Here is a 55,467-nt window from a genome sequence, read left to right as displayed (position 1 = left end):
GCCCGCCTCCTACACCGACGTCGACCACGCCGACGTGATCGCCTTGTTCGGGCACAACGCCGCTGAGACCCAGTCCGTGCTCTGGGCACGCATGCTCGACCGGCTCGCCGGACCCAACCCACCACGCCTCCTGTGCGTCGACCCGAGGACGACCGAGGTCGCGAAGGCCGCCACGATCCACCTGGCGCCGCTTCCGGGGACCAACCTCGCCCTGATGAACGGCCTGCTGCACGAGATCCTCGCGGGCGGCTGGGTCGACCACGCGTTCGTCGAGCGCTGCACGGTCGGGTTCAGCGACCTCGAGCAGATGGTCGCCGACTACCCACCCGACCGCGTCGCGGCCATCTGCGGTGTCCCGGCGGCGCAGATCCGTGACGCCGCCGCGCTGCTCGGGGGCGCGGAGCGCCTCCTGTGCACCGTGCTGCAGGGCTTCTACCAGTCCCATCAGGCGTCCGCGGCTGCCGTGCAGGTGAACAACGTCGTGCTCGTCCGCGGCATGCTCGGCAAACCGGGCTGCGGAGTCCTGCAGATGAACGGCCAGCCCACCGCGGAGAACACCCGAGAGTGCGGTGCCGACGGCGACCTGACCGGTTTCCGCAACTGGGCGAACGACGCGCACGTCGCGGAACTGGCCGAGCTGTGGAACCTCGAGGTCAACCAGATCCCGCACTACTCGTCGCCGACCCACCTCATGCAGATGCTGCGGTACGCCGAGAACGGCACCATGCGCTTCCTGTGGGTCTCGGCCACCAACCCCGCGGTGTCGTTGCCCGAACTGTCGCGCGTGCGGTCGATCCTCGAGCAGGACCGCCTGTTCCTCGTGGTGCAGGACGCGTTCCTCACCGAGACCGCCGCGCTCGCCGACGTCGTGCTGCCGGCGGCGATGTGGGGCGAGAAGATCGGCACGTTCACCAACACCGACCGCACCGTCCACCTGTCCGAGAAGGCCGTCGACCCGCCCGGTGACGCATGGGCCGACCTGGACATCTTCCTCGACTACGCCCGGCGCATGGACTTCCGGGACAAGGACGGCGCACCGTTCCCCGCCTGGCACGACGCCGAGTCGGCGTTCGAGGCGTGGAAGCGGGCCTCGGCAGGTCGCCCCTGTGACTACACGGGGTTGAGCTACGACCTGCTCCGGGCACGCGGTGGCATCCAGTGGCCGTGCAACGAGGAGAACCCGGACGGGACCGAACGCCTCTACACCGACGGGAAGTTCTTCGCCGACCCGGACTACTGCGAGAGCTACGGCCGCGACCTGGTGACCGGCGCACCGGCCGAACCCACCGAGTACCGCGCGAAGAATCCCGACGGCAAGGCCCTCATCAGAGCAGCCGAGTACGTGCCACCGCACGAACCGCCGGGCGACGAGTTCCCGTTCGCACTGATCACCGGCCGCACCATCTACCACCTCCACACCCGCACCAAGACCGGCCGCGCGCCCCAGCTCCGCGACGCCGCACCCGACGTGTGGGTCGAGATGTCCCCGGCCGACGCCTCCGCCAAGGGCATCGGCGAGGGTGATGTCGCCGAGCTCACCACTCCGCGCGGCACTGTCCGCGCCCGCGTCCGGATCAGCGACATCCGCGACGGGGTGCTGTTCTTGCCGTTCCACTACGGCTACTGGGACGCCGCCGGCGCGAAGAAGGACCGTGCCGCCAACGAGCTGACCATCACCGACTGGGATCCGGTGTCCAAGCAGCCCCTGTTCAAGACCGCGGCGGCGGCCATCCATCGCGTGGCCGCCGCCCAGGGCCCGGCACCCGCCCCCACGACGGCCGCGTCCGCTCCGGTGACCCCCGGAGTACCGGCCACCACGGGCGGCCCACAGGCCAACGCTGTCGAACACGTGACGGGAGCGAACACATGAAGGTCGGCCTCGCCGTGCGCGAACTGCACCGCGCGGAGAAATCCCTGGCCCGCGACCTGCTCAAGGTCGCCGACCGGCACCACGCCGAACACGAGATCCACCACGTCGCCCGCGACATCGCCCAGTGGTCCCGCGAGCACGTCCGCCTCCTTGCCCAGGCCGGAGAGAAATACGGGTTGTCGCTCGACGACGACGTCCCGCACACCTCAGGTCCGCTCGCGCCGCTTCGCGCGAAGCTCAGCGACGTGACCGGACGGCTCGCCCCGCCGGGCCTGCTGTTGCTGGCCGACCTGCGGCGACTCCACCGCAAGGTGGCAGGTTTGTCGGTCGACTGGGAACTCGTCGCCCAGGGTGCGCAGGCTGTCAAGGACACCGAGCTGCTCGAGCTGGCTCAGAAGTGCCACCCCCAGAGTCTGCGTCAGCTCACCTGGACAAACGCCATGCTCAAGGTCCACTCTCCGCAGATCCTCGCCAGCTGACGAGGAGTCGTTCATGCCGATGGCTGACCTGCGCCGCGACGCCGAAACAGCGACTTACCATAGTTGCGTGACGCAACCGATGGCAGCGAACGACGGGACGGACGAAGCGCTCGCGGTACTGCGCGCCATGGTCGCGATCGCCGACTCGACAGTCGAGTCAGTGGTGGAGCAGCTCACACTGACGCAGTTCCGCACCCTGCGGACGGTGGCGGAGAGGACCCCGGTCACGATGAGCGCGGTCGCTCACGAACTCGCCATCAACCCGTCCACCGTCACCAGGGCGGGTGAGAAGCTGGTCGCGCTCGGCCTGCTGCAGCGCGCGAGGAACCCGCTCAACAAGCGGGAGACGCTGCTGGCCCCCACCGCCGAGGGCCGCCGCATCGTCGAGCAGGTCGACACGGACCGACGGCAGATCCTGTCGAGCATCATGCGGCGACTGGACGAGGGGACCAGGACTGCCGTCGCGGCCGCTTTCGAGCACTTCGTCGCCGCAGCCGCGACCGTGCCGCCGTCCACTGTCGTCGAGCAGTCGAAGGTGTGAGCGCCGATTCCGTCCGCTGACGTGGTCAGCCCTGGCGGAGGTGGTCGCGCAGCTCCCGGAGGGTGTCCAGGGTGGCGTGCGCGGTCTCCGCTGATGCTGTTCCGGTGAGTTCGTCCACGACCTTCGCGGCCACGTCCCGCACCTTGGAGTTGGTGTCTTGTGACAGGGTGGTCAGGAGGTCGAACGCCTCCGCTTCGTCCAGTTTGAAGTCCTGCATGAGCATGCCTTTGGCTTGCTCGATCACCGGCTGGCTGGCGATCTGCTGCTCGCGTTGGTGAAGCTGCTCGCGCAGCAGCGTCGCCTCGTCGATGCCTTCGATGCCTTCGACGGCGGCATCAAGCGACTCGTGCACGGCTGTGGTCTCCGACAGACCAGCCAGCAGCAGCGAGCGCAGCACGGACCCGGTCGCGACGAGATGGAGCGACAAGCTCGCGTTGTCGGTTCGCATCGCGTCGACCCCGGCAACCGCCAGGGTGTCGACCGTGCTGAGGTCGACCACCAGTGCCATGGCTCCTGGCGGAGGGTCGAAGGTCAGCAGCGCGTCGTGGACATCGACCGCGGACGCCGCGGTGATGTCACCGTGGACCTGGAGGATGTGCACAGCGCCGTGCCGAGACCAGGAGAGCCTCGGCATGTCGTCGGAACCGGGCTGATCGCCGGTCGATGGTTCGCGCATGCGCACGCAGTCAGGATGGCACTGTCGTACGCGGTTCGCTAGGGCTTCGCCGATCGCGTACGCGTTGTGCAGGAGGCGGGCTCGCTTCCCGCGGGCACATCACGGACACGTCACGGTGCTCGATACGGAAAACCGGGGTTCATGTAGCCCATGTGCCAGTAGGGCACGTAGCCGTAGTAATCGTAGAAGCTGGCGGTCGACGTCCGATCCAGGACGAGATCGGGATCGTAGGCCGGACTACCGGCCACGTGCTCGCGCTCTGTGTCGACGTGGACGGTGTCCGCGACGCTGGTCACCGCGTCCACCGGGATCAGAACCTTGTCTTTGCCCAGCCCGAGGAACCCACCAGCGCCGACATCGAGGAACCGGACGCGGCGTTCGACGTGGTCGATGATCAGGTCGTCGACCTCGCCGACCTTGTCATCGTGGGGGTCCAGTACGTCGCGGCCACGGACGTCTTCATCGCGTTCGGCAAGGGTGAGTTCGGTGTCACCGAGCCGAACGAGGGGGGCCGTCCCATTCATCACGTGCGCTCCCTTCGAGTTCGTGAACCTCGGCTACCCCGTCGTTGGCTGTGAGGAACCGAGGGGAGCGGGCCGTCACGAGAATGCAAAGTGGAGGCGTTCGGCCGCGGCGGCCATGGCGCTGTGAAGAGGCCGGAGCGCTGCACATTTTATGAAGGCGAGTGCGCTGCGCTGACAGGCCCGTCGTGACGTGGAGTTGCCGACGCGGATGCGCGTTCGGCGGGGGCAAGCGGTACTCGTCGGTGGACGAGGCGAGACGGTTCGCCGACGCGTTCGACCGAGACGCAAGGCGGATCCGCGGCTCAGGCTTTGCCCTGCCCGCGGCGATGGTTTATCTGGTGTCGTTGGCGGGCTTGGTCACGACGCGTTTCAACGAGCTGGAGGCGTCGACATTCGCTTCTTCGTCGACGCTCAAGCTCAGTCGCTCCACGAGCTCGCCGCCGAGCCAGCCGCCTATCAGGGCGAGGATGATCGCCGCTGTCGCGAGTGTGATGGACAACGACGTCGGGTCCCACGTCGTGCGGTCGAGCCGGACTAGCCAGCTCACCGCGAACAGCGCCACCATCAGCACGTTCACGAGCCCGTGTACGAGGCCGACTTTCTTCGCGCGGGTGTGCTTGGGCACAGCGAACCAGTCGATCCATCCGAACAGGATCGCGGCCAGTCCGCCGAGGACACCGGCGGCGGTGGTGTATGCGGCGCTGACCGCGAAGCTCCGGGACTCCGTGATGAGGAAAAGGATGTCGAAGACGAGGGCGGTGACCAACAGCCCAAGGGGGAAGACGATGAGCACGGGATGTATCGCGTGGCCGGCGAAGCGGGCTCTACTGCGCATGATGATCGCTCCTCAACTCACCGATATCGCACCTCACTCGGGTGCGGTGAAGAAGTAGGGAGGCGTGGCCGATAGGCCGTCGTGCATCACACCGTGGATCGACGTCGGCCATGCCCGACCGTTTCAAGCGTAAGCCGGGGGAGCGAACCGTGCGAGTTTCGGGTCATGGCCGCTGGTTCGGCTCCGCGTTGGGGCCGGTCACCGCGGTCGGGACAGTCGAGTGTCATCGAACGGCAAACAAGCTGTCGGGTCACCTCAACACGTGTCGCGCAGGCTGGCGACACGCCGAGATGTGGGAGCTGGTGACATGACGAGCGACGTCCGAACCGCGAACGAACCTCCTCGTCGAGTGGATGTCCGGTTGGATACCGGGCTGCGGAGGGACGTGAGCAGGCTCAGCCTGCTGTTCACCGGTGTCGGGGCCATCATCGGTTCCGGCTGGTTGTTCGGTGCGTTGTACGCGTCGCAGATCGCTGGTCCTGCGGCGATCCTGTCGTGGGTCATCGGCGGGATCATGGTCATGATCATCGGACTGGTCTACGCCGAGCTGGGCGTGATGTTTCCGGTGTCCGGTGGCATCATCCGGTTCCCGCACTATGCGTTCGGGTCGTTCGCGAGTTTCAGCGCCGGTTGGACGAGCTGGCTCGCCGCTGCCGCGGTCACACCGATCGAGGTGCTGGCCACCACGCAGTACGCCGACCCGTATCTGCCGTGGCTGATGGACTCGCGGGATGGCGTGTTCGTCCTCACTGGTCCGGGGCTGGCGGTGGCGATCGCGTTGATGTTCGTCTACAGCCTGGTGAACCTGATGGGCGTCAAGCTGTTCGCGCGGATGAACAACGTGCTCGTGTGGTGGAAGATCGGCGTGATCGCGCTGGTGGTCGTGGCGTTCGCGGTGCTGGCGTTCCGCCCGGGGAACCTGGCCGAGTTCGGTGGTTTCGCCCCGTCCGGCTTCGGTGCGGTGTTCGCGGCCATCCCCGCTGCCGGTGTGGCGTTCGCCTACCTCGGGTTCCGCAACGGCATCGAGTTCGCCGGCGAGACGGGACAACCCGCAACGCAACGTGCCGTTCGCGATCATCGGGTCGATTCTGATCACCGCGGTCATCTATGTGCTGCTGCAGGTCGCGTTCATCACCGCGGTGCCGGGTGACCTGCTCGAGAACGGGTGGGCCGGGCTGACCTTCGAGGACGCCGCCGGCCCGCTCGCCGGTCTGTCGCTGGTGCTGGGCGCGGTGTGGCTGGCGATCCTGCTGCGCGTGGACGCGGTGATCTCCCCGGCGGACACCGGCCTGATCTACGCCGGCGTCACCACCCGCCTCGCCTACGCGAACGCCCGAAACGGCAACGCGCCGCAGACCCTCACGAAGCTGAACCGGCGTGGTATCCCGTGGGTCTCGGTGGTGGTGATGTTCGTGGTGGGCTGCTTCTTCTTCCTGCCCTTCCCCGGCTGGCAGCAGTTCATCGGGTTCATCACCTCCGCCTTCGCGGTGTCGTTCGGTGCGGGCCCGCTCGTGGTCGCCGCGATGCGCAGGCAGCTGCCCGATCAGGCCCGGCCGTTCCGCGTTCCCGGTGGCGACGTGCTGCCGTATCTGGCTTTTCTGGCCTCCGGGTTGCTGGTGTTCTGGGCGGGCTGGGCGATCAACGAGAAGATGTTCATCGCACTGATCGCCGGGTACGTGGTTTTCGCGATCTACCACGGCATGAACTCAGACCGGTTGCCGCAGCTCGATTTCCGGGCCGGGTCGTGGTTCCCGATCTGGGTGCTGGGCCTCGCGGTGATCAGCTACCTCGGCGACGTCGATCCCGGCACGCCCGCCGACCCCGGCCTTCTCCTCGACGGCGGCGACGGTCCGGTCTCACTGGCGTGGGGGTTGCCCGTCCTGGCTGTTTTCAGTGCCGCGGTGTACGTGTACGCTCTGGCCGTTCGCCTGCCCGCGCACCGTGCCGCCGCGTATGTCAGCCAGACGCCCGCTGACGAACCGGACACGGTGTGAGGTTCACCAGCCTGAGGGCAATGGCCGTGGCGAGCAGTACGACTTCTGCGCGGCGTCGAGCACCGAGGGCGACAGCTCCGCCTCTGGTCCACCGGTGGCCGACTGGAGGCCACCGGTGGCCGTGTCGTGTTCGTCGGCGCTGTCACGTAGCGTGCTGAGCACTTCCAGAGCGGCCTGGTTGGGCGACAGTTCCAGGAACTCGGTACCGAGCACCACGTCGATCTCCTGGCCGGTGCGCTGGTCGCGGACCAGTTGCAGGCACGGCGCGACGAGGTGAACCGTGCGTGCCGCGGACTCACCGCGTGGGCCGAACCGGATCTGGCCGTGGCACCGCAGCGCATCGGTCTCGTAGACCCGGTCGTTGGCGGGCGGTGCGTGGGTGGCGAACCCGAACTGTTCGAGCCGCGTGGCGACCCGGGCGGCGAGGTCGTGTCGGCTCGTCGCGTTCGACACCGACACCGCGGCTTCGCCAGGAGGCACCGGGGTCACCTCGCGGAGCGCGTGGTGCGGTAGTGCGGTGAGGCCTTTCTGAGGTGGGCAGCGCACCCGGTCGGCCACCGTGTCCTGGTTGGTGAGGACTTTGCCCCACACCACCGCCGCCGCGGTGGCCAGGACGGCGATCAGAGCGAGCCCGGGAAGGCGTCGGCGCAACCGGTTCACCGCACTCCGCTCATGAGGCGCCGAATGAACGGGCTCGCGACGGCCAACAGCAGCCCGAACACCACCGCGGCCAGGCCGACCATGGCGAAGTAGGGCCACTCGTCGTCGACGTTGTAGTACTTGGCGAGCGCCCCGGCGGTCGCTGTGCCCAGGGCGACCGACAGGAAGTTGAGCGCGACCATCTGTGTCCTGAACGCGCGCGGCGCGAGTTTGGTGGACAACGACAGGCCGACGGGGGAGAGCAGCAGCTCCGCGACGGTGAACAGCAACAGGATCAGCACCAAGCCGAGTAGCGGTGTGCTGTTCGAGCCTCCGCCGGCCCACGGGAGGAACAGCAGGAACGCCACCCCCATCACGACGGTGCCCAGCGCGAACTTGGCCGGGGTCGAAGGCTGTCGTGGCCCCAACCGGGTCCATAGTGCCGCGAACACGCCCGCGAGCAGGATGATGAAGATCGGGTTGATGGAGTTCGCCCAGGAGACAGGCATCTCCCAGCCGAACAGGTTCCGGTCGAGCCGTTGGTCGGTGTAGATGACGACGACGGTGAACTGCTGCTGGAACAGGGCGAAGAACACGAAACTCGCGAGGAACATCGGGATGAAGCTGACGACTCGGCGGCGTTCGACCCGGCTGACCCGCCTGCTCGACAACAGCACGGCGAAGTAGGCGATCGCCGCGGCGACGATGACCACGACCGTGACCGCCGCCAGGTTCGCGGCGGTGATCGCCCCGGCGCGGACCAGCACCACCACCAGCACGACGACCCCGCCCGCGATCAGAGCCGCGGCCACGCGGTTGCCGGTCGACAGCGGGTTGGGCACGGTGTTCGCGTCCGCGGCGAGGTTCTTGCGGCCCAGCGAGTACTGGACGAGCCCGATCGCCATCCCGAGGGCGGCCAGGCCGAAGCCGTAGTGGAAGCCGAGCTGTTGTCTGGCGAGCCCGGTCAGCAGGGGGCCGGCGAAGGCCCCGACGTTGATGCCGAGGTAGAAGATCGAGAATCCGGCGTCACGGCGGTCGTCTCCTTCGGAGTACAGGCCACCCACGAGGGACGTCGCGTTGGCCTTGAGCCCGCCGCTGCCCAGCGCGACGAGACAGAGCCCGGCGCCGATGCCGAGGAAACCGGGGAGCAGCGCCAGCGAGACGTGCCCGAACATGATCATGATCGCGCTGGCGAACAGGACGCGTTCCGATCCGGCGACCCGGTCGGCCAGCCACGCACCGACGATCGTCGACAGGTACACCAGGCCGCCATAGGCCCCGACAATGCTGGTCGCGGTGCCTTCCGCGAGACCGAGTCCACCTTCGGCGGCGGAGTAGTAGAGGTAGATGGTCAGGATGCCCTGCATCCCGTAGAAGGAGAAGCGCTCCCACATCTCCAGGCCGAAGAGGTTGCCCAGCGCGCGTGGGTGTCCGAAGAACCCGGCGTGGGGCCTGGTTGGTTGCGTCTGAGCTGACGCGCTCACGGATGGCGTCCGTTCGACTGTCGTTCCGTCTCGCCGGTGACCGCGAGGTGGCCGGTCATCGTGAGGCCGATGACGAGCAGGCCGGCGGCGATGTCCTGCAGAGTGGTGCTGGTGGCTTCGTCATAGCCCAGCGCGAACGGTGCGATGGCCAGCCACAGCCCCAGCACCAACCCGGCCACCGTCATCGGTGTCAGGCGGACCGCGCCACGAAGGCGGAGGTATCCGACCGTCATGAGACAGGCCCCCACGACCACGTCGTTCCAGTGAGTTGTCGCGGCGGCGGACATGGCACCGTAACCCCAACTGGGCGGTGCCAGCACCAGCCACACACCGGTCAGGAACGTTCCACCGCCGACCGCTCCCGGGAGTTGCGGCCCCGGCACGCGTTGCCGCCATGAGGCCCGCTTGTCGGCGGTGGTGTGCTCGTCGGTCACGAGCCGTCCTTCGCAGGCCGCTCCTGACCACGCAGGACCGTCGCAGCCCGGCCCAGATCGGCGGAGGGGCGGCAGTTCACGAGGACGACCTCGGCCAGGGCTGTGCGCACGTCGATGGGTGCGTTGAGCCGAGCCGCTCGTGTGGGCGAGGTGAGTGCGATCGTGGCGCCGGCGGTCATGACGTCCACCACGTCGGACAGGGGACGCAGGGGAAGCACCACGTCCACATCGCACCGAATGGGTGAGGTCAGTTGAACTGTCAGCGCGAGTAGCGATCGCGACTCGTCGCGCACCGACCACCAGCACAGTCCATCGAGGACGGACACGAAGCTGTGGCCGGACTGCCCGTCGAGAAGGGCGAACAGCGCTGCCGTGTCCGGGTCTCCGGTCCTGGGCTCCGCGACGACGACGGCGACCACCGGCCACCGCGGTTCGTCGGCGACCGCCGAGAGCGCTCCTGCGTCTCGCGGCCACAACAGCACTGCCTCGGCCGCCACCATCGTCGCGTGGCGAGCCGCGCCTGTCGCCGGGCGGGGAATGGCTGGGCGGGAGATGGCTGGGCGGGAGATGGCTGGGCGGGAGATGGCTGGGCGGGAGATGGCTGGGCGGGAGATGGCTGGGCGGGAGATGGCTGGGCGGGAGATAGCATCGTGAAGCATCGGGCTCCGATCGCTGACCTGCATACGAGGCCAATGTAAACAGCCGATGTTGAGGTGCGACCGTTCGTTTCTTTGCGGTCACATGACGGACTTGTCGGTCTCGTTGTCGGCCTCGTTGTCGTCCGAGGCGTCGTCCGTGGTGTCCTCCGCGACAGGAAGCATGACAACCATGCGCGCTCCGCCGCCCGGCCGGTCCTCACACCGCACCTCGCCACCGTGCGCGGCGATGGTCTCGGCCACCAGCGCCAGGCCGAGGCCGGTGCCGGCGGACGAACCCCGCCCGGCGCGACCGGTCGCGAACCGTTCGAAGATCCGCTCGCGGTCGGCGGCGGGTACTCCGGGTCCGGCATCGTCGACCAGGACCTCGGCGCCTGCTGCTGTGCGGTGCACCCGCACCCCTACCAGGCCCCGGCCATGTCGGTCCGCGTTGTCCATCAGGTTCGTGAAGGCGCGCTCCAGGGCGAGCTTGCGGCAACGTATCGAGCTGTCCTCGACGACGTCGAGTACGGTCAGGTCCCGTCCCGAGTTCAGCACGGTGTGCTCGAGAAGATCCTGCAACGAGGCGGTCTCCGGCATGTCCTGCTGCAGGCCCGCTTCCGCGCGTGCCAGGGCGAGCAGATCCTCCAGCAGGCGCCGCAGGTGCGCCAGTTCGGCGGTCGCCAGCTCGACGGCGTGACGGGATCGCCGCGGCAACTCGTCCGACTGCCGCCGGAGCACTTCGAGACTTGTCATCAGGGTCGTGAGCGGCGTGCGCAGCTCATGGCTGACGTCTCCGAAGAACCTGCGTTCTCGCTCGATGCGCTGTTGCAGGGAGCCGACCATTCGGTTGAACGACTGTGCGATCGGCTCGAGGTCGCGGTCGCGCTGGTTCGTGAGGCGAACGTCCAGCGCACCCGCGGCGATCTCGGATGCCGTGCCGGCCAGCGTGCGCAGTGGGTGAAGGAGTTTCTTGCTGGCCCACCGGCCCGTCGCGGCACCGGCGATGGTGGCGGCGATCCCGGACACGATCAGGACCGCTCGCAGCACCTCCAAGGTCTCCCGCAGCTCGGTCAGGGAGAACAACTCGTACAGAGCCATGCCATCCCCGGCCGGCACACCGGCCGCGAGGTACTGCTCTCCACGGAACGTCACGGGCAGCACCGCCGCGGTCCCGCGCGGCACCTCGGTGCGCAGTTCGCTGGGCAGGACCTCCGGTCCGAGGTCAGCGACCGACGGGTACCACTGTCCGTCCCAGTACAGCAGCAGGAACGTGTTCGTCGGCGGGTCCGCGACGGCCAGTGCCTGGCCGGGGGAGATGTTCGTTCGTTCCAGGTTCCGCTCGATCGACGCCGCGTCCGTCGCGGCCTGGCGCGCGGCTGCTCGTTCGCGTGCCGAGTCCAGGTAGCCGCGGCTGATGGTGAAGGTCAGGACAGCCAGTGCGAGTGACACCAGCGCGGCGCCCGCGGCGAAGGTCAGGGTGACCCGGCTACGGAGCCCGCTGCCCGCGCGGCGCAGGTTAGTGCTGAGAGTCAAAGCGGTAGCCCAGCCCGCGCACCGTGTTCACGATCCTCGGGTCGGACGGGTCCTTTTCGATCTTTGTCCGCAGGCGTCGTATGTGCACGTCGACGATGCGTTCGTCACCGAAGAACCCGCGGTCCCAGACCTTCTCGAGCAGGGTGCGCCTGCTCAGCACGCGCCCGGGCTCACTGGTCAGTTCACACAGGAGGCGGAACTCTGTGAGAGTCAGGTGGACGTCGTCGGGTCCGCGGCGCACCCTGCCGGCATTGGGCAGGAGGACCAGCTGCGCCGTGGGGTCGGCATCCAGCAGGATCTCCTCCTGGGTGTCCTGCTGGGTGCCGCCGCTGCGCCGGCGCAAAGCGCGTAGACGGGCCGTGATCTCCTTGACCTCGAACGGCTTGGTGACGTAGTCGTCCGCACCCACTTCGAGGGCAGCGACCACGTCATGCGTGTCGTCCCGCGCACTCACCACGATGATTGGCACGTCGTGCTCGCGGCGCACCTCGCGGATGCAGGCGAAGCCGTCCATCTCGCAGAGCATCAGATCCACGATCATGACGTCCGGGGCGCCGGACCGTCGTAATTCGGACAGGGCGGTCTCGGCGTCGGCTGCCTCGGTGACCGCGTAGTCCTCGTCCTCGAGAGCCAGGCGCAACGCCGCACGGACCCGGTCGTCGTCCTCGACGATGAGAAGTCGTGCACCCACGGGTTCATCGTCGCAGACACCGGCCGTGGTGGCGCGCCGATGAACGCCGGCGGCCTGGTTGTCACGAGATCGCAAAGGAAGCAACCGGGCCAGCTCAATATTCCGGCGCGACGGTGGTGCGCGGACGGAGAGGGAGCAACGCAACGATGGCTCAGCGTGACGGCGGTCCTGTCCGGGGGGCGGCCGGCCGCCGCGCACGCCGGGTGACTGGTCCTCAGCTGCAGGGATTCGTGAGCGTGACCTTGTGCTTCGTGGGTTGCTGGCTGGTGATCGCACCGTTCACCTGGACCTACGGAACCAGTCACGGCCTGGATGCTCGGTGGAACGACGGCGTGATCGGCGCACTCGTCCTGTTCGTCGGGTTGGGCAGGCTCGTGGGACGGGTTCGGCTCGTGTCGGCGACGCTGGTCCCGGTCCTTGCCGGCCTGTGGCTCCTTCTCGCCCCGTTCATGCTCGGTCACGGTTTCGGCGCCGACTCGACGCGCGCCACCGTCGTGGATCTGGTGGCGGGTGTCGTCGTGATCGCGGTAGCGGTCGCCGGCTACGTGAACGCACGCAGGCGGTTGCGTACCGAGCCGGCCACGCGCCGAGCCTGAATGACATTGTCGATCCGGCTCGATCAGGTATCCGGTGGTGATGTGACATGGCTGAACTCCCCACTTGCGGCGAATCGTCCGAGCGGCGCGTGGTGAACGTCAGCGGCGATATCGACCGAGGAACCGCGCCGGTGCTCGAACAGCGGCTCGCGGCGGGCCTCGCGGGTGCGCGCCCGGTCGTCGTCGACATGGCGGAGGTCGAATTTCTCGGCGTCGCGGGGCTGGAGGTCCTGGCCGACGCCGACAGCCGAGCCCGAGCGCAGGGCACCTCGCTGCACGTGGTCCGTCCGCCCCGCGACGTCGGGCGGGCGTTGTCGGCGGCTGGACTGCACCACTTGCTGCGGCTGTCGCCGCTGTCAACGTGACGGTTTGTTTGCGGTGTCTCGTGGTGCCGTTCAAGCCCGCGGCGGGCGGGTAGTCGCACGGTATGGCTGTCTGGCGGAGATCTTTGACGTTGCTGGTGGCGGGATCGTTCGCGCTCGTCGGTTGCACGGTTGGCGAGGGGGACAACGGGCACGAGAACGGCGGTGCGCCTCCCGATGTCACCGGAGCCAACGCCGGTGAGCGTGGCTTCACGTCGATCGTGGAGCGGGTCGGGCCGAGCGTGGTGACGGTGCAGACCGGTCGCTCGGTCGGCAGTGGGGTGGTGTACCAACCGGATGTGGTCGTGACCAACGCCCACGTTGTGGGGGAGACCGCCGAGGTCACGATCAGCTACGCGGACGCGACGACGTCACCGGGAGAGGTGCTGGCCACCGACCCGGTGACCGACCTCGCCGTCATCCGCACCTCGCGGGACGGGCTGCCGGTACCGACGTTCCGGGAGGACCTTCCCGCGCCGGGTGAGGCCGCGGTCGCGATCGGGAGCCCGCTCGGGTTCGAGAACTCCGTCACCGCGGGCATCATCTCCGGACTGCACCGCAAGATCCCCGGTTCCGCCGGCCGCACCCAGTCCCTGGTCGACCTGATCCAAACCGACGCCCCGATCTCACCCGGCAACTCCGGGGGTGCGCTCCTGGACGCCCAAGGCCGGGTCGTGGGCATCAACGAGGCCTACATCCCACCCTCCGCGGGCGCCGTCTCACTGGGATTCGCCGTCCCCACCGCAACCGTGCTCGACATCGCGGCGCAACTCCTCGACGACGGCACCGCCACTCACTCCTACCTCGGCCTGTCCCTCGGCCAACTCACTCCCGCCATCCGCGAACAACTCAACCTCGAGGCCGAGCAAGGCGCGCTCGTCGTCGCCGTCGACCAGGACGGACCAGCCTCCTCGGCCGGAGTGCGGGCAGGGGATGTCGTCACGCGATTCGCCGATCACGACATCGCCGCGGTCGAAGACCTCCTCGCCGCACTACGCGACGTGGACCCCGGCGAACGGACCGCGATGACGGTCCTGCGCGACGGCAAGCAGGAGCAACTCACCATCACCGTCGGCCAGCGAACCAAGTGACCGCGGGTGAGGCCATCGGCACGGCCGATCACAAGCGCTCGACCTCCACCACCTCCGCATGGCGCAAGGGAGAGAACAGTGACCGTCAGACGACGTGCTTCCGCCGCCGCCTTGGTTGTGCTGATAGGTGCCACAGGTTGCGGCGCCGACCCGGACCGGACGGCCGACACCATGGGCAGCAACGGTTCGGTCGGAGCCATGTTGCTACGGAACGTGTACGTGGTCGCGCCGGGCGGCGACGGCTACGAGCGCGGCGACGATGCCACGGTTCGCCTGACCCTGGTCAACCACGCGCCGCGGGACGACGCCGTCCTGGGGGTGCGTTCCACTCACGCGGCACGGGTGGCGATGCGATGGGATCGGGAGTGTGACGGCGTCCTCGAAGAGGTGACGAAGATCCCCGTGTTGATGAACGGAACCGTGCCGGGCGCTGACGCCGCGTACGAACTCGAGTTGCTCGACCTCACCCGAAAGGTGCGCGCGGGCACCACCGTGCCCATCACATTCACGTTCCGCAACGCCGGCGAGGTGCGCCTGGACGCGATGGTGGAGGCCACGCACGACGGCGACGCGCCGGCCGCGCAGGACTGTCAGGAAGGAACCGAGGATGCCGGACCAACCTGACCACAACGTTGTCCGGCGAGCCGCCGCGATGGATGACAACGATCTCACCATCAAACGCCTGCTCATGGCGAGTTCGTCGAACTATGTCATCCACTCGGACCGACGCATCAATGTCGGTTGGAAGCGACCGCACTTGGACAGTTGGTGGTCGGGTGGCCAGGGGTCGTGGGCCATCGGCTGTCGGCATGGGTGATTCACGTCGAAGCGGAGTCGTGTGTCGTCGGGGCCTGGTGTCGATCGTGTGGGGCGTCGCCGTCGACTTCGAGCGGCTGGCGTGGATCAGCCGGTAGCCGAGGGAACTGCGGCATCGGCACTGCCCCACGCCGGGTCGCGGCCGGTCAGGCCGAGGATTCGCTCGAGTGTGGGTGCGGCGGCTGGTATCGGGACCTGCGGGCCGTACATCCCCATCTCGCGGCCCTGCTCCACGCCCGGCGCTATCGCGCCGTGCACGTAGGTAAGCAAGTCCTCATCCAGGTCGAGACGCTGGCCAGTCGCCCGCGCGAGGTCCCAGCAGTGCACGACCAACTCGCCAAGGATCATGTCGCCGACGAGCGACGCTGGCAGCTTGATCGGCCTGCCCATATACGTTGTGCCTTCCCATGAGGACGCCGGCGCCCAGGACCGCGCGGTGCGCGTCAGCTGCGCGAGCAGGTCACCGCGCCAGTCACCCGACGTCAGATCCACATCGGACTCAGCAGGCGTTGGTGGCGGCACGTTCTCCTTGCGACCCGCGCCTTCCAGTGATGGACCCCAGAACAGCAGGTGATGGACCAGACCACGCACGTCGTACTCGGCGCACGGCGTCGGGGCGGTGAGTTGGTCGGAGGAGATGCCGCCGACGATCGCGGCCATGGCCTCGGCGGCACTGGACAGTTGTGACATGGCGGCAAAGCTAGGTGGGCGGGCAGGCGACGGTATTGGACAAACGCGACATCGGCATACGAGCTGGTCGACGAACCCCCTGGAACGGCTCCGCCAGCACAATGGATCTGCTGCCGGCCCGGTTGAGCAACCAGGCGACATGACACCGTACGACCCGACCCAGGTGCGGTCATTTCACAGGAACACAAGTCCCCCCGCCGAGCATGGTGCGGTCGCTTCGTGTGGAGAAACGCCGTCACAACTGACGGACAAGGCCAGGCTCGGACAACCGTCGGCGAACATGTGCATCAGCTCTGACGGTCACAATCAACGGGATGTTCCCGCGGTGATCTGTTGCCTCCACTTGCTACGTTCGATGTCGATGCGCGTGGACGTGGGGCGAGCCGCAGAGCGATACGTGTCGGAGGGTGCGATGAACGAACGTCGCGTGGATCTGTTGTGGGATGTGGTGACCCGTCGAAGAACCGGTCGGGGACTGTGGGACTGTGCCCAGGCGGTGTGTGAGGTCACCGCCGAGGTCCTCAATGTCGACGCCGCCGCGTTGTCACTCCACCTTCCGGCTGCGACACAGCAACTGGTCGGCGCTTCCGATGAATGGGGAGCGGAGCTGGACGAACTCCAGTACGTCGTGGGTGAGGGTCCGGCGCCAGACGCGTTCCGCGCCTGTCATCCGATGATGGTGACAGCGCTCGAGACGGTGGGATGGCGTTGGCCGGGATTCGTGGATCTGGCTGGAGGGCGCGACGTAGGCGCGGTGTTCGCTTGGCTCGTGGTCGGGGTGAACAGTCGGCCACTGGCTGTTCTGAGTGGGTATCGACGAGAGCCGGAACCGCTTTCGGGTACCGAATTGGCCGATGCTCTGCTGTTGGCGGACTCGGCAGCCGGGCATTGCTCGACGGGGACAGCGGCCTGGCAGCGGCCGCGGCGGCGGTGGACCAAGGCGATCTCGGCCATTACAGCGCGGTGTCGCTGGCGACTGAGGTGCTCGCCGACGCCTACGGCCTCGAAGGTGACGATGCGCTCGCTCTCCTGCGCGCACATGCCTTCAGCACCGGACAAGCGCTCAACGAGGTCGGTACAGCGGTGCTACGAGCGGAAATCAACTTGAACCCAGCCGCCGACGCGGCAACGGGTCGCGACGACGACAATTACGGCCATGCGGACTGACCGCCGACTCTCGCCGGTCACCGCCCCCAGGTCCGCGAGGCGTCCATGTCATCGGTTCATCCGTTCGGGGGTAGACGCACCTGGACCGGTAAAGGCGGCGAGGGACAGGCGCATGCCGCTCTCGACCGCGTCTGCCATCTCGCCGTGCTGCGACGCGAACTTTCCGATCAGCTCGATCAGATGCGCGTAGAGGATGCCCTGACGGCCACCGCCATCGTCCGCCCGGTGAACAGCCGGATTCAGCTCCCTCGTGTGCCTACAGAGCCCACCGGTCAGGGCAGTGCTCAGGGTAGGCACCTGACCGGTGGGATCGCTCGCATCTCGAGGGATGCGAGACGTTTGTTCCGGCGGATCGTCTGGATCATCGGGGAACGATGTTCACTCGTCGCCCGATGCTTCGGTTCGCCCGCCCGGAGTCTCGAGTAAATTTCGTGAGTATCTGTCGCATTTCGACTGCCAGCTCAGAAGGTGCCGGACGAACCCTCACTGGCCAAGTGGCCAGCACGACAGGCGGCTCGATGCGTTCGGGTTCCACAGCCAGCGACCAACCTTCTTCACTGGACCATTGCGGCATCAACAATCGCTTGGGGTGGCCGGGCGGGCTCTCGGAGAGAGCGACATACCCGGATGACGGCGGGCCGTACTCCGACCAGCTCGCTGCAGCCTCGACACCGACCGCGACGGCAACCGCCTCGACGTAGGCTCCCACGCCACGGCCTCGACAACGCCCGTGTCGGCTCCCATCAGCGGCACCTCCCCGCTGCCCACATGCCAGACATGCAGCGTACGACGGGGCAGGACCAGCAGGGAAGCATGCGAACGGATGCTTGGGCTCGCCAGCCAGCTCACTGGTAGGTCGCGGACCTGCCGGCCCCGGTCGGCCGTGCCACCAGCACGTCTTGGCCGGCCAGACGTGCTTCATTGCCCCTGACCTGTTCCACCCCTAATCGTGTCCAGTCGAACCTCTCCTCGGCCACGTGTGTGATGTCGTCATTGGCGGACATATCGCTAGCGGACCGGCGTCAGGGGCAGCGAGTCGCCGCGGGCTAGCACGCGCACGTCGGTGCTCGGCCGACGCTCGCGGACCTCGGTGAGAAAGTTCGACAGCGGTGAGGTAAACCTACCGTAGTCGTCGTAATGGATGGGGGCTGCCTGGTCAGGGCGGAGCAGGTCGAGCAGGTCCACGCCTTGTTTGTGGTCCATCGACAGCAGCACTCCCAGCACCCGGGTGCCGCCGAGGTGCAGCAGTGCGAGGTCCAGGTCAGGGAAGCGCTCGCCGATCTGGGCGAGGTCTCCGTGGTACACGGTGTCACCGGAGATGTAGATCCGCAGTGGCGTGGTGCCCCGGTGGGCCCGGTATTCCAGTACGGAACCCATCACGTCGGGCAGCAGCAGGTTCAGGGGGCCCGCGGTGTGCCGGGCCGGTACCGCCGTCACACGCAGTGTGGCGTCGCCGTCGGCGAACGTCTCCTCCGCCCAGGTGCGCAGGCCGATGCAGGCGGTGAACCCGCCGCGGTCGAGCTTCCTCGCGGCGTGGCCGGTGGTCACGATCGGCACCGACCGGTCCAGCTCCCGCCGAGCGACCCGGTCGAAGTGGTCGCCGTGCAGGTGGGACAGCACGACCGCGGTCAGCGGCGGCAGGTCCGCCGGTTGTGCGGCTGGTTCTGTGCGCCTACGGGAGAACAGGCCCTGCCCGAAGTACGACCACTGCCCCAGGTGCAGGAAGTTCGGGTCCGTCAGCACGGTGAAGCCGCCGAGCCGTATCACCGTCGTCGCCGTGCCGATGAACGACACCGAGTCGCCCGCAGTTTCGTTGAGTGGCATGCGCCCAGGGGTACCCGCCCGGCGGCTACACGAACTCAGCAGACAAGGGAAGTTCACAACCGCCGAACTGATGAGAGACTGCTCTGCGACGGGGACCTGGAGCAGGCCGGTCGAACACGAGATGGCAGCGTGATCGGCCGCCTCCTACCCGGTAGTTATGCCGCGCTGGGCGGTTCACCTGGTTGCGATGGCTGGACGTCGATGATCGTGGCGACGTCGATGAGATCGATGCGATTGCTCCCGTCGTGCCGCGGTAGACGCACGCCGATCCAGAGCCGGTCGGCGACTGGTTCCGTCAGTGCCGGTCCGATGACGACCGCCGTCCGGTACCGCTCGTGGCCGTCGTGGGCCTCGTGGCGGTAGACCACCATCGAGCCATGCTGGGGCGCGTTTGCCGCCTGGTTCTTCCTGCTGGGCTCTGGCATCGGTGCCACCTCAAGACATGAAGTTGTTCGGTCTCGTTGAATGTCATTACCCGTTGACATGGGGAGTAATCGCGGGCGTAGCCGATGACCGGCCCGCACGGTGCCGGGCCGCCCGTGCGGTGGTGGTGACGCGGTTCCGCCAGGTCGAGCTGGGCGCGGTGCCCTTGGCACAGGGGAACGTGCGAGGTCCGATCTCCGGGCCGGTGGCGCAGTGGCCGGAAGAACTCGCGGATGTCGGGCGGCGGAGCGCGGGTTCCTCGAGTGCCGCGAAGCGCCCGCCGCGGGGGTTTCCAGTGGCCCCACGGGTAGCCGGTCGGCATGGCCGCGCGCGACCGCTGGGCAAGGAATCGCGAGTGCGGCCATACCGGATAGAGGAAGGAAACGGTATGTGGTCGCGGTTCCCCCTGCCCAGCCCCGTATTCCAGCGGACGCCGCCTCGCCGGGTGGCAGGGTGCGCTCGACCGTACGTGCTGTCGGTCATGGTCGCCGACCTCACCGGTCCCTGGTGCCCGGTCGCCAGCCTCCACCTCGACCGGCCGAGCGAGGAGGCCCCTGCGTTCGACGTCGTCGTCAACTCCCTGTCCGGGTTCGTCCCCGCCGGATGGGTCAACGGGTTGGAGGTCCCGCCCACCGACGTTCCCAGCGAGGACGCCGATGACGATGGTGGTCACGGCGAACACCCTCGATCCGGACCTGGCTCAGTGGTTGGCGAGGTCGTTGTCGAGAAGTCGGTCCGCGCGGATGACGACCAGCTCCTCGTATTGCTGTCCGGCCGCGATCAGACCGAGGTCGCGGAGCCGGTCGGCGCGGCCGCGCATGACCGGGCCGAAGGGTTCCTCGGCGCGAGCGACTACTGACGCTTTCAGGCCGCTCTCTCGCAATCGGTTGAGTGTGGTGTCCACACCACACAGTTCCGATTGGACGGTGAGCAGGCTGCCGCCCGGTGCGAGGAGATCGAATGCGCCTGCGCACAGACGATCGAGCACCGCGCGGCCGTCGGCACCCACGTTCCACGCCCGGCTTTGTCCCCGGGCGGGGAGACTGGGTACACCGGGCGCATAGGGCGGGTTTGCCAGCACCAGGTCGAACTGCCTGCCCCACCTACGGTGAAATGCGTCGCCGTGCTCGACCCTCACATACAGTCCGCGGATGGCCGTGTTGAGCCTCGTGGCCAGGACAGCGCGGCGGCACACATCCACCGCGGTCAGCGACCTCGGTTGTGTACGCGCCGCGACGATCGACAACGCTCCTGTGCCGCAGCAGATCTCAAGGACGTCGCCGCCCGGCGCGATGCCCGCTTGCTGCAGTGCGTCGGCGAGCAGCCAGGTGTCACCTTGTGGACGGTAGACGCCGAACGGTCGCAGCAACTTCATGGCCGTGGCTACCTCCACGAACCTCGTTCAAACTGCACAAAGTGTCGGGACAACTGGGTTTTCTCTCGGGAACCGGTGTATTCGCGCTCATGTGAGGCCTCGAGTGTCCTGCTACCCGGCGGACCGGGGCTATCGTCCGCTGATCTCGGGAAGATCGCCACAGCGGTGGTGAGGACCCGTCACACAACCGGGCCCCGTCGAGCTGCCGTCCGAGTGGGAGGGCCTGGTCGCCGACGGGGCCGGGGTGCTGTGAGGACGGCGGGGGAGAAGGTGAGCAGCCCGCCGACGACGTGGCCGGGCAGGGGTTGGTGGTGGATGGTGCACAAGCTGGTGCACGCCGTCGTCACCGGTGCGGTCGACGACGCGCTGGTGGCACGCCATGAGCCTGCTCGTCAAGCGGGCGTGAGGCCGCTGCCACGGGCCATGGCGTCGCCGCCCACGCCCACCGGAAAGGGGGAACAGCAGGTCACAGGGTGGCTCCGGGACCTCGACTGACACGGCGAGCGGCTCCCGAAGCACGCGGTGGTGGTGCTCGACCTGTGGGGTCACAACCAGACGAGGACCTGTGGGGCAACCGCACACGCCGTCCGGGTTCGTTCTCATGACCTGACCGGGTCGACGGCAGCCGGTCGCGATGTCGGTAGGTGTTGGCCGTCGGTGCCGGGTTTCTGCCACCGGAACACCCCGGCGCCTTGCGCGTAGGACAGGTGCCCGCCCAACGCGCCGCCGGCACTGAGCACGGTGAGCCCGAGCGTGCTCAGGGCCATGCCGCAGGTGTGGGCACCTCGCGTGCGGCTGAGGTAGGAGCCGGCGAACAGGGCCACTGCCACGGTGTTCAATGTCGCGTGGGCGATGCCGACCCGGCGCTGCCGTTCGTCGAGGTCGGCGTAGTCGGCCAGTCCGAGCAGCGCTGTCGGCGCGATCGCGGCAAGCCCGAGGCCGGTCAGCGTCCGCGCCGCCTCCCGGTTCCCGCGCGCCAGGTCGAGTACCGCGGTGCCGACGAAGGCTCCGATGGGCACGGTCACCATCAGCGGGTGCAACGGGTGCCCGAGCCACCTGCCACGGAGGGCGGCCTTCGTACCGGAATTTCGGAGCGCCTTGCGCACCGCGCCGGCGATCATGGCGGCGACGCCGTCCACCTGGCGCAGGTCTTCGAACCATTGTAGCAGTTTGTGCGCGTCCATGGGGCCGGTTACCCGCTCTGAGCCGGTTCACCGCTGTTACGGGCCTCGGCTCGAACATCGCCCGGTGGCCGTTCTCCGGGTGTCGGAACGAGGTCGGCGTCGCGGAATCGGAGGAGGAAGTTCACGTCGACCGAGACCGCAGACACCCGTCGGAACCCGGCTGAATCACCCGTCGTGCCGCGGAGACGCTGGCATGACGAATCCCAAACGCCACGTGCAGTCGGTGTTATCCGATTGGAGGCACAGGCACGGGCGGCCCCACTGCCCGGATAACGCCCTACCCAGGTCAGCGTTGTGGTGTCACGGAACCCAGCGTGGCCCCAGCGTCGGGTTGGTGAGCGGGTGTCCGTCGCGGCAGTCGGATGCCGAGCGGCCGCCTCGCGGCACGCGGTCTCGGGGGCAACCGCAGCAGGAGGGCGTCGAGGACGATGTCCGTCCGCGATAGTGCGGTTGTTGGATCGCGCGGGCCACGACGACGTGGCCGCCGTCGGATTGTGGCCGGTGGTGCGTCGGGAGGAGGCGGAAGCCGAGTTCGGTCAGCGCTTGCTGGGCGGCTGCGCGTCGACAAGGACCAGGTCTCGCGGCGTGGCCATTCTGAACAGTGCAATGCGGACATCACTCGGTCGAGGCCCGTCGACGAGTTGCCGATCCGTCCGAAAGGGACCGTCCCATATGGCGCTTGTCGATGTCGTGGGCGATGTGGCCTGCCCGCAACGGCCATTGAACCTGAAAGAGTGATTACCTGATATGCGGTCGCGCTGGCGGCATGGCTTTGAGACAAGGAAGAATGTGGCCACACGCAATGGGTACGCACGGCACATGACTGAACAACCAGGAAACCAGACTCCGAACACACCGGACATAGACGAGACCGAGCTGCGCGAGATGAAGGCGGACGAGCTGCGGGCGAAGGCCAGGAAGCTGAACGTATCGGGGGCATCGGAGATGCGCAAGGAGGACCTCGTGCATGCCGTCGCCACTGCGACCCAGGACAGGAGCGGTGCGAGTGGACACCAGAGCGGCGGTGTGCGCACTGGTCCGGAATCCTCGAAGTCGCTGAAGTACTCGCAGGAGGTCACTTCACCGGACGACGATCCGGAGCGGCCGGGACGTAGTCTCGTGACGACCAGCCACGAAGTGATCCGGCAATGGGCGGAGCAGCGTGACGCCGTACCCGCCACAGTGGAGGGCACCGAGCACGACGACCACCTCGGCGTTCTGCGGTTCGACTTTCCAGGGTACGGCGGGGAGAAGCTGCAGCACGTCGACTGGGACGAGTGGTTCGCCACCTTCGATGAGCGCCAGCTCAACTTCATCTACCAGGAGGAGCGCGGGGACGGTTCGCAGAGCAACTTCTTCAGGGTGGAGAACCCGGGTCGTGAAGACGCCTGAACCTGCCTGTGCTGGTCGCCGTCCTGGAAGCAGGAGCCTGTACGCGGCGTTGCGAGGCCGCCGAGCCAGGCCGACCGGCTCTCTCGGTTGCCATGGAGTCATCGCACCTCGGACAGCAGTTCGCGTGATCGTGACGAAGGGCGACCGCACGGCCAGCCATGACGCACGCGACGTTGTCACTGTCACGAGCCGCGGAACAGCGCGGTCCTGATCTGGCCGCGTCCGCGGTCGAGGTCCTGTTGGTCCCGAGATGCCGACGTTGTGGTGCGGCTGCCGCTCAACTGGCGGGCGCTGTTGATGAGGCCGACCATGCTGAACGCCTGGGGTGTATTGCCGATCTGCCTGCCGGTGGCGGGGTCGTACTCCTCGCTGAGGAGGCCGACATCGTTGCGCAGGCCGAGCAGTTTCTCGAACAGGGCACGTGCTTCCTCAGGTCTGCCTGTCCCGGACAGAGCGTCGACCAGCCAGAAGCTGCACGCGAGAAAGGCGCCTTCGGTCCCGGGGAGGCCGTCGACTCCGCCGTCGTGGTCGGTCCGGTAGCGCAGGACGAACCCGTCGCCGCACAGCTCCCGGCTGACCGCGTCGACGGTGCCGCGGACGCGGGAGTCCGACCAGGGCAGGAAACCGACCCGGGGGAGCAGCAGCAGCGCGGCGTCGAGGCCTTGCGAGCCGTAGAACTGGGTGAAGGTGTTCCGATCGGGGTCGTAGCCCTTGGCGCAGACCTCGCGATGGATGTGGTCGCGCAGCCAACGCCAGCGGTCGACCGGGCCGGGGAGGCCGTGCCGGTGAACGGTGTCGATTGCGCGGTCCACACCTGCCCAGGCCATCACCTTGGAGTGGACGAAGTGCCGTCGTGGACCTCGCACCTCCCATAGGCTGTTGTCGGGCTCGTCCCAGTTGCCCTCGAGGAAGTCGAGCAGTGCCCTCTGGAGGTCCCACGCGACGTCCTGCGCCGGCAGTCCGGCTTCCCGGGCGAGGTGCAGGCCGTCGAGGACCTCTCCCCAGACATCCAGTTGGAGCTGGTCGGCCGCGGCGTTGCCGATCCGTACCGGCCGCGAGTTCTCGTAGCCACTGAGCCAGTCGAGGGTCTGCTCCGGCAGGCGGCGTGTGCCGTCGAGGCCGTACATGATCTGCAGCTTCGCGGGATCGCCGGCGACCGCACGCACGAGCCATTCCCGCCAGGCACGTGCCTCTTCGACGAAGCCGGTGCCGAGCAATGCCTGCAATGTGAACGTGGCGTCGCGGAGCCAGCAGAATCGGTAGTCCCAGTTCCTCGGACCGCCGAGTTGTTCGGGCAATGACGTGGTCGCCGCCGCCACGATGCCACCGGTCGGTGCGTAGGTCAGCGCCTTGAGGGTGATCAACGCGCGCCGTACCGCGGTGTCCCACGGACCGCGGTACTCACAGCGGCCGATCCAGTTCGACCAGAACGCCTCCGTGTCCGCCAGCGCCTGGTCCGCGTCGGCCGGCGCGGGCTGGGGGAGGTGGGATGGGGTGTGTGTGAGGACGAAGGCGAGCCGGTCACCGCTCGAGACGCTGAAGTCGGTTACCGCCGCGGTGTCCCCGTCGGTCAGTCGTACCGCACCGTGCAGCCACACCGCATCGGGACCGGCGATGGCGGCCAGGCTGGTGTCGTGGAGGCGCGTCCACGGACGGACGTGGCCGTAGTCGAACCGCAGCCGCAGCAGCATCCGCATGGGCACGCGGCCGGAGAGGCCCTCGACGATCCGCACCACGTCGGCCGCCTCGCCCCGGGGTGGCATGAAATCCACCACGCGCACGGTGCCGTCGGGCGTGTCCCACTCGCTCTCCACGATCAGCGTTTCGTCACGGTAGCGACGCCGCGTCGCCGCGCCACCGGAAGCGGGAGCGATCCGCCACATACCGGCACGCTCCGAGTCCAGCAGCGCCGCGAAACACGCCGGGGAGTCGAACCTCGGCAGGCACAGCCAGTCGATGCTTCCGTCTCTGCCGAGCAAGGCCGCGGTCTGGAGGTCGCCGAGCAGCGCGTAGTCCTCGATCAGGCTTGGCATTCCTCGCCTTCCGTTCGGCTGTCGTCGCATCCGGCGTCGTCGAGCTCGAGACGATGCCGTAGGAAGCGGTGTGTGCCATCACGTCGAACACGACCTGCCCCGCACCGGCCGCTTCGATCACCAACTCTGGTTCGAGGCGTTCCGCGAGGTCGTCGACGAAAGCGTGGTGGTACGTCGCGCCCAGTGATCTGCTCCCAGGCCTTCACGACCACGGTCGCAGGCTCCATCCGCGTGCCGGCCTCGGTCAGTCGCGGATCGATGGTGACCGCGTGATCCGGGCCGACACACCACAGTTCGCGGCCGTAGCCGTCGATCTCTTCGATGCCCCGCTGGGCGTACCGGCCGTTGCGGCACATGTCCAACTCACCGTGTGCGCAGGCACCGCATGGTGCAAGCCGCTCCCGGCCGGGTGGCGCCCAGCTGTCCTCAACTCGCACGGTTTCCTCGTTCGTGCCGCGCACCCCGACAGCGATTCCCTCGACCGGCAGCTCGCCCCGCTCGGGGCCCGGTTGGGCCACGTCGATCACAGCCAACGATCCGACGCGTCCAGGGAACACCGTCAGCGCACGCATGACGTACGGCTACCCGTTCACCGAGCTCCTACTGGTTTTGATCGGGGACAGTAAGAAACCCGCAAGGTTGAATTTCGCGGTGCCCGTCACTCACCGTGTGGCAGGGACGGCCGTCACGGTATCGGTTCAGAACCCCACGGCGGCGGTGATGAGAGAGGTCAGGCAGTGCGGAGTTCGTGAGCTCGTTGAGGGTGGAGTTGACAGCCGTGCCTTCGCCGTCGATCGCAGCGCCGGCGACGCTCATCGCAGGAGGCCTCTGCGCCGTCGGCTCCGTCGTACCAGACCGGCCGCGATTCCTGCCGCCAGGCCGACAGTGATCGCACCGACGAGCACCGTGTAGATGTCATTAGGGCCACGCGTCAGGGTGATGACGAAGTACCCGATCATCACGATCAGGCTCGTGATCGCGGCAGTCACCTTCGCCGGGAACAACCTCTCGTCCGGCGTCTTCTCTTCTGATGTCCGCTTTTCCAGCACGATCTCGTCTCCCTTCACACTTCCAGTCGCCGTCCGGCTACCCACGTTCCTGCGTGCACATGTCTTGCCGGGTCGGTGTGAAGGTTGCGATGTCGTCCGGCCCGGCTCGAACTTGTGTGCTCTGGGTGGCTGACGACCATCGTCTGCGAGGTGAGCAGAGCATTACGCTGGGCCTGTCTCCGGCTCGACCAGCCTTGACGGCAACTGGTCACTGTTTGGTAACTGGCCACTGTTGGTAGCTGGTCACGGAGATGGCTTGTCGGGGAGAGCGTCCGCCAACACGGCGTAGACCGAAAGGAACTCGAACAGCCCGGTCCTCCGCAGAGTGCGGCCGACGACGGAGTCGCCCACGACGATGCGCAGGTCGCGGCCCGCTCGCTGACCACGCTGGTGGTGTTCGACCAGTACGGTCAGTCCCGAGGAGGCCATGAACGATATGCCGGTCATGTCGATCACGATGGGCCGCTCCGGTGCGACTTGTCCGGCCTTGGCCAGTTCGTCGAACAGCCGGGACGCGGTGACGTGGTCCACCTCCCCGACGGCGTGGATGACGACGGCGCGGTCGTCCACGCCGCGCCGCAGGATCAGGCCATTGTCCTGCGCGTCCTCCGCCGCGTCCGGCACTGCACGTGTCCCCTCAGGTCAGCGAATATCTCGAACACTAGACGTTGACCGCACTGGACGCTTACGTCGCCACGTACGTGGCCCGACCGTCGAGCGGCGTTCTCGCCATGTCGTGCAGGGCGTTGTTCGAGACAACTGCGGCGCGCGTGATCGATTCGGGCGACTGATCGAACTGAAGTGTCTCCGGTGGAATGAGCATCGGCCTCCCCGACGCCGGCCTGTCCTAAACTGCGATGGTGACGAAGATCGGCTCTTCGAGTCCCGCTGAAGCGTTCGAGTTGCTGATCGAGGGCAACCGGCGGTTCGTCGCCGGCGCCCCGGAGCACCCGAACCAGGATGCGGCACGCCGTGCCCAGGTCGCACCCGGTCAGCGCCCGTTCGCCGTGTTGTTCGGGTGCTCGGACTCCCGATTGGCCGCGGAGATCATCTTTGATCGTGGCCTGGGTGACCTGTTCGTCGTCCGGACGGCGGGCCACGTTGTGGGTTCGGAGGTGCTGGGCAGCATCGAGTACGGGGTTGACGTACTGGGCTGTCCCCTGGTTGTGGTCCTCGGCCACGACTCGTGTGGAGCGGTCGGGGCCGCGTGCTCCGTGTTGGAGCACGGGATGGTGCCGATCGGTTACGTGCGCGATGTCGTCGAGCGGGTGACGCCCAGTGTGCTCGCGGCGCGGGCCGCCGGTCGCATGACGCCCGACGAGATCCTGGCCGAGCACGTCGCGCACTCGGTCGACCTGCTCTTGGATCGCTCCCGTGTGTTGGCCGACCAGGTCGAGTTTGGTCACGTCGCGGTCGTGGGCCTGCGCTACAGCCTGGCCGACGGCAGCGCCGAGATCGTCGCAGCGCGCGGACTCGACGTCATAGCCGACTCCCCCAGCTGAAAGGCCGGGTCACGACGTACATTCGTGGCGGCGTTCCTCGCCAAGGCGTTGCCGACCGACTCGCCCACCCTGCGTTCCACCTCCTCGGCGCGTCGCACACGGATCTCCGGCCATGACCCCGGTCGCCGGTGAAGAGCTGCGGTGCGCGTAGGCGATGTTCGCTTGCAACAGCAGGCGGATCTGACGCCGCGTCGCAGCGAAGCCCAGGTCCCAGTAGTGCAGAAGCAGGTTCGCGCACACGTTGTCGACCAGGCCGGGTCGGCGTCACGTCGTCGCAGGCGACGAGCGGGCCCGGCAGGCGGCCGGGCGGTGTGGCCGGCCAAGGCACTGCTCGACGGGGCGGTGAGTGCTCAGGTCGTGATCGTCAGCAGCAGTGTGACGTCCAGGACGGCGATGACGATCGTCAGCCGGAACGCCACAGGGCTGTTCGGTGCGCGTACCGCGGCGACGGCGGTGGTGGCGGCCAGCGCGATCCCGGCTACCGGCACGGTCACGGCGAACAGCGTCGACGTGCCGGCGGGAGCGACGCCGAGCAGGACCGAAGCGGCGGCCAGCGCCGCGGCCATGACGATCACGCCGGTCCGGGGACCGAGCCGGTGCGGGAGCCCGCGTATCCCGGTTTCCGTGTCCGCGCGGAGGTCGGGCAGGACGTTGGCGAAGTGTGCGGCGAATCCGAGCAGTGCGCTGACCACTGGCATCCACCACGGTGGCCACGGGTGCTCCGGCAACGCGACGTACGGCGCGACCGGGAGACCCGCGAAGGCGATGAGGTAGGTCGCGCCTGACCAGACTGTGGCCTTCAACCGGAGGTTGTAGGCCCAGGCGGCCGCGACACCGACGAGCAGCGCCGCGGCGGGGAGCGGCCCGAGCGTGAACGACGACACGATCGTGGCCGCCAGTGCCGTGACCGCGGCCGCGGCGACCGTGCGTTCCGGGACTGTTCCCGACGCCACCGGTTTGTCGGTGCGCCCGGTGGCGCGGTCCCGTGCGGCGTCGATCCAGTCGTTGGACCAGCCGATCGACAGCTGGCCGGTGAACACCGCGACGCCGAGGATCACCACCTGCCCCGGGCCGAGCCCGGCGCCGACCGCGAGCACCACGGCCACGAACGTGACCGCCAGGCCGGGCACGGGGTGGCACGCGGTGACGAGACCGCGCAGCGGTCCCGGCCGCCTGGTCCGCACCTGACGCGGCGTCTCCTCCGGCGCGGCAGGCAAGTCGGTCATCTGCCGAGTGTAGGCGGAAGTCGTACCGTAAAAGAGGTGACGACGATTTCGGCGGTCCATGGTGTACTTCCGCCGCACCGATATCTCCAGGCGGATCTGACCGAGTTGTTCGGCCGGTTGTGCCTGCCGGACCCGGCCGCGCGAGCCGTCGCGAACCGGTTCCACACGAACGCGCGGGTGGCCACCCGGCACCTGGCGCTGCCGATCGAGCGTTATGACGACCTGGATGGTTTCACCGCCGCGAACGACGCGTTCCTGTCCGTCGCGGTGGACCTCGGCTGCGAGGCCGCGCTCGCCGCGCTCGACGACGCGCGCCTCGCACCGTCCGATGTGGATCTCGTGGTGTCGACGACGGTGACCGGTATCGCGGTTCCGTCGCTCGACGCGCGCATCGCGTCGCGGATCGGGATGCGGCCGGACGTGAAGCGGGTGCCGGTCGTCGGTCTCGGCTGTCTTGCTGGTGCCGCGGGGATCGCGCGGCTGCATGACTTCCTGCGCGGCTGGCCGACGTCGGTGGCGATGCTGGTGTCGGTGGAGTTGTGCTCCCTCACCGTGCAGCGCCAGGATTCCAGTGCCGCCAACATGATCGCGTCCGGGCTGTTTGGCGATGGCGCGGCCGCGGTCGTCGCGGTCGGCGATGACCACCTGTTCGCGGCGAAGGGCCCGCACGTCGTGGACTCGGTGAGCCACCTGTATGAGAACTCCGAACGCGCCATGGGGTGGGACATCGGCAGCACGGGGCTGAAGGTGGTGCTCGGCGCGGAGGTGCCCGATCTCGTGCGCACCCACCTGGCCGCGGACGTCGAGCGGCTGCTGTCCCCGCACGGGTTGGCGATCGGCGACGTGGCGCGCTGGATCTGCCACCCCGGCGGGCCGAAGGTGATCGAGGCGATCCAGTCGGTGCTGGGGCTCGACGAGGACGACCTGGCGATGACGTGGCGTTCCCTGCACCGGATCGGCAACCTGTCGTCGGCCTCGGTGCTGCACGTGTTCGCTGACACGCTCGCCGGCCGGCCGGCCGCCACCGGGGACTGGGGTGTGGTGATGGCGATGGGCCCGGGGTTCTGCGCGGAACTGGTGTTGCTGCGATGGTGACCGACGTCTGGTACACGGTCCTGATCGGGCTGGTCGCGCTCGAGCGGTTGGCGGAGCTGGTCGTCGCGAAGCGGAACCTGGCGTGGAGCCTGGCCAGGGGTGGACGTGAGACCGGGTTCGGGCACTACCCGTTCATGGTGGTGCTGCACACCGGTCTCCTGGCGGGTTGCCTGCTCGAGGTGTGGCTGGCGGACCGGCCCTTCACCGCCGCGCTGGGCTGGCCGATGCTGGCCCTGGTGGTCGCGGCGCAGGCGCTGCGGTGGTGGTGCATCCGCGCACTCGGTCCGCGGTGGAACACGCGGATCGTGGTCGTCCCAGGGCTTCCCCTGGTCACCGGCGGCCCCTACCGGCTGGTCCCGCACCCGAACTACGTCGCGGTCGTCGTCGAGGGTTTCGCGTTGCCGCTCGTGCATGGCGCGTGGTTGACGGCCGCGATGTTCACCGTCGTCAACGCCGGCTTGCTGACGGTGCGGATCCGCGCCGAGAACGACGCGCTGAGGTCGGTCCATGCGTGAGCACGACGTGGTCGTCGTCGGCGGCGGTCCCGCCGGTCTTGCCGTCGCGCTGGGGTGCGCACGGGCGGGCATGGACGTGGTGGTGTGCGAGAAGCGCGCCGGGGTGCTCGACAAGGCGTGCGGCGAAGGGCTGATGCCCGGCGCCGTGCGTGCACTGACAGCGCTCGGGATCGACCCACCTGGGCACCCGATCGAGGGCATCACCTACCGGCAGGGTGAGCGGGCCGTGCACGCCGCGTTCCGCACCGGCCCCGGCAGAGGGGTGCGGCGCACCGCACTGCACGGCGCACTGCGCACCGAGGTCGACCGGCACGGCGTGCCGGTGCTGGCGACCGCGATCACCGAGGTCGTGCAGCACGACGACCACGTGCGGGCGGGCGATCTGCGAGCCCGGTACCTGGTCGCGGCGGACGGGCTGCACTCCACCGTCCGTGACCGCACCGGTCTCGCCGAGGGCGGCGCCACGACGTCCACGCCCCGCTGGGGACTGCGCCGCCACTACGCGATCGCCCCGTTCTCGGACGCGGTCGAGGTGACGTGGGCGGCACAGTCCGAGGCCTACGTGACACCGGTCGCGCCGGACACGATCGGCGTCGCGATCCTGTCGTCGGTGCGCGGCGGGTTCGACGACCAGCTCACCGCCTTCCCCGAGCTGGCGGCACGGATCGCGGACGCGAAACCGGTCTCGCCGGTCCGAGGTGCGGGCCCACTGCGGCAACGGGCCGCCCGCAGGGTCGCGGGACGGGTGCTGCTCGCCGGGGACGCCGCCGGCTACGTCGACGCCCTCACCGGCGAAGGGCTGGCGCTCGCCATGACCACCGCGGCCGAACTCGTCCGCTGTCTGCGCGCGGACCGGCCCGCCGACTACGACCGCGCCTGGAGGCGGGCCTCACGACGGTCGCGCTGGCTGACCGAGGGCCTGCTGTGGGCACGCGGCCGTCCCGCGCTCGCACAGCGGATCGTGCCCACCGCGGTCCGTGCCCCGTGGTTGTTCGCCGCCGCCGTCGACCAGCTCGCCCACTGATGCGGGACGGAATTCCCGACTGGGACCTCGTGGTCGTCGGCGCTGGACCCGCCGGGGCGACGGCGGCGCTCGCCGCGCTGCGTGCCGCCCCGTCGGCACGCGTGCTCGTGCTGGACGCCGCCGACTTCCCCCGCGACAAGGTCTGTGGCGACGGCGTTGCACCGCACGCCATGGACGTGCTCACCGCGTTGGGGGTGGACGCGGCCGGGCTCGCGTCAGGCACCAGACCGGTGGGCGGGCTGCGGCTCGTGTCACCGGGCGGCGTACGGGCCAGGCGGAGCTTCGCGCGGCCCGCCGCCGTCATCCCGCGCGTGCTCTTCGACGCCCGGCTCCTTCAGGCCGCCAGGGACGCGGGCGCGGTGTTCCAGCGGCGGCGGGTCCGCACGCTCGTCCAGCAAGACGCTACGGTCCTCGTCGACGATGTCCTGCGCGCCAGGACGGTCATCGGCGCGGACGGCGCCGAGTCGGTCGTGCGGCGCCACTGCGGCGCCGGGAACGCACGGCAGGGCACCGTCGCGATCGCACTGCGTGGGTACACGAGCGCGGCACCGTGGCCTGCCGACGAGCAACGGCTCGTCATGGCGGGAGCGCACTGGCCCGCCTACGCCTGGGTCTTCCCGGTCGGGGACGACACCGCGAACGTCGGCTACGGAGAACTCCTGACGGCCACGCCCCCGAGCAGGGCGGAACTGACGGAACGGCTGCACGCCCTGCTTCCCGGCCTCGCCCCGGTGCGGCTGCGCGGGCACCGCCTGCCGCTGTCCCCCGGTCGCCCGGCTGTCGCGCACGGCCGGGTGCTGCTGGCCGGTGACGCGGCGTCGCTCATCAACCCGCTCACCGGCGAAGGCATCTACTACGCCGTCCTGTCCGGCGCCCTCGCGGGCGCCGCCGCCACGACACCCGATCCCGCCCGCGCCTACCGCGAAGCCCTACGCCGCCACCTCGGCAGGCACCTCCGGCACACCGACCTGCTTGCCCGGCTCACCGGCCGACCGTGGCTGGTAGACGTCGCCACCGCCGCCGCCCGCGACGACCAGCGCGCCTTCGACCGCATCGTCGAGATCGGGCTCGGCGCGGGCACGCTCGACCTGCCGCTGGTCACGGCCATGGTTACAGCGATGGTCACAGCGACGGCACGGCGTGCCGGGCGAGTGCTCTGACCACCTCTCACCGCTCCGCAGGCACCGTGGCGGTCGCGGTGACTGGCCGTTTGCCCAGTGAACTCGGCGCATCCGGATGGGCGCCCTCCTCAACGCTGATGCCCATGCGTTCGACCAGTTCACCGCCCAGCCAGCCGCCGAACCCAGCGACGGCCAATCCGGCCCACGCCAGGACGAGAGCGAGCGGGGACGCGTCCCAGCCCGGCGCGCCCGCCCGCAGCAACCAGCTGATCCCGAACAGCACCAGCACGGCGGTGTTAACGAATCCGTGCGCGAGCCCAACCCTGCGTGCCCTCGTGCCGACAGGGACCGCGAGCAGCCAGTCGAGCCACCCGGTCGCCGACGTGACCACGCCGAGCAGCACGCCCGCGGCGATGACGTGTGCTGCGGTGAACGCGAAGCTGGCGCGGTCGGTGATGAGCCACAGCACGTCGAACCCGACCGCTGTGGTCAGCAGGCCGAGGGGAAACACGATGAGTATGGGGTGCACGGCATGACCGCCGGCACGGACACGGCTTCGCATCGGTTCATCCCTTCACAGACAATCGCCCGAACCCGCTGACTACCCCGGCCCTGGGCGACCATGCGTCAACAGGGTGTGAAGGGGCAAGCCCTGGGAATGGCCCACGAATCTGCGGCCGTTCCACCTGAACCCGTCCGAGTTGGGCATCGAGCGCGGCCACCGGTTGGCCTCGGAACCGGCGTCCCATCCGCGGCCTCAGCGCGTCGGCTCGCCAGAAAGCAGCGTGACGGCGGCGGGAAGGCTGGACAGGTGCTCGGGACTTGCGCGGCGCCGCGCGGACCAGCCTGGCCCGGCCGTGACGATGCGTGGCGAGAGGCGGCGAAGGCTGGCCACGACGCCGCTCGCGGTGCTCGGCCGTTGCGCCCACACCACGACCGCCTCCGGTGACGATGCGCGGACCGCCGCGACGAGGCCGCGGGTGGGCATCGCGGCTCCCAGCATGCGCACGGGCACGTCGCGCTCCGCGAGCGCGGCGCCGAGCGCCTCGAGCGGCAAGGTGTGCTGCTCGTCCTGCACACAAGTCAGCAGGACAGCAGGCCGGCGGGCTTGGGGTACCCCGTGCAGGGTGTTGTGCAGTGCCGCGCTGATCGACCACGACAGCACGTGCTCGCGCGGAACGCATGTCACCGGCTCCGAGGCTTTCCGCTGCTCGTCCTCGACATCGGCCAGGGCAGGGCGACAGACGTTCTCCCAGGCCGCGACCACGCCATGCGCTTGGATGGCCTCCACGAGAACGTTACGGCAGGATCGGCTGTCCAAGGCTCGGCTCGCCGCGGTCAACCGGTCCCGCGCGACGTCGAGACCGGGGCCGGCCAACGGCCCGGTGGTTGTCCGGGCGGCGTCGGAGGCCAGCATGCCCGACCGGATCAGGTCGCGCATGCGCTCCAGGCGGGAGATGTCCTCGGCGGTGTAACGGCGGTAGCCGCCGGGGCGGGTGGCTTGCGGCCCGATCTCGTAGCGACGGTGCCACGACCGAAGGGTGGTCTCGGCGATGTCGAGCGCGCGGGCCACCTGGCCCCCGGTGTAGGTCCGCGAGGCGGAAGAACCGCTGGACAGTTCCCTCGCGAAGCGTTGAGCAGCGCTGTCGCCGCGATGGGCCATCCGTTCATCATCGCACCCACCCGGCACCACCCTCAGGCGGGTTCTGCCCGTACTCGACGACGTCGTGTCAGGTCTCTTCTACGTCGGTCGGTCGTTGATCAACAGGCTGCAGGGCGCTGCGCTGGGCGAGTGATGTCGGTCGGGGACTGTCCGACCGGGACTTCGCGGTTGGGTCAGGTGTTTGATGGCAGGCCAACTGCCGGTCGACGCCGGTGATCTGCAGTACGCGGTTGACGTTTCGCGATCGTGTGATCAGCCGCAGGCGCCGTCCTGCGTCGCGTATCACCCGGTTGGCGTGTACCAGGACGGAAATTCCGGTGGCACTGAGGAAGGTAACGGCGGACACGCCGAGGATCACGTCTCGGTCCGGGTCGGGGAGACAGGTATCGAGGAACGTCCGAAGGTCCGGGGCCGTCGCGAGATCGATCTCGCCGACGACCTCGATCACCGTAGTGGTGGTAGTGGGACGGGTTACGCGAAACCGGAGACGAGCATCGCGTCGGGTGGTGTGTGAGGTGATCGGGATGTTCACCGGTTGTGGTTGGTTGGCGGCGCTGGCGCCAGGCCGCAGAGCGGCTCGACGGTGCGCCTGCGTGCAGGCGAGAAACGTTTCGGAGGTGAGCACAGGAACCTTCCTGAGCAAACAGTGGGGCGGGACGGCATCATCGAGAACCCCGGTATTGATTCGCGTGGCGTACGGGTTGGACGCCGTGTGCACGAGGTGATCGCGGGAGCCATCTCGAGCCGGAAGGTATTGGGCGGCTGTCGGCTCAACCGTCGGCACCACCCTACTACACCTCGTAGCTGGCTGCGTCGTTTGTGCGTCGACTGGTCGAGACGAGGCATCACGACCGGACTGAGCGGCGGCCGGTGGCGACGCCAAGGGCACAGCTCGGGTGAAGTGCGATGTCAGGTGTCGTTGTCTCGGGCACGTGCCTCGGCGCCGGTTTCCCCGACCGTGCCGACATCGTCGTTGCCTGCCACGCGGCCGACGAACTCCTCGTTCTCGCCGGGACCGGTCGTGGACGCGTTGTCGTGATCGTCGCGCTCTGGTTCACCCCCGACCGCGCGGGTGAGAGCAACATCGTGATCTTCTGGGACGTCTCCCTCACGCTCGGGCATCGCTGCACTCGACGACCTGCCCAACAGAGACCTCACCCAGTCGCGCAACTGTGTCCACATGCATCTGGGATACCCACTGATCGCCGGGCTATCTGGGAATTCCGCTCAGCGCTCGCCGTCCGTTCCGTGGCTCGGCCCGAACCCGACCGTCTCTGTCGTGTTCGGTGACGTCGGTGGCCAGGTCCCCCGCGCTGCTCCCAGCGGCAGGGCCCGGGAGTCGGCACCCAGTTATGACATCATCGCTGTTCGACCATGTCGCTGTCATCGTCGTACCTGCGGACCGTTTGACGCGTCTGCGCGCGGTCAGGCCGTGTCGAGCCCGTCGGGGTGTTCGGTGAGCGTGCGGGCCAGGCCGACCAGCTTGACGTTGAGGTCCTGAGAGGTGCGGCGCAGCACCTCGAACGCCTCATCGGCGGTCATACCCCGCCGCCCCATGAGGATGCCCTTGGCCTGCCCGATCACATCACGTGTGTCGATCGCGCGCCGCAAATGTCGTTCGCGCACCTCGGACAGCTCCACCGCCGAGGCGTACGCCAGCGCCAGCGACGCGTGCGACGCCAGCAGCAGCGCGGTGTGCCGGTCCTGGTGATCCAGCCCGGCGGTCCGCTCCGAATAGATGTTCAGCGCCCCGCCCAGCGCCGTGTTCAGCGGGATGTGCAGATCGGTGGACAGCACCGCAGCCAGTCCGTGGATCGAAGCCTCCTGCGCGAACCGCGGCCAACGGTCCTCGACAGTCAGATCGTCGCTGGCCGCGAACCCCGGGCCCTCGGGTCGGGCGGCATCCAGACACGGGCCCTGCCCAGTGCGGTACTGAACCTCATCCAGCGCACCAGCCAACGCATCAGTCTCCACCGGGGTGAAGAACGCGCCACCTCGGTCACGCAGCGTGACACTCACCAAGTCCGCCCCAGGGACAATCGTCCTGGCGGCGTCCACGATCCGGTGCAACGCCACGCCGACAGTCGACGCGCCGACCAGGACTCGCGTCAGTGACGCCAACTGTTCCGCGAACGCATCCTCCGCCGGGTCGATCGGCGACGCTTCCCCCACGACCTGGAGCGCACCCGCGAGGTCATCGAACATCTCCAGCCCGGAAGGCAACTCCCCAGCCCGCAGTGACCGACCAGCAGCGCTGAGCGGACCGACGACGACCTTGGAAGGCACGCCACGCCGTTCCAGCGCCTCGACAACTGCCAGGAACTCGTGGAGACCAGCTGGTCTGAGCAACCGCACCTCGCGGACGTCGAACACGACCGAAGGTGGCGGCGGCAACGCCGCCACCACCTCCCGCAACGCGGCATGGTCAGCCCCGACACCACCCAGCACACCTGCCAACCGCACCACCAGGGCCTGGCTTGTGGAACGCGACGCGACTGTCAGCTTGGCCGCCATGACATCGCCATCCTCACTGCCCCCCACGCCCCCTCGACACGGTCAGATGGTCGATGCACGAAGCACGACCGTCGACGCACCACCACGCCGCATCGGCGTGGCTCCCCCGCCGAACCGCATGACGTCGCCCCTGGGCAAATGCCCGCGCCCACCACCGTACTCTCCACAGTGCCCAGATGCTGCCCCTGACGCACCCGCCCACGTGCCTCACGAACCGGACGCCGTGGTCTCCCCCGAGACGATGTCCCGGTCGTCAGTCTCCCGAACCGAGCCGCGCCCGGTTCGTCCACGACGTGAGATGGAAGCAGGAGTAGCGGCGACGTGCTCCACGCGCGGTATCGTCGTCAGCGTGGCGGGCGCGCATTCCCCCGAACGTTCGTGGTGGGGCTGGGGGAAGACCGGCGAGGTGTTGTCCGATGCCGACTGCGTCGCGATCGGCGCGCTCCTGCCTGGGTTGCCGAGCGCTCCGCTTCCCGTACCTCAGCTCGAAGACCTTGTGCTGCCGCCGTCGCGGATCACGCCACCGAACGCCCTTGCTCATCGTTTCTCCGTCGCTCTGCCGGATCGGGCCGGGCACACGTACGGCAAGGCCTATCGAGATGTCGTTCGTGCCCTGCGCGGCGACCTCGCCCCGGCGCCGGATCTGGTCGCGTTTCCGCGCAGCGAGGACGAGATCGTGGACATCCTCGACTGGGCGGGCGAGCACCGTGTCGCGGTCGTCCCGTATGGCGGCGGCTCGTCCGTGGTCGGCGGGGTCGAGTGCCGGAGCACGGACCACCGCGGCGCCGTCTCCCTCGACCTCACGGCCATGCACCGGGTCCTGGAGGTCGACTCGGTCAGCCGGGCAGCCCGGATCCAGGCGGGTGCGTTCGGGCCGGTGATCGAGAATCAGCTGCGCCCGTACGGTTTCACGTTGCGGCACTTCCCGCAGAGTTTCGAGTTCTCGACACTTGGCGGCTGGCTTGCCACCCGGGCGGGCGGCCACTACGCCACACTCCTCACCCACATCGACGACCTCGTGGAATCGATGCGGGTGGTCACGCCGGTCGGGATCAGCGAGTCATGGCGGGTGCCCTCTTCGGGAGCAGGTCCGTCCCCGGACCGTCTGTTCCTCGGTTCGGAGGGTGCGCTCGGTGTGATCACCGAGGCGTGGCTGCGGCTTCAGGACCGGCCTGTGTACAAAGCGTCCGCGTCTGTCTCGTTCGCCACGATGGAGAACGCGGTCGAGGCTGTCCGGGCTGTCGCGCAGTCCGGCCTCCACCCCGCTAACTGCCGCCTGCTCGATCCCGGTGAGGCGGCGCTGTCCGGTGCCGGTCGCCATGGAGAGGCTGTGCTCGTCCTCGGGGCCGAGTCCGCACACCACCCTGTCGAGGCGCGGCTCGCTGAACTCGTCACCCTGGCCCACGACCACGGCGGCGCGGCGCGGCCTCGTGGCGAGCGGGGTGACAGCGCGGTGGAGAGCTGGAGGTCGGCCTTCCTGCGGATGCCGTACATGCGTGACGGGCTGGCCAGGATGAGCGCGATCGTGGAGACGTTCGAGACGGCGTGCACGTGGGACCGGGCATTCGAGGTGTACGCGACGGTGCGTGCGGAGGTCGGTGCGGCCGTCGAGGAGATCACCGGCGCGCGGGGTGCGGTGAACTGCCGCTTCACTCACGTCTACCCGGACGGCCCGGCCCCCTACTTCACGGTGGTCGCCGCCGGACGGCGGGGGAACGAGCTCGCCATGTGGGATGACATCAAGTCAGCGGCGATGGCATGCCTGACCCGCTTGCGCGCGACAGTCACGCACCATCACGCGGTCGGTCGTGACCATCGCCCAGGCTACGACCGGCAGCGTCCCGAACCGTTCGCGGCCGCGTTGCGCGCGGCCAAGACCGCGCTGGACCCGCACGACGTGCTCAATCCCGGCGTTCTCATCGACTGACCGCGAGCCGTCAGGTAACGAAATGGTCTCGACTGCTCGCCAAGGCGAGCCACATGCCCTCTTGCTACGAATGGTCATCGGATGGGCAGTTACATGACTCGCGGAGGATGGTGAACGACAAGGCGTCAGTCGGTCAACTGAGTCGGGCAAGCACTTCGAGTACGGTTGCCGGGGTGGCAATCGCGTATCTCGCCGACCTTGATTTCAACAGGAGCCCTTGTTGCAGTCAACATTACATCGCGGGACATTTCCAAATCGCTAATCGGTGTAATTGTTCAAGACGCGCACGGAGGCAGGTGGCCCTCCGTGCGCGTCTATGGTCTGAACAATGTGTCGCCGGATCAAGTCGCTGTGCGGCTCCGGTGGCCAAGAGAAGTCGCCGTCAACCCGAGCGCGATCATGCCGACGCCGAGTCCCAGATGCAGCCAGTTGTCGGCCGTGTTGATCGGAACGAAGTTCGCGGCGCTGTCCTGGTCGACAACCAGGCCGTAGATCCACAGTATCAAGTAGACGATGCCGCCACCGATCAGAAAGGTGCGCGCGCCGCCCGCCGTGCGGGCGAGCGCGATGCCCGCCACTCCGAACGCCAGGTGCACGAGGTTGTGGAGGATGGATACGTTGAACAACCCCAGCAGCATCGCCGTCGACTCATGGCCCGCGAAGGTCATCCCGTCGTAGTCGGTGGTGGCGCCCGGTATGAACCCGAGGATGCCCACCAGCAGGAACACCGCGCTGACCAGCAATGCGATCATCTGGATGGGACTTCGCCGACCTGCCGTGACGCCGGTCGGTGACGTGGGTTGGGCCATGATCATTCCCCTCTCCGTGCTGGAGTCGGTCATGTATCGACCCGAAGCGGTCGCGGACACTGGTGACGGCCCACCCGAATGCGAAACATCCTCTACTCCGGGATGAACAGGTAAGAGTCTGTACGACCGCTTCGCGCGTTTCTCATTCTCGTACTCGGCTTCGCCAACCGCAACATCTCTCAATTCGAACGCGTGTGCTCGGAGCGGTGGGGTGCGGCTATCAGAAATTCTTTGCCGAATTTCGAGTGAACCAATCCAAGCCGGGTACCAGTTCGAAGCCCGAGTGCTGAGTGGATCCTTCACGGGAAGGGGGTGACGCATGAAGGTCTACACAGATTGTGTGATCAACAATGTCGTGGTCGGCAACTATCGTGTGCTGTTGCTGCTGCGCAGGGTCGGTGTGACCGCTGGCCTGTTGTTCGGGCTGGGGTTGATAACGATGTTCATGGCCGGCCAGGCCAGCGCAGAGGAGCAACGGCACGGCGGCGGGGAGCGGCCCGGGGAGGAATCCTCAGAAGGGCAGTCCCGCACCGGCGCCGGCCTGTTGTCAGGGCTGGTGAAGGCGGCCGAGCCAGTGCTGGAACCGGTCCACGGAGTGGTCGGCGCGGGCGCGGAAACGTTGGCGCCGGTGGTGCGATCGGTCACGGAGACGGTCGAACCGGTCACGTCGGTGCTCGAGCCTGTGGCTCAGCCTGTTGTGACGGCGGTGTCGCCGGTGCTGGAGGTTGTGCGGCCGGTGACCGAGCCCGTGCTTGACGCGGCGACGCCGGTGGTCAACCCGGTGACCGAGGCGACTGGGCTCGACGACAGCGTGTCCGCGATCGGCGGCCAGGAAGCCGGTAATCAGGACGACGTCGTGGTTCCGGTGCAACGGGCGGAGCCGACGCCGCGACCGGTGGCCGTGATGTCGACGGAGAACGTCCTCGGCAGGCCGGTGGAGTCGATCGCGAGGTTCGAACAGGATGCGAGCGGTGTGTCATCTCCGGCGACGGAAGTGACCACGCAGCGGTCCATCCATGATGGACCCCGGGCTGACTCCGGTGTTCCGGGTAAGCCTCCGGGTGCACCGGCTACGCCGGTCAATGCCGCCGTCGGCGGCAACGGATCGGCGAGCGGCTCCGCGCGCCCGCATGGTGCGGACACCCTGGCGCCGGCCTCGGCTGGTGCCGGCGGCGCGGAGAACCGCAGCGGTCGTAGCCCGCCCGGAACGATCACGGGATGTACCTGGTCCGGCTATGACGATCGAGATCACCCGAGCTGACCTTGCCTTGCAGGACACGCGAAACATCGTTCTGTAAGGGAAGAAAGGGAAGCAGATGCACAAGTACGTGCGACGCGGCCTCACCATCGCGATGATGTCCGGCGGGTTCGTCCTGCTGGGCAGCGCGGTGGCGAGCGCGGACACGAACTCAGGTCCACTGGACTTGGGCAATGTGGTGAACTCGGTTGGTTCGGACCTGCTCGGCGGGAACCACAACGGTGGTTCTGACTCGAGCAGCAGCTCCGGTGACGCGAACGCGGACGGCGACACCTCCGCCGACCGGTGACACCGGCGACTCGGGTGACTCCGGTTCCACCGGCGGCAACGCCGCCTACACCGGTGCCAACAACGGTTCCGACGACTGGAAGAACAACTGGGGTGGCCACCACGACGGTGACCAGACCGGTGACCACTCCAGCACCGTGGTCGGTTCCGGCGACTCGGGTGACACCGGGAACACCGGTGACACAGGCGACGCGACCAACGCCAGCAACACGCACGGAGGCCACTCCGGCAACGGTGGCGACGGTGGCGACGCACACGCCGACGCGGACGGGTCGAACTGGGCCGAGTCCGGCATGGCCCACTCGGGCACCGACTGACAGTCACAGGTAGCAACCGTGTGGGGCACCGGGCAACCGGTGCCCCACACTCGCGGCCGGCGAAGGTGTGTGCCGGCTGCTCGGGCGTTGCTGACGCCGCGGCACCCCCAGGGGGACCCCGGCGCCAACTCACCGCCAGGAGCTCGCATCGACGCGTCGGACCAACCCTCTACGCGGCCAGCCGACGTTGATTCGTCGAGCATAGATCGTGCACGAACGGGCCTTGTTTGCTGGCGGAAGTGGTGGAGGTGCGCCTCGCCGCGGCGGCACCGTCGACGGCGTCAACCTGCGGCCGGCACCGGCCGTTCGTGCCAGGCGAACACCATCTCCATCGCTGGCGCGGACACGACAACGACGAGCCGCCGCCGAGGTGTGGAGGAGAGTTGGTCCCCTCCTACCGCGTCGGTGCTGTTCCGACCAATAGGGCGATACCTGCTGATGCGATGAACGAGATCCCGGCCATGTCGAGTACGACGGGTCGCTCCGGATGCGTACTGCCCCGGATGCTTCCGTGCTGCCCTTGGCGTGGCTCGTGACAGGAGAACCGCCGGTGCCCCTGTTGGGCGAGGCGCCCGGCGGTTCTCGGTGTGGCGCACAATGACGAGTTACATGGTCGGCATGAGCACCGAGTCGATCAAGTACACGGTCGCATTGGCGGTCTTGACGCCACCGCAGATGACGTTGGCGTCGTTGACCTTCAGCTCGTCACCTGATCCGGTCACGTTGACCGTGCCCTTCTGCACGGTCTCGTGCTCGCCGACGACTGCGTCCGGCGCGAGCTGGCCTGGGACGACGTGGTACGTGAGGATCTTGGTCAGCAGATCGGAGTCGGTCTTGAGCTTTTCGATGGTGGCGGCGTCGATTTCGGCGAACGCGTCGTCGACCGGCGCGAACACGGTGAACTTGCCGCCGTTGAGCGTGTCGACCAGGTTCACGTCCGGGTTGAGCTTGCCGGAAACCGCCTGCACCAGGGTCTTGAGCAGCGGATTGTTGCTCGCGGCGACCGCGACCGGGTCGGCGGTCATGCCCTCCACGGAGCCTGGGCCGTCCGGAACCTGCTCGGCGTAACCGGCGCAGCCGGGACCGACCAGTCCGCTCATGGCGTCCGACGTGCCACTGTCCTCAGAGGACTCTGTGGTGGTGGTCTGCTCGGTGCTGGTGTTACCGCCCGCGTTGTCCGACGCGCCGTCATCGGAACTGCCGCACGCGGAACCCAGCAGTGCCACCGCCGCCACGCCGGCGACCAGCACGCTGTGGCGAACCGTCCGACGAACACTACGCAACATGAACACTCCCATTCAATATTCTTGACGGAGTCCATTGTGGACGCCGTGTCGCCACGTGAGTGGCCCCTGCCTCGAGGGGTTCGTCAGTGCGTGCAGCACGGATTGGCCTCGGCCGTTGTCGTTATATTCTCGTTACCCGCCGTGGGGCAGGCGGCGGGGGATGAACTCCATCGGATGGCTCCTTCACTGCCGCGACGTCATCTGGACCTCGGTACGTCGCGTGCCGCGGGTTGCCCTTCGTGCCGTGGTTCCGGAACCGTCCACGTGGGATCGTCGGGGTGTGGAAGCAGCGCCTCGACGAGGGCGGGGTCGGCGCGGCCGAGCAGCCTGGCCACGGGTGTCAGTGTGGCCACTTCCATCCGGCATGGCGAACAGTCCCGAAGGTGTGCGTCCAGTACCTCGCGTTCCCGCGCGTCGACCCCGTCGAGTACGTACGCGCCGAGGGAGACCCGGAGATTGCAGTGGTCGCGAACCGCCGCGCCTCGGGTCACCGCGAGGTATCCGGTGCCGCGATCGCGACGGCGGCGGCAGCGAGGATGACCGGTCCGTAACGGGGTAGTGCGAGCCAGCCGTGGGTGGCCGCCACCGTCGTCAGGACTCCCGAGGCGGTGAGACCGGCGAGGTGGGCGGCCAGGTGGTCGAACTGCAGGACGGCCACCGCGCAGAGGGTCCCCAGCGCCGCGATACCGCGCAACAGGACGCCATGGATGGCGCCGGTGCTCACGAGGTCGTAGGCCGGAGCGAGGTGGAGGTGCAGGTACGCGAGAACCGACAAGGCAGCTGCGGCGGTGATTTTCGCGTTCCGGTGCACGCCAACACATCCCTGTTCGTTCCTCGGATCGTCCGCGAGGGTGTTCGGTGAACGGCTGATGGCGGATTGGGTCGAACAGGGGCCAATCCGCTGGCGGGGTCGATGCGAATCGGCGGTAGCACTGTCGACGGTGGGAGCTGTGACGTGAACAAGGGTGACGTGGCCGAAGACTTCGAGTTGCTGGACGAGACGGGAGAACTGAGGACACTGTCGGGGCTGCTCGTGGGCGGGCCGGTGGTGCTGTTCTTCTATCCCGCGGCCATGACCGGCGGCTGCACCGCGGAGAGCTGTCATTTCCGGGACGTGGCCGCGGAGTTCGCCGCGTTCGGCGCCCAGCGTGTCGGCATCAGTCCCGATCCCGTGTCGAAGCAGGCCGGTTTCGCCGCTCTGAACGACTTCGACTACCCGCTCCTGTCGGACCCTGTCGGCGAGGTGGCGGCCCGGTTCGGTGCCCGGCGCAGGTTCGGCCCGTTGCTCACCCGCCGCCGCACCTACGTGATCGGCACCGACCGGCGGATCATCGACGTCGTCAAGAGCGAACTGCGGATGGCCGTCCACGCCGACAGGGCGCTCGCCGCGCTCCGTGTGCACGCGGCGGACTTCCCAAGGGGATGAGAACGACGGCTTGCCCGCTCCGCTGCCGAGTGTGCGGGCAAGCCGTCGCGGGGCCGACGTGGCTCAGAAGTCCACGTCGTTGCCGTTGGCGATGCCGCCGATGTTGACGTCGCCGAGGTCGCCGACGACGTCAGTGACCGCGCCGACGCCGGTCACGTCGCCGTTGAGGCCCACGTCGCCGACCACGTCGTGGATCTGGGAGAGGTTGCCGGTCAGATTCCCGGAGTCGCTCGCGACGTCGGACGGCGCGGTGGTGACCGGGTTGCTGGACAGGTTCCCGGTGACGTCGCCGATGGTGTCGTCGATCGTGGAGTCCAGGTCGAGCGCGTCGGTCACGTGCAGGTTGCCTGAGGTCACGGCCCCGCTCACGTCGTCGACGGCACCAAGGTCATTGACGTCGCCGAGACTGGCTTCCCCGAGGTCGCCGCCGACCACGCCGGACACGGCGCCGGTGACACCCTGAACGGCGTTGTGCCCGGCGGTGACCTCGTTCAGCACCGACGAGTCCAGGTCGTTGCCGCCGAGGTCGTCGACGCCGAGCTGCTTGAGGCCGAGGTCGTCGATGCCGAGGCCGCCGACACCGAGGTCCCCGGTGAGGTGCTCGGCCATGGCGGTCGTGTTCGCTGCCAGGCCACCGAGGTTGGTGTCGGTGTCGGTCAGTCTGGCGGCGTCGAGCGACGTGATGCCGGAGAGACCGTTGGTGGCGTCGAGGTCGGCGGCGTAGTCCTGGACCAGGGGCAGGATCTCCTGCACGTCACCGGCGGTGATGTCACCCAGTCCCGCGGCTTTGAGCGCTCCGGCGGGGTCGCTGTCGAACGCCGACATCGCGTCCGTGTCGGTCAACAGGTTGAGGGCGAAGTCGTGCAGCGTCTGGGCGGGTTCCATGGATCGGTTCTCCTGTGTGGGGGACGGGTACGCCTTGCTCGGCGCCGGAGCCGACGGTAGGGCCGGACGTGGCCGACGCACATCGGGTGGTCTCCCCGGTTCCCGCACCGTCAGCGCGTAGGGAGTGGGTTTGGCGGCCGTAGGGGTATAGGGGACGCGGCGGAACTCCTCATTGTCCTGCGAGGAGCGAACCGGAGTGCGGCCCATTCCGAATCCCTTGTCGCGGGGTTCGGGTCGGCACGGCGGTGGAGGTGCGTGCACAGGATGTCCAGACGGTTCGGCGAGCTGATCGACGCCTTGGCCCGGCCTGGCGTGAGCCGGTTGAGCGTGTGCGCGCCGGCTGGGCACGGCAAGTCCGCGGTGCTCGCCGAGGTCGCCGCGCAGTTGCGGGCGACCGGTGTGCACGTCGTGTACACGCCCGAGGAGACCGATCCTGGCTCGGTCCTGGTCGTCGACGACGCGCACCGGCTGGGACCCGATCAGCTCGACCGTGCTCGAGACCACGCGCTCAGCCCTTCCGGCAGCCTCGTGCTCGCCTACCGCCCGGATGCGGCCACGGCGAAGCTCCGGGCGCTGCTCGACGCGACACCGGGACTGTCCTTCACACTCTCGCCCCTCGCTGTCGACCAGGTCACGGCCATCCTGACCGCGCGCCTGGGCATTCCTGTGCCCGACGCGGTGGCCAGGCGCGTCCATGCCTACACCGGTGGCGTACCGCGCTATGTCGCGTGGCTGGGGGAGGCGGTGCACGAGGGGCAGGCGGCGGCGGAGCAGCATGCGGCGACGCGGCTGGCGGACTTCATGGTCGCGCTCGACCCGCCGATGGTGTGGCTCCTGACCGTGACGGATGTCTGTGGCCCCGGCGCCGTCGACGTGCTCGGTCACGTCCTAGGCACCAGCAGGGTCGGCGTGGCCGACCAGATCCGATCGGCTCAGGCCGCTGCCTTGACCGGACATGACGGCACTCCGCTGCCTGTGGTTGCCCGAGCGCTCCGCTCGGAACGGCTTTCCGCGTACCGCTCGGCGACGTTGCATGTGATCGCGGAGGCGCGGCACCGTGCAGGGCACTCGATGCGACATGTCGCGGAGGCGTTGCTCGCGTGCGGGGCGACCGGCTCGACCGCCGCGGCCACCTATCTCGCGGGTGCCCGCGAGTTCGGCCGAGACCAGCCGGACCGGGCCGCGGCGTTGTACGCGGCGGCGGCGGAGGCAGGGGCACCGTTCGTCGAACTCGGCCCGCAATGGGCCGAGACGGCAGCGCTCTCCGGTGACTTCGACACGGCCATGCGACTGGCCGAGCCGATGCTGGCCAGCGCCGACGAGCAGATTCGGTCCGCCGCGGCCGGTATCGGCGCCGCCGTTGCCGCCCACCGCGCCGACCTGGTGCGCAGTGCTGAGCTGGGCCTGTGGTCGGACAGCGCGAGCCGACACCACGCGGTGATCGGGTTCATCGGTGCCGGCCTCGTCGACCGTGCCCGCGAGGTGAGCAAGGCCAACGCGGACCGGGCCGTGGGTGTGCCGCCCACGGCGATGGCCGACGCCGCGGCGCGTACCGCGAGCGCGATCGAACAGTCGATCTCCGCCCAGCCCGCGCGCGCGTTACCCGCGTTGCTGGGCGTCGCCGCCCTCGCAGTGACCGAACGACGGCTGCTGCCGGACAGTCCCGCGGCCCTCGCGGCCATCACCGGGGTGCACAGCGGGGAACTGGCCCTCGCGCACGCCGTGCTCGATCGTGCTTTGACCGTGTCCGCCGAGGATGCGCACGTGACCCGGCACCGCGTGCTCCTCGGCATGGTCGCCTTGGCTCATGGCAACACGTCGGCCGCCCGCGACGCGGCCGACTCGGCTCGCGGGAGCCGATGGCGTGAAACCCGCGACGAGCTGTTCCTCACCGCGCTGGAGGTCGGCATCGCGCGCAGGCAGAACAATCCGACCGCACTGGCCGCCGCGTGGCGCGACGCATACCAGACCATGATGGCCACACGCCTGGACCTGTTCACCCTGCTGCCGCTCACCGAGCTGCTCGTCGCCGCCGCACGGCTGGGCGAGTCACCGCGACTGCGCACCCACCTGGACCAGGTCGAGCAACTGCTCGCCGCACTGCATTACCCTCCATTGTGGACAACGAACCTGCGCTGGGCGCAGCTGCACGCCGCGGTCCTGAACGACGACCGGGTAGCGGCCGGCACCGCTGCGTCCGAACTCGGCCTGCACGCGAACACGAGCCGCTACACCGACGTCCTGGCGCACGCCGCCCGCACCTGGACCGCGGTCCTCGGGGGCTCCATCGAACCCGCCGAGGTGGCCGCGGTCGCGGACGACCTGCACGCGTTCGGCCTGCACGGGGACGCCGCCCACCTCGCCGCTCACGCGGCGACCCGCACCCTCGATCGAGCGGCGACCGTAACCTTGCTCGAGACCGCCCGCCGGGTCCGCGGCGGTGCAGACGCGGCCGGACCCGCGGTCACGAACGCCACGGCGCTGCTGAGCGGTCGAGAGGTCGAGGTCGCGCGGCTGGTGGTGGCGGGCCTGACTTACAAGCAGATCGGTGCGCGGCTGTACATCTCCGGCAAGACGGTGGAACACCACGTGGCGAAGGTTCGTACCAAACTCGGTGCCACCGACAGGCGCGACCTGCTCCGCAGGCTCCGTGACGCGTTCGGCCATGACCCGGACGGCGAGGTGAGTCCCACTAGCTCAGCATGAGTCGGAGGACTGCGAGCGGGAGATCGTCAGCAGGCCCTGGCGGAGCAGTCGTTGCGTTTGACCGATGCTCCACCCGTTGTTCTCCGCGATCTCGGCCGACGTCTTCCTGTCGACGATCGCCGCGCGCACCGCCCGCTGCTGGCGCGGTGGCAGCAGGGTCAGCTCATCCCAGAGGATCGCGGCACGCAGTGCTTCGCCGAGGCGTGCGGAGTCGGTGTGCTGAGACAGTTCGGAGGAGACCGCTTGCGCGTATGCGTTGCGTACCCGACGGGCAGGCTCCCGGTCGGGTATGACGACGTCCCGCAGGAGGCCGCGAGCGATGCGGCCCGAGGCGCGGCTTCCGTGTCCGGTGAGTCGGCACACCCGGTAGAGGAGATCGAATCCGTGCTCGGCGTCGGCGGCGTGTTCGCCGTATCCCCGAGGAATACCCGGAGTCGGGCTGGACGGGGTCACGAGCATCTCCTCCGTACGGCGACAGTGATCAGAGCTTGCCCTGGTAAAGCCAATCTCGCCGCTCGGGACTACCCGGGAACCGCCATGTGAACCACTCGGAGCGGTGTCACCCGCGATCGGCGGTGGCTGCGGTGAGGCGCCCGCCGGTTCACGGTGACAACGATCCGATTCGGTGATCCGCAGCCCCGAGCACCTCGATGATCGCTGCCAGCTGTTCGACCACACCGGGTGGCGGCCACAGGACCCTCGCGGCCGCGGTTGTCACAGCCGGCACAGCCGGTGCGGCCACACCCGCGCACGACGGCGACCAGGTCGTCCAGACCGTCCACCTGCGGCAGTTGAACGGCAGCGGTGCCCACGGCGACGGGGCGCTTGTCCTGCGTGGGAACGAGGCCGAGGTGGCATTTCGGATCCGGGGTGTCCTCGCCGGAGCGCCGCACGCCCAGCACATCCACGTGAGCGCGGAAGGCCGCTGCCCGACCCGGCGTGCCGACACCGACGGCGACAGCATCATCAGCACGACCGAAGGGCACCCGGCATACGGGCACGTCGGTACCTCGCTGACCACCACCGGCGACACCAGCCCCGCCAGCGGTCTGGCCGTCGACCGGTTTCCGGTGCCGGATCACGAGACGTACACCTACCACCGCGCCCTGACGGTCAGTGACGAGGTCGCGGCCGCAATCTCCGGTGGCCTGCGGTGCCTTGCACCGACACCACCACGGGCTCGATCTCGACCTGCTGAGCGATCTCGGTCTCGACGAATAACCCAATCGTGGGGGGGGGGGGCGCGGGGGGCCCCCCCCCCCCCCCCCCGCGCCGGGGGGGCCCCCCCCCCCCCCCCCCCGGCGGCCCCCGACCCAAAGAGCAGCGCGCGGCACCAAACCGCCCCGCCTGGGGGGGGGGGGCGGTCGCGTTGCAGCCTCATCCTCCCGTGGTCGACACTCCCATTTTCTCTCTTGTGTCCAGTTTCGTTGTCCCCGGGGGGGGGGCGGGGCGCCCCCCCCCCCCCCCCCCCCACGACACCGATTCAGTCTCAGTCCACACCCATCCGCTCCGGGCCGGACCTCGAATCATCGTCGACCGCGACGAACCAACCCTCGCAGAAGGGAATCCATGGTCACGCGCCAGACATCGGTCTCGGCTGTGGTGAGCGCCTCGGCCGAGCGCATCTTCGAGGTGCTCGCCGACCCGGCCAAACACCCGCTCATCGACGGCTCAGGGTCGGTCCGCGAGTCCCTGAGCGAAGGGCCGCGCCGCCTGGCACTGGGTGCACGGTTCGGCATGCGGATGCGCCTCGGCCTGCCGTACAAGATCCTCAACACCGTCGTGGAGTTCGAGGAGGGCAAGCAGATCGCATGGCGGCACTTCCACGGTCACCGCTGGCGCTGGCAGCTCCGCGATCTCGGTGACGGTCACACCGAGGTGACCGAGACCTTCGATTGGTCGACTGCCCGCTTCCCGAAAGGAATCGAACTGCTCGGCTTCCCCGCGCGCAACCGTGCCGACATGCGGAAAACCCTGTCCCGCCTCGCTGATCTGATGAACGGAGAAGCCGTCGCTGAGTGACAGCGACGGCGTGCGAAATGGGCTGCCGGGGTCACCACGGTGCCCGGTTGGTCGGCGCGGCACCTGTCCGATGACCCGACAGCGCGTGAATTCCCCGATAGTGTGATCGTGGTCGAGCATTCGAGTGGTTCTCGCCTGACTTTTCATCGTGAGTGTCACTCAGATGCTGTTGCCCTCATCCTGCAATAGCATCACATGTGCATTATCAAAATTTTTGTCCTTCCTGTGAACCGGATCACGCATGGCTCCGAATAGGTGCTGCTTGTCCGTGAAGAGAACGCGGGCCAGCGCCAAGTTGTTCTAGGCAAGCCGGCCGTCGTGGGCCGGTGAAGGGATGGACATGTCAACACCGTCTCCCCGGCGACGCGGGATGGTTACCCGGCGTCGCGCGGCGGTCGCGCTCGTCGCGGTCGGGAGCACCGTGCTGACGAGCGCTCTGGTCGGACTGTCGTCCGATCCGGCAACCGCGTCGAGTCACCGGGAAGCGCCGCTCATCGCGGGCGACCCACCGGTGGACAACACCGACGTGTACGCGTTCGTCAGCCCTGACAAGCCGGATACCGTCACGCTGCTCGCGAACTGGTACCCGTTCCAGGAACCGAACGGAGGACCGAACTTCTACCCGTGGGCGACCGACGCCAACTACGACATCAACATTGACAACGACGGTGACGCGAAGGCGGATCTCACCTATCGCTGGACGTTCCACACCGAGGACCGCCGCGGCAAATCCACCTTCCTGTACAACAACGGCCCGGTCACCTCGCTGGACGACGAGAACCTGTTGTTCCGCCAGTCCTACCGGCTCGAGGTGCTCGACCGGTACGGGCGAGGCACGACACTGGTGAAGTCCGGCCGGGTGGCACCGTCGAACGTGGGGCCGGCGTCGATGCCGGACTACGGCGCGCTGCGCGATCAGGCGATCAGCCAGTTCAAGGGCGGCGGCCAGACCTACGTTGGGCAGGCGGACGACCCGTTCTTCCTCGACCTGCGGGTGTTCGACCTGCTCTACGGCGGGAACCTCTCCGAAGTCGGCCAAGACACTCTGGCCGGGTACAACGTGAACACGATCGCCATTCAGGTGCCCAAGAGCGCGCTCGCGCTCAAGGGGAACGCCACCCGCAACCCGGTGATCGGGATCTGGAGTGACACCGAACGCCAGTCGATCACGCTGCGTCACCAGGGTTCCCAGCGGTCGGCCGGGCGGGACGTGCAGGTGTCCCGGCTGGGCAACCCGTTGGTGAACGAGGTCGTGGTGCCCGCAGCGCTGAAGGACACGTTCAACGGACTCAAGCCCGAACAGGACCGCAAGGTGCCCGCGCTGGTGAACCGGGTGACCGACCCCGAGGTGCCCAAGCTGATCGAGACGATCTATGGCATCCCTGCACCGGCCACCCCGCGCACCGACCTGGTCGAAATCTTCCTGACCGGGATCACCACCAAGCTCGGCGGGCCGATCAAGGCGGACCTGAACTCCCAGGTCAACAACGCCGACGTGGACCCGAAGCGGTTCGCGCCGTCCGAGCAGCTCCGGCTGAACACCGCGATCCCGCCCACCGCGCAACCCAACCGGCTCGGTGTGCTGGCCGGTGACCTGCAGGGCTACCCGAACGGCCGCCGGCTCGCCGACGACGTGCTCGACATCGGTGTCCAGGCGCTGGAGGGTGCGGCGGTCAGCGGCATCGTCGAGCCGCTGGCCGCCGGTGACGGGGTCAACGAGAACGACGCGGCGTTCGGCACGTCGTTCCCGTACGTCGCGCTGCCCAACAACAGCGCGGTCAACTCGTCCGACTCCGGCGGCGCCGCGGCGCCGTTCGGCTGGGCGAACTTCCCGGTCAAGCCGGCACTCGCCGGCCTGATCGCGATCGTGCTGATCGGATCGGGGGTCGCGCTGTTCCGGCGCCAGGCCCGCGAGAGCGGGCTCGTCCCCGCGTGACGCACCTACCGCGCTGATCAGCAGGGCGGTCGCCGACGAGCCCCTGCATCAGGCCCGTCGGCGACCGCTTCTCCCCGCGTTCTCGCTCATCGTTCCGGAAGGCATGTTCGATGCGCCCCAGCACCACTCGTGACCGATCTCGAAGTCGTGCTCGGAGTCGACGGGTCACCGCCGTCCTGGTGATCGTTTTCGGCGTCGGTCTGCTCGCCGTGAGCGTCGCGTCGCTCCTACCCCTGACCGCGCCGGCGCCCACCGCCACGAGACCGGCCGACAGCGCGAGCACACTGGACCGCCGGATCACCACCGCCCAACGCAGCCTCGACCAGCGGCCGCGGAACCCGAAGCTGTGGGCGGACCTGGGCACGGCGTACGTCGAGAAGGCCAGGATCACCGCCAACCCGGTGTACTACCAGAAGGCGGACGGCGCGCTGAACCGCTCGCTCGACCAGCAGCCCGAGGGGAACGCGACCGCGCTCATCGGTCTCGGTGCCCTCGCCAACGCCCGGCACGACTTCACCGCCGCCCGCGACTGGGGACTGCGCGCCAAGGCGGTGCAGCCCGACACCGCCGAGGTGTACGGCGTGCTCGCCGACGCCTACACCCAGCTCGGAGACACGGATGCGGCCACCGGCGCCATCCAGCGCATGCTCGACCTGAAACCCGGCGTCTCCTCGTTCACCCGCGCCGCCTACGACTTCGAGTTGCACGGTCAGGTCGACCAGGCACGCGACGCACTCGAACGAGCACTGGACGACGCGGTCGATCCCAGTGACATCGCGTTCTGCCGGTACCGGCTCGGCGAGCTCGCCTACGACAACGGCGACGTCGACACCGCCGAACAGCACTACGAAGCCGGGCTGCGCGCCGCACCCCAGGACCCGCCGCTGCTGCAGGGCCGCGCCAAGATCGCCGCGGCGCGCGGCGACACCACCACCGCGATCGCCGCCTACCAGGACCTGGTCAACCGGCTCCCCACGAGCCAGTACCTGCAGGAGTACGCCGCACTGCTGACCGCGGCGGGCAAACCCGACCTGGCCCGGCAGCAATACACCCTGATCGAACAACAGGAACAGCTCCAGGCCGCGGCGGGTGCCACCGACGACCTGGCCGCGTCGCTGGTCGCCGCCGACCGGGGTGACGCCGCCGCCGCGCTCGCCCGTGCACAGGCCGAGTGGGCACGTCGTCAGCCGGTGTTCGCCGCTGACGCCCTGGCTTGGGCCTTGCACCTCAACGGCCGCGACGCCGAAGCCCTCACCTTCGCCGACCGAGCCGCCGCCCTGGGCTGGCACAACGCGGCCGCCGCCTACCACCGAGGCAAGATCCTCGCGGCACTGGGCCGCGACGCCGACGCGGTCACCGCTCTGGACCAGGCGTTGCGCATCAACCCGCACTTCTCCCCGGTCGGAGCACCCGACGCGCGACGCACCCTCGCGACCCTGCGAGCGGCGCGGTGACCGGGCGCGGGATCGTGGCCCGGGGTGCTCTCCTGCTCCTGCTGGCCGTGGCCGGTCTCGCGGTGCCGGGTGGCGCGAGCGCGCATCCGCTCGGCAACTTCACCGTCAACCACTTCAACCGCCTCACCCTCCACACCGACCACGTCGACCTGCACGCCGTCATCGACCTCGCGGAGATCCCCACCGTGCAGGAGCGGTCATCGGTCGACACCGACGGCAACGGCACCGTGTCGGAGCGGGAAGCGACCACGGCCGCGAGCCGCGAATGCCGCGAGTTCGCCGCCGCTGCGACGTTCACCGTCGACGGCATCCGCGGTGCCTGGCGGACCACCGGCACGTCACTGGAGTTTCCTCCGGGTGAGGCCGGACTCGCCACTACACGGTTCACCTGCGACCTCACCGTCGAAGCCGATCTCGAGGCCCCGGCCACGGTCACGTTCCGCGACGACTTCCGCGCCGACCGGGTCGGCTGGCACGAACTCGTGGTCACCGGAACGGGAGTGCGGCAGACCGGATCCGAACTACCGACCACGAGCGTCAGCGACGAACTACGTGCCTACCCCGACAACCTTCTCGCCGACCCACTCGACGTGCGCACCGCCACGTTCGAGACCGTGCCAGGCAACGCGGCGGCGGGCACGCCTTCGGGCACGACCGGACAGGGGTGGTTCGACACCGCGGTGTCCTCGGTGACGGGCTGGTTCACCGACATCGCGGGCACCAGGGACCTCACCCCGCTCGTTGGCGTCCTCGCCATTCTGCTCTCCCTGGTGCTCGGCGCCTCGCACGCCGCGTTGCCCGGCCACGGCAAGACCGTCATCGCCGCCTATCTCGCCGGTAAGAACGGCTCCGTCCGCGACGCGGTCACCGTGGGCGCCACCGTCACCATCACCCACACCGCCGGTGTTCTCGTGCTCGGCCTGGTGATCAGCGCGTCCAGCGCAGTGGCGGGGGAGTCGGTCCTGGGCTGGCTCGGCGTGGTCAGTGGCGCGCTCGTCGCGATGATCGGCGCCGTGCTGCTTCGCTCTGCCTGGCGGCACCGTAGCCGTAGTGCCCCTGTGACAGGCGAGGCCCGGGAACCCGCACTCGTTGCCGCTGGTAGCCCGGCAACGGTCGAACGCGAGATCGGACATGGCCACGGACATGGCCACGGACATGGGCACGGGCATGGGCATGGGCATGGCTACGGGCGGTCCGGTCTCATCGGTATGGGAGTCGCAGGCGGGCTGGTGCCGAGTCCCTCCGCACTGGTCGTCCTGCTCGGCGCGATCGGACTCGGCAGGACCTGGTTCGGTGTGCTGCTCGTGCTCGGCTACGGCATCGGCATGGCCGCGACGCTCACCCTCGTCGGTGTCCTCCTCGTCCGCCTGCGCGACCGGCTCGACCGCGTCGGTCTCTTCGGCATCCGCCACCGGCTCACCTGGCTACGCAGCCTGCTTCCCACCCTCACCGCCACCCTGGTGCTACTCGTCGGTATCGGACTGGCTGTCCGCGCCGCCGCGGGCATCACCTGACAGCGACTGTTCACACTGAAAGGACCACGATGCGCCTGATCGCCTGCGGGATGCTCGTCATGCTGGCCGCGTGCAGCACCGGTCAGCCCGACCTCGGCCCCCGCTTCGACGACGAGTCGGCTGCCCGAAACGCAACCGGTGAACTGCCCTGCATGAAACACCAGCCCGAACCACCAGGACTCCGCTACACCGACAGGACCCGCCGTCGCACCGACGACACCCTCCTGGTGCTGCGCTACTACACCGCCAACGGCACCAAGTCCTACTGCGACAGCAAAGGCCCCACCGACACCGACCGCCAATGGCTTCAGCTCTATGTGGACCTCGGTGCCGACCGGAGCAACGTCGCAACGCTGCTCGACGGGCGGTGATGGAGTCAGTCAAGTGACGAGAATGTTCGCGGGGGCGGACGTCCAGAACGACGACGAATCACCACGGCCACCGTCGTCGCCCGGCAGACCGCCGCCGGTGGATGAACTGGTGACCTGCGTCCGTCGGACCTTTCAGGAACGCCCACCGAGTTCCGTTTTTCGGGACCTGCCGGCATTGCTGTCGCCGGGTGTGCCACCCGCGGTTGCGGGCGTGCCGGATGGCGTAGACGGTCGCGCTGGTGGTGAAGAAGGCCGCGGTGAGCAGGAG

At 68.6% G+C, this 55,467-nt stretch carries 60 protein-coding genes (2 of these 60 running past the window's edge); 28 read left to right on the top strand and 32 right to left on the bottom strand.

The features are described 5' to 3' along the window. The 3 genes from ACIBVP_RS10865 to ACIBVP_RS10855 form a co-directional block, all read left to right on the top strand. A protein-coding gene (locus tag ACIBVP_RS10865) for a molybdopterin oxidoreductase family protein (protein ID WP_396105837.1) crosses the window boundary here: on the top strand, nt 1-1,870 show its 3' portion. The gene continues 572 nt to the left of window position 1, outside the view; 1,870 of the gene's 2,442 nt are visible here — the last part of the coding sequence; the start codon falls outside the window, past its left edge; its stop codon occupies nt 1,868-1,870. After that, nucleotides 1,867-2,349 carry a hypothetical protein gene (locus tag ACIBVP_RS10860; protein WP_396105836.1) on the top strand — a complete coding sequence of 161 codons (483 nt, stop codon included), beginning with the start codon at nt 1,867-1,869 and terminating at the stop codon, nt 2,347-2,349. Before ACIBVP_RS10865 ends, ACIBVP_RS10860 begins: the two co-directional genes overlap by 4 nt. A gap of 67 nt (nt 2,350-2,416) precedes the next feature. Further along, entirely contained in the window at nt 2,417-2,890 is a 474-nt protein-coding gene (locus ACIBVP_RS10855; protein WP_396105835.1) for a MarR family winged helix-turn-helix transcriptional regulator, read from the top strand. A 25-nt stretch (nt 2,891-2,915) separates the two neighbouring features. Here the strand turns inward: ACIBVP_RS10855 and ACIBVP_RS10850 are convergent, their stop codons facing one another. The 3 genes from ACIBVP_RS10850 to ACIBVP_RS10840 form a co-directional block, all read right to left on the bottom strand. Next, nucleotides 2,916-3,566 carry an ANTAR domain-containing protein gene (locus ACIBVP_RS10850; protein ID WP_396105869.1) on the bottom strand — a complete coding sequence of 217 codons (651 nt, stop codon included), beginning with the start codon at nt 3,564-3,566 and terminating at the stop codon, nt 2,916-2,918. 110 nt (nt 3,567-3,676) lie between these two features. Next, nucleotides 3,677-4,090: a PRC-barrel domain-containing protein gene (locus ACIBVP_RS10845; protein ID WP_396105868.1), complete on the bottom strand. Its 414-nt coding sequence runs from the start codon at nt 4,088-4,090 to the stop codon at nt 3,677-3,679. Nucleotides 4,091-4,421: 331 nt separating this feature from the next. Then, a complete protein-coding gene (locus ACIBVP_RS10840; RefSeq protein WP_396105834.1) occupies nt 4,422-4,925 on the bottom strand; it encodes a DUF2231 domain-containing protein in 504 nt (167 codons plus the stop codon). 385 nt (nt 4,926-5,310) lie between these two features. On the opposite strand from ACIBVP_RS10840, the gene ACIBVP_RS10835 reads away from it, so the two are divergent. Together ACIBVP_RS10835 and ACIBVP_RS10830 are read left to right on the top strand one after the other, a co-directional pair. Further along, nucleotides 5,311-6,075: an APC family permease gene (locus ACIBVP_RS10835; RefSeq protein WP_396105833.1), complete on the top strand. Its 765-nt coding sequence runs from the start codon at nt 5,311-5,313 to the stop codon at nt 6,073-6,075. Then, nucleotides 5,987-6,919: an APC family permease gene (locus ACIBVP_RS10830; RefSeq protein ID WP_396105832.1), complete on the top strand. Its 933-nt coding sequence runs from the start codon at nt 5,987-5,989 to the stop codon at nt 6,917-6,919. Before ACIBVP_RS10835 ends, ACIBVP_RS10830 begins: the two co-directional genes overlap by 89 nt. A gap of 3 nt (nt 6,920-6,922) precedes the next feature. On the opposite strand, the gene cei is transcribed toward ACIBVP_RS10830, so the two are convergent. From cei to ACIBVP_RS10800, 6 genes are all read right to left on the bottom strand, one after another. Then, nucleotides 6,923-7,579: an envelope integrity protein Cei gene (gene cei / locus ACIBVP_RS10825; protein ID WP_396105831.1), complete on the bottom strand. Its 657-nt coding sequence runs from the start codon at nt 7,577-7,579 to the stop codon at nt 6,923-6,925. Continuing rightward, complete coding sequence (locus tag ACIBVP_RS10820) at nt 7,576-9,042, bottom strand: peptide MFS transporter (RefSeq protein ID WP_396105830.1); 1,467 nt, start codon at nt 9,040-9,042, stop codon at nt 7,576-7,578. The genes cei and ACIBVP_RS10820 overlap by 4 nt, the downstream gene beginning before the upstream one ends. Beyond that, nucleotides 9,039-9,476, bottom strand: coding sequence for an SPW repeat protein (locus ACIBVP_RS10815; RefSeq protein ID WP_396105829.1), 438 nt, complete (start codon nt 9,474-9,476; stop codon nt 9,039-9,041). The genes ACIBVP_RS10820 and ACIBVP_RS10815 overlap by 4 nt, the downstream gene beginning before the upstream one ends. Continuing rightward, nucleotides 9,473-10,135, bottom strand: coding sequence for a hypothetical protein (locus tag ACIBVP_RS10810; RefSeq protein ID WP_396105828.1), 663 nt, complete (start codon nt 10,133-10,135; stop codon nt 9,473-9,475). Before ACIBVP_RS10810 ends, ACIBVP_RS10815 begins: the two co-directional genes overlap by 4 nt. A 78-nt stretch (nt 10,136-10,213) precedes the next feature. Then, entirely contained in the window at nt 10,214-11,647 is a 1,434-nt protein-coding gene (locus ACIBVP_RS10805; RefSeq protein ID WP_396105827.1) for an ATP-binding protein, read from the bottom strand. Beyond that, the gene (locus ACIBVP_RS10800) at nt 11,631-12,338 is read right to left on the bottom strand and encodes a response regulator (RefSeq protein WP_396105825.1); all 708 of its coding nucleotides are present in this window, start codon (nt 12,336-12,338) and stop codon (nt 11,631-11,633) included. Before ACIBVP_RS10800 ends, ACIBVP_RS10805 begins: the two co-directional genes overlap by 17 nt. A gap of 230 nt (nt 12,339-12,568) precedes the next feature. Here ACIBVP_RS10800 and ACIBVP_RS10795 point away from each other — a divergent pair, with 230 nt between their 5' ends. The 4 genes from ACIBVP_RS10795 to ACIBVP_RS10780 all read left to right on the top strand — a co-directional run bounded on the left by ACIBVP_RS10795 (nt 12,569) and on the right by ACIBVP_RS10780 (nt 15,011). Then, complete coding sequence (locus tag ACIBVP_RS10795) at nt 12,569-12,934, top strand: SPW repeat protein (protein WP_396105824.1); 366 nt, start codon at nt 12,569-12,571, stop codon at nt 12,932-12,934. A gap of 47 nt (nt 12,935-12,981) precedes the next feature. Beyond that, complete coding sequence (locus tag ACIBVP_RS10790; RefSeq protein WP_396105823.1) at nt 12,982-13,299, top strand: STAS domain-containing protein; 318 nt, start codon at nt 12,982-12,984, stop codon at nt 13,297-13,299. A gap of 62 nt (nt 13,300-13,361) precedes the next feature. Then, entirely contained in the window at nt 13,362-14,387 is a 1,026-nt protein-coding gene (locus tag ACIBVP_RS10785) for a S1C family serine protease (RefSeq protein WP_396105822.1), read from the top strand. A gap of 78 nt (nt 14,388-14,465) precedes the next feature. Then, entirely contained in the window at nt 14,466-15,011 is a 546-nt protein-coding gene (locus ACIBVP_RS10780; protein WP_396105821.1) for a copper chaperone PCu(A)C, read from the top strand. A gap of 279 nt (nt 15,012-15,290) precedes the next feature. On the opposite strand, the gene ACIBVP_RS10775 is transcribed toward ACIBVP_RS10780, so the two are convergent. Further along, on the bottom strand, nt 15,291-15,893 hold the full coding sequence (locus tag ACIBVP_RS10775) for a TIGR03086 family metal-binding protein (protein ID WP_396105820.1): 603 nt from the start codon (nt 15,891-15,893) through the stop codon (nt 15,291-15,293). Nucleotides 15,894-16,781: 888 nt separating this feature from the next. Between ACIBVP_RS10775 and ACIBVP_RS10770 the strand changes: the two genes are divergently transcribed. Continuing rightward, nucleotides 16,782-17,060, top strand: a complete 279-nt coding sequence (locus tag ACIBVP_RS10770) for a hypothetical protein (protein ID WP_396105819.1) — start codon at nt 16,782-16,784, stop codon at nt 17,058-17,060. 361 nt (nt 17,061-17,421) lie between these two features. On the opposite strand, the gene ACIBVP_RS10765 is transcribed toward ACIBVP_RS10770, so the two are convergent. From ACIBVP_RS10765 to ACIBVP_RS10750, 4 genes are all read right to left on the bottom strand, one after another. Then, nucleotides 17,422-17,982: a DUF6292 family protein gene (locus ACIBVP_RS10765; protein WP_396105818.1), complete on the bottom strand. Its 561-nt coding sequence runs from the start codon at nt 17,980-17,982 to the stop codon at nt 17,422-17,424. Between the two features lie 86 nt (nt 17,983-18,068). After that, on the bottom strand, nt 18,069-18,884 hold the full coding sequence (locus ACIBVP_RS10760; RefSeq protein WP_396105817.1) for an MBL fold metallo-hydrolase: 816 nt from the start codon (nt 18,882-18,884) through the stop codon (nt 18,069-18,071). 155 nt (nt 18,885-19,039) lie between these two features. Continuing rightward, complete coding sequence (locus ACIBVP_RS10755) at nt 19,040-19,255, bottom strand: hypothetical protein (protein WP_396105816.1); 216 nt, start codon at nt 19,253-19,255, stop codon at nt 19,040-19,042. Nucleotides 19,256-20,007: 752 nt separating this feature from the next. Then, entirely contained in the window at nt 20,008-20,682 is a 675-nt protein-coding gene (locus ACIBVP_RS10750) for a HemK2/MTQ2 family protein methyltransferase (RefSeq protein ID WP_396105815.1), read from the bottom strand. Nucleotides 20,683-20,931: 249 nt separating this feature from the next. Here ACIBVP_RS10750 and ACIBVP_RS10745 point away from each other — a divergent pair, with 249 nt between their 5' ends. After that, on the top strand, nt 20,932-21,177 hold the full coding sequence (locus tag ACIBVP_RS10745; protein ID WP_396105814.1) for a hypothetical protein: 246 nt from the start codon (nt 20,932-20,934) through the stop codon (nt 21,175-21,177). A 104-nt stretch (nt 21,178-21,281) separates the two neighbouring features. Here the strand turns inward: ACIBVP_RS10745 and ACIBVP_RS10740 are convergent, their stop codons facing one another. Further along, nucleotides 21,282-21,866, bottom strand: a complete 585-nt coding sequence (locus ACIBVP_RS10740) for a DUF2231 domain-containing protein (RefSeq protein ID WP_396105813.1) — start codon at nt 21,864-21,866, stop codon at nt 21,282-21,284. An 885-nt stretch (nt 21,867-22,751) separates the two neighbouring features. On the opposite strand from ACIBVP_RS10740, the gene ACIBVP_RS10735 reads away from it, so the two are divergent. Next, complete coding sequence (locus ACIBVP_RS10735; RefSeq protein WP_396105812.1) at nt 22,752-23,258, top strand: Rho termination factor N-terminal domain-containing protein; 507 nt, start codon at nt 22,752-22,754, stop codon at nt 23,256-23,258. 182 nt (nt 23,259-23,440) lie between these two features. Here ACIBVP_RS10735 and ACIBVP_RS10730 read toward each other — a convergent pair whose 3' ends face one another. The 4 genes from ACIBVP_RS10730 to ACIBVP_RS10715 form a co-directional block, all read right to left on the bottom strand. Then, the gene (locus tag ACIBVP_RS10730) at nt 23,441-25,291 is read right to left on the bottom strand and encodes a glycoside hydrolase family 15 protein (protein WP_396105811.1); all 1,851 of its coding nucleotides are present in this window, start codon (nt 25,289-25,291) and stop codon (nt 23,441-23,443) included. Further along, nucleotides 25,279-25,863, bottom strand: a complete 585-nt coding sequence (locus ACIBVP_RS10725) for a hypothetical protein (RefSeq protein ID WP_396105810.1) — start codon at nt 25,861-25,863, stop codon at nt 25,279-25,281. The genes ACIBVP_RS10730 and ACIBVP_RS10725 overlap by 13 nt, the downstream gene beginning before the upstream one ends. A gap of 240 nt (nt 25,864-26,103) precedes the next feature. Continuing rightward, a complete protein-coding gene (locus ACIBVP_RS10720) occupies nt 26,104-26,340 on the bottom strand; it encodes a hypothetical protein (protein WP_396105809.1) in 237 nt (78 codons plus the stop codon). 243 nt (nt 26,341-26,583) lie between these two features. After that, entirely contained in the window at nt 26,584-26,964 is a 381-nt protein-coding gene (locus tag ACIBVP_RS10715; RefSeq protein WP_396105808.1) for an STAS domain-containing protein, read from the bottom strand. A gap of 233 nt (nt 26,965-27,197) precedes the next feature. Here ACIBVP_RS10715 and ACIBVP_RS10710 point away from each other — a divergent pair, with 233 nt between their 5' ends. Beyond that, complete coding sequence (locus ACIBVP_RS10710) at nt 27,198-27,842, top strand: carbonic anhydrase (protein WP_396105807.1); 645 nt, start codon at nt 27,198-27,200, stop codon at nt 27,840-27,842. Nucleotides 27,843-28,192: 350 nt separating this feature from the next. On the opposite strand, the gene ACIBVP_RS10705 is transcribed toward ACIBVP_RS10710, so the two are convergent. Then, nucleotides 28,193-29,068, bottom strand: a complete 876-nt coding sequence (locus ACIBVP_RS10705; RefSeq protein WP_396105806.1) for a UbiA family prenyltransferase — start codon at nt 29,066-29,068, stop codon at nt 28,193-28,195. A 36-nt stretch (nt 29,069-29,104) separates the two neighbouring features. Here ACIBVP_RS10705 and ACIBVP_RS10700 point away from each other — a divergent pair, with 36 nt between their 5' ends. The 4 genes from ACIBVP_RS10700 to ACIBVP_RS10685 are packed head-to-tail and all read left to right on the top strand — an operon-like array spanning nt 29,105 to nt 32,862. After that, the gene (locus ACIBVP_RS10700; protein WP_396105805.1) at nt 29,105-30,163 is read left to right on the top strand and encodes a type III polyketide synthase; all 1,059 of its coding nucleotides are present in this window, start codon (nt 29,105-29,107) and stop codon (nt 30,161-30,163) included. Next, complete coding sequence (locus ACIBVP_RS10695) at nt 30,157-30,678, top strand: isoprenylcysteine carboxyl methyltransferase family protein (RefSeq protein WP_396105804.1); 522 nt, start codon at nt 30,157-30,159, stop codon at nt 30,676-30,678. The genes ACIBVP_RS10700 and ACIBVP_RS10695 overlap by 7 nt, the downstream gene beginning before the upstream one ends. Further along, complete coding sequence (locus tag ACIBVP_RS10690) at nt 30,671-31,702, top strand: NAD(P)/FAD-dependent oxidoreductase (RefSeq protein WP_396105803.1); 1,032 nt, start codon at nt 30,671-30,673, stop codon at nt 31,700-31,702. Before ACIBVP_RS10695 ends, ACIBVP_RS10690 begins: the two co-directional genes overlap by 8 nt. Continuing rightward, the gene (locus ACIBVP_RS10685; RefSeq protein WP_396105802.1) at nt 31,702-32,862 is read left to right on the top strand and encodes an NAD(P)/FAD-dependent oxidoreductase; all 1,161 of its coding nucleotides are present in this window, start codon (nt 31,702-31,704) and stop codon (nt 32,860-32,862) included. Before ACIBVP_RS10690 ends, ACIBVP_RS10685 begins: the two co-directional genes overlap by 1 nt. Before the next feature lie 7 nt (nt 32,863-32,869). On the opposite strand, the gene ACIBVP_RS10680 is transcribed toward ACIBVP_RS10685, so the two are convergent. The 5 genes from ACIBVP_RS10680 to ACIBVP_RS10660 form a co-directional block, all read right to left on the bottom strand. Further along, nucleotides 32,870-33,385: a DUF2231 domain-containing protein gene (locus ACIBVP_RS10680; protein ID WP_396105801.1), complete on the bottom strand. Its 516-nt coding sequence runs from the start codon at nt 33,383-33,385 to the stop codon at nt 32,870-32,872. 195 nt (nt 33,386-33,580) lie between these two features. Further along, entirely contained in the window at nt 33,581-34,486 is a 906-nt protein-coding gene (locus tag ACIBVP_RS10675; RefSeq protein WP_396105800.1) for a MerR family transcriptional regulator, read from the bottom strand. 67 nt (nt 34,487-34,553) lie between these two features. Continuing rightward, complete coding sequence (locus ACIBVP_RS10670; RefSeq protein WP_396105867.1) at nt 34,554-35,018, bottom strand: STAS domain-containing protein; 465 nt, start codon at nt 35,016-35,018, stop codon at nt 34,554-34,556. Nucleotides 35,019-35,395: 377 nt separating this feature from the next. Then, nucleotides 35,396-35,608: a hypothetical protein gene (locus ACIBVP_RS10665; RefSeq protein WP_396105799.1), complete on the bottom strand. Its 213-nt coding sequence runs from the start codon at nt 35,606-35,608 to the stop codon at nt 35,396-35,398. Between the two features lie 303 nt (nt 35,609-35,911). Next, on the bottom strand, nt 35,912-37,000 hold the full coding sequence (locus ACIBVP_RS10660) for an ANTAR domain-containing protein (protein ID WP_396105798.1): 1,089 nt from the start codon (nt 36,998-37,000) through the stop codon (nt 35,912-35,914). A 349-nt stretch (nt 37,001-37,349) separates the two neighbouring features. On the opposite strand from ACIBVP_RS10660, the gene ACIBVP_RS10655 reads away from it, so the two are divergent. Further along, on the top strand, nt 37,350-38,927 hold the full coding sequence (locus ACIBVP_RS10655) for an FAD-binding oxidoreductase (protein WP_396105797.1): 1,578 nt from the start codon (nt 37,350-37,352) through the stop codon (nt 38,925-38,927). 341 nt (nt 38,928-39,268) lie between these two features. On the opposite strand, the gene ACIBVP_RS10650 is transcribed toward ACIBVP_RS10655, so the two are convergent. Next, entirely contained in the window at nt 39,269-39,736 is a 468-nt protein-coding gene (locus ACIBVP_RS10650; RefSeq protein WP_396105866.1) for a DUF4383 domain-containing protein, read from the bottom strand. A 319-nt stretch (nt 39,737-40,055) separates the two neighbouring features. On the opposite strand from ACIBVP_RS10650, the gene ACIBVP_RS10645 reads away from it, so the two are divergent. The 3 genes from ACIBVP_RS10645 to ACIBVP_RS10635 are packed head-to-tail and all read left to right on the top strand — an operon-like array spanning nt 40,056 to nt 41,599. Continuing rightward, entirely contained in the window at nt 40,056-40,997 is a 942-nt protein-coding gene (locus ACIBVP_RS10645) for a hypothetical protein (RefSeq protein WP_396105796.1), read from the top strand. A 55-nt stretch (nt 40,998-41,052) separates the two neighbouring features. After that, entirely contained in the window at nt 41,053-41,283 is a 231-nt protein-coding gene (locus tag ACIBVP_RS10640) for a hypothetical protein (protein WP_396105795.1), read from the top strand. After that, nucleotides 41,243-41,599 (top strand): hypothetical protein, encoded by a 357-nt coding sequence (locus ACIBVP_RS10635; RefSeq protein ID WP_396105794.1) that lies wholly within the window; start codon nt 41,243-41,245, stop codon nt 41,597-41,599. Before ACIBVP_RS10640 ends, ACIBVP_RS10635 begins: the two co-directional genes overlap by 41 nt. 605 nt (nt 41,600-42,204) lie before the next feature. On the opposite strand, the gene ACIBVP_RS10630 is transcribed toward ACIBVP_RS10635, so the two are convergent. The 3 genes from ACIBVP_RS10630 to ACIBVP_RS10620 all read right to left on the bottom strand — a co-directional run bounded on the left by ACIBVP_RS10630 (nt 42,205) and on the right by ACIBVP_RS10620 (nt 43,660). Further along, on the bottom strand, nt 42,205-42,885 hold the full coding sequence (locus tag ACIBVP_RS10630) for a fasciclin domain-containing protein (RefSeq protein ID WP_396105793.1): 681 nt from the start codon (nt 42,883-42,885) through the stop codon (nt 42,205-42,207). A 197-nt stretch (nt 42,886-43,082) separates the two neighbouring features. Further along, complete coding sequence (locus ACIBVP_RS10625; protein ID WP_396105792.1) at nt 43,083-43,376, bottom strand: zf-HC2 domain-containing protein; 294 nt, start codon at nt 43,374-43,376, stop codon at nt 43,083-43,085. Further along, nucleotides 43,373-43,660: a hypothetical protein gene (locus ACIBVP_RS10620; RefSeq protein ID WP_396105791.1), complete on the bottom strand. Its 288-nt coding sequence runs from the start codon at nt 43,658-43,660 to the stop codon at nt 43,373-43,375. The genes ACIBVP_RS10625 and ACIBVP_RS10620 overlap by 4 nt, the downstream gene beginning before the upstream one ends. 180 nt (nt 43,661-43,840) lie before the next feature. Here ACIBVP_RS10620 and ACIBVP_RS10615 point away from each other — a divergent pair, with 180 nt between their 5' ends. Then, a complete protein-coding gene (locus tag ACIBVP_RS10615) occupies nt 43,841-44,311 on the top strand; it encodes a peroxiredoxin (RefSeq protein WP_396105790.1) in 471 nt (156 codons plus the stop codon). A gap of 63 nt (nt 44,312-44,374) precedes the next feature. Here ACIBVP_RS10615 and ACIBVP_RS10610 read toward each other — a convergent pair whose 3' ends face one another. Next, the gene (locus ACIBVP_RS10610) at nt 44,375-45,196 is read right to left on the bottom strand and encodes an IniB N-terminal domain-containing protein (protein ID WP_396105789.1); all 822 of its coding nucleotides are present in this window, start codon (nt 45,194-45,196) and stop codon (nt 44,375-44,377) included. A gap of 264 nt (nt 45,197-45,460) precedes the next feature. On the opposite strand from ACIBVP_RS10610, the gene ACIBVP_RS10605 reads away from it, so the two are divergent. Then, nucleotides 45,461-47,902: a LuxR C-terminal-related transcriptional regulator gene (locus tag ACIBVP_RS10605; RefSeq protein ID WP_396105788.1), complete on the top strand. Its 2,442-nt coding sequence runs from the start codon at nt 45,461-45,463 to the stop codon at nt 47,900-47,902. Here the strand turns inward: ACIBVP_RS10605 and ACIBVP_RS10600 are convergent. Continuing rightward, on the bottom strand, nt 47,894-48,355 hold the full coding sequence (locus tag ACIBVP_RS10600) for a hypothetical protein (protein WP_396105786.1): 462 nt from the start codon (nt 48,353-48,355) through the stop codon (nt 47,894-47,896). The two genes, ACIBVP_RS10605 and ACIBVP_RS10600, sit on opposite strands and share 9 nt — an antisense overlap. 1,116 nt (nt 48,356-49,471) lie before the next feature. On the opposite strand from ACIBVP_RS10600, the gene ACIBVP_RS10595 reads away from it, so the two are divergent. The 5 genes from ACIBVP_RS10595 (at nt 49,472) to ACIBVP_RS10575 (ending at nt 55,199) form a co-directional block, all read left to right on the top strand. Next, the gene (locus tag ACIBVP_RS10595; RefSeq protein ID WP_396105785.1) at nt 49,472-49,924 is read left to right on the top strand and encodes an SRPBCC family protein; all 453 of its coding nucleotides are present in this window, start codon (nt 49,472-49,474) and stop codon (nt 49,922-49,924) included. A gap of 370 nt (nt 49,925-50,294) precedes the next feature. After that, complete coding sequence (locus ACIBVP_RS10590) at nt 50,295-51,860, top strand: DUF4331 domain-containing protein (RefSeq protein ID WP_396105784.1); 1,566 nt, start codon at nt 50,295-50,297, stop codon at nt 51,858-51,860. A gap of 179 nt (nt 51,861-52,039) precedes the next feature. Then, nucleotides 52,040-53,314, top strand: coding sequence for a tetratricopeptide repeat protein (locus ACIBVP_RS10585; protein ID WP_396105783.1), 1,275 nt, complete (start codon nt 52,040-52,042; stop codon nt 53,312-53,314). Next, nucleotides 53,311-54,828 carry a nickel/cobalt transporter gene (locus tag ACIBVP_RS10580; protein ID WP_396105782.1) on the top strand — a complete coding sequence of 506 codons (1,518 nt, stop codon included), beginning with the start codon at nt 53,311-53,313 and terminating at the stop codon, nt 54,826-54,828. Before ACIBVP_RS10585 ends, ACIBVP_RS10580 begins: the two co-directional genes overlap by 4 nt. A 29-nt stretch (nt 54,829-54,857) precedes the next feature. Then, the gene (locus ACIBVP_RS10575) at nt 54,858-55,199 is read left to right on the top strand and encodes a hypothetical protein (RefSeq protein ID WP_396105781.1); all 342 of its coding nucleotides are present in this window, start codon (nt 54,858-54,860) and stop codon (nt 55,197-55,199) included. A 58-nt stretch (nt 55,200-55,257) separates the two neighbouring features. On the opposite strand, the gene ACIBVP_RS10570 is transcribed toward ACIBVP_RS10575, so the two are convergent. Then, nucleotides 55,258-55,467, bottom strand: the final stretch of a protein-coding gene (locus ACIBVP_RS10570) for a hypothetical protein (protein ID WP_396105780.1). The gene runs 249 nt beyond the window's last position; 210 of the gene's 459 nt are visible here — the last part of the coding sequence; its start codon lies off the right edge, out of view — the gene reads right to left on this strand; it ends in the stop codon at nt 55,258-55,260.

This window comes from Actinophytocola sp. NPDC049390, assembly GCF_044466355.1.
Taxonomy (GTDB): Bacteria; Actinomycetota; Actinomycetes; order Mycobacteriales; family Pseudonocardiaceae; genus Actinophytocola.
Note: the sequence above shows the minus strand (reverse complement) of the source record. Positions and strands in the feature narration are given on the sequence as shown.

Excerpts from the sequence above, each read along its gene's own strand:
- ACIBVP_RS10860 (WP_396105836.1), top strand. The coding sequence starts at position 1,867 with ATGAAGGTCGGCCTCGCCGTGCGCGAACTGCACCGCGCGGAGAAATCC.
- ACIBVP_RS10850 (WP_396105869.1), bottom strand. The coding sequence starts at position 3,566 with ATGCGCGAACCATCGACCGGCGATCAGCCCGGTTCCGACGACATGCCG.
- ACIBVP_RS10845 (WP_396105868.1), bottom strand. The coding sequence starts at position 4,090 with ATGAATGGGACGGCCCCCCTCGTTCGGCTCGGTGACACCGAACTCACC.
- ACIBVP_RS10840 (WP_396105834.1), bottom strand. The coding sequence starts at position 4,925 with ATGCGCAGTAGAGCCCGCTTCGCCGGCCACGCGATACATCCCGTGCTC.
- ACIBVP_RS10810 (WP_396105828.1), bottom strand. The coding sequence starts at position 10,135 with ATGCTTCACGATGCTATCTCCCGCCCAGCCATCTCCCGCCCAGCCATC.
- ACIBVP_RS10790 (WP_396105823.1), top strand. The coding sequence starts at position 12,982 with ATGGCTGAACTCCCCACTTGCGGCGAATCGTCCGAGCGGCGCGTGGTG.
- ACIBVP_RS10785 (WP_396105822.1), top strand. The coding sequence starts at position 13,362 with ATGGCTGTCTGGCGGAGATCTTTGACGTTGCTGGTGGCGGGATCGTTC.
- ACIBVP_RS10775 (WP_396105820.1), bottom strand. The coding sequence starts at position 15,893 with ATGTCACAACTGTCCAGTGCCGCCGAGGCCATGGCCGCGATCGTCGGC.
- ACIBVP_RS10765 (WP_396105818.1), bottom strand. The coding sequence starts at position 17,982 with ATGAAGCACGTCTGGCCGGCCAAGACGTGCTGGTGGCACGGCCGACCG.
- ACIBVP_RS10760 (WP_396105817.1), bottom strand. The coding sequence starts at position 18,884 with ATGCCACTCAACGAAACTGCGGGCGACTCGGTGTCGTTCATCGGCACG.
- ACIBVP_RS10755 (WP_396105816.1), bottom strand. The coding sequence starts at position 19,255 with ATGGTGGTCTACCGCCACGAGGCCCACGACGGCCACGAGCGGTACCGG.
- ACIBVP_RS10750 (WP_396105815.1), bottom strand. The coding sequence starts at position 20,682 with ATGAAGTTGCTGCGACCGTTCGGCGTCTACCGTCCACAAGGTGACACC.
- ACIBVP_RS10740 (WP_396105813.1), bottom strand. The coding sequence starts at position 21,866 with ATGGACGCGCACAAACTGCTACAATGGTTCGAAGACCTGCGCCAGGTG.
- ACIBVP_RS10735 (WP_396105812.1), top strand. The coding sequence starts at position 22,752 with ATGAAGGCGGACGAGCTGCGGGCGAAGGCCAGGAAGCTGAACGTATCG.
- ACIBVP_RS10730 (WP_396105811.1), bottom strand. The coding sequence starts at position 25,291 with ATGCCAAGCCTGATCGAGGACTACGCGCTGCTCGGCGACCTCCAGACC.
- ACIBVP_RS10725 (WP_396105810.1), bottom strand. The coding sequence starts at position 25,863 with ATGCGTGCGCTGACGGTGTTCCCTGGACGCGTCGGATCGTTGGCTGTG.
- ACIBVP_RS10710 (WP_396105807.1), top strand. The coding sequence starts at position 27,198 with ATGGTGACGAAGATCGGCTCTTCGAGTCCCGCTGAAGCGTTCGAGTTG.
- ACIBVP_RS10705 (WP_396105806.1), bottom strand. The coding sequence starts at position 29,068 with ATGACCGACTTGCCTGCCGCGCCGGAGGAGACGCCGCGTCAGGTGCGG.
- ACIBVP_RS10695 (WP_396105804.1), top strand. The coding sequence starts at position 30,157 with ATGGTGACCGACGTCTGGTACACGGTCCTGATCGGGCTGGTCGCGCTC.
- ACIBVP_RS10690 (WP_396105803.1), top strand. The coding sequence starts at position 30,671 with ATGCGTGAGCACGACGTGGTCGTCGTCGGCGGCGGTCCCGCCGGTCTT.
- ACIBVP_RS10685 (WP_396105802.1), top strand. The coding sequence starts at position 31,702 with ATGCGGGACGGAATTCCCGACTGGGACCTCGTGGTCGTCGGCGCTGGA.
- ACIBVP_RS10680 (WP_396105801.1), bottom strand. The coding sequence starts at position 33,385 with ATGCGAAGCCGTGTCCGTGCCGGCGGTCATGCCGTGCACCCCATACTC.
- ACIBVP_RS10675 (WP_396105800.1), bottom strand. The coding sequence starts at position 34,486 with ATGGCCCATCGCGGCGACAGCGCTGCTCAACGCTTCGCGAGGGAACTG.
- ACIBVP_RS10665 (WP_396105799.1), bottom strand. The coding sequence starts at position 35,608 with ATGCCCGAGCGTGAGGGAGACGTCCCAGAAGATCACGATGTTGCTCTC.
- ACIBVP_RS10660 (WP_396105798.1), bottom strand. The coding sequence starts at position 37,000 with ATGGCGGCCAAGCTGACAGTCGCGTCGCGTTCCACAAGCCAGGCCCTG.
- ACIBVP_RS10650 (WP_396105866.1), bottom strand. The coding sequence starts at position 39,736 with ATGGCCCAACCCACGTCACCGACCGGCGTCACGGCAGGTCGGCGAAGT.
- ACIBVP_RS10645 (WP_396105796.1), top strand. The coding sequence starts at position 40,056 with ATGAAGGTCTACACAGATTGTGTGATCAACAATGTCGTGGTCGGCAAC.
- ACIBVP_RS10640 (WP_396105795.1), top strand. The coding sequence starts at position 41,053 with ATGCACAAGTACGTGCGACGCGGCCTCACCATCGCGATGATGTCCGGC.
- ACIBVP_RS10630 (WP_396105793.1), bottom strand. The coding sequence starts at position 42,885 with ATGTTGCGTAGTGTTCGTCGGACGGTTCGCCACAGCGTGCTGGTCGCC.
- ACIBVP_RS10610 (WP_396105789.1), bottom strand. The coding sequence starts at position 45,196 with ATGGAACCCGCCCAGACGCTGCACGACTTCGCCCTCAACCTGTTGACC.
- ACIBVP_RS10605 (WP_396105788.1), top strand. The coding sequence starts at position 45,461 with ATGTCCAGACGGTTCGGCGAGCTGATCGACGCCTTGGCCCGGCCTGGC.
- ACIBVP_RS10595 (WP_396105785.1), top strand. The coding sequence starts at position 49,472 with ATGGTCACGCGCCAGACATCGGTCTCGGCTGTGGTGAGCGCCTCGGCC.
- ACIBVP_RS10590 (WP_396105784.1), top strand. The coding sequence starts at position 50,295 with ATGGTTACCCGGCGTCGCGCGGCGGTCGCGCTCGTCGCGGTCGGGAGC.
- ACIBVP_RS10575 (WP_396105781.1), top strand. The coding sequence starts at position 54,858 with ATGCGCCTGATCGCCTGCGGGATGCTCGTCATGCTGGCCGCGTGCAGC.